52 protein-coding genes (2 of these 52 running past the window's edge) are annotated in these 57,107 nt (G+C 70.3%); 30 read left to right on the forward strand and 22 right to left on the reverse strand.

The genetic code is table 11. From position 1 onward, the window contains the following. The 6 genes in view from FS641_RS08410 to FS641_RS08435 are tightly spaced (at most 39 nt apart) and all read right to left on the reverse strand, a layout consistent with a single transcriptional unit that may run on beyond the window. Window positions 1–801, reverse strand: partial view of a hypothetical protein gene (locus FS641_RS08410; protein WP_144762686.1) — the 5' portion only. It extends 228 nt beyond the left edge of the window; 801 of the gene's 1,029 nt are visible here — the first part of the coding sequence; its start codon is at window positions 799–801; the stop codon falls past the left edge of the window. Then, the gene (locus FS641_RS08415; RefSeq protein WP_144762689.1) at window positions 801–1,046 is read right to left on the reverse strand and encodes a hypothetical protein; all 246 of its coding nucleotides are present in this window, start codon (window positions 1,044–1,046) and stop codon (window positions 801–803) included. Before FS641_RS08415 ends, FS641_RS08410 begins: the two co-directional genes overlap by 1 nt. Beyond that, window positions 1,043–1,897, reverse strand: coding sequence for an antitoxin VbhA family protein (locus FS641_RS08420; protein WP_144762691.1), 855 nt, complete (start codon window positions 1,895–1,897; stop codon window positions 1,043–1,045). Before FS641_RS08420 ends, FS641_RS08415 begins: the two co-directional genes overlap by 4 nt. Before the next feature lie 39 nt (window positions 1,898–1,936). Then, window positions 1,937–2,215: a hypothetical protein gene (locus tag FS641_RS08425; protein WP_144762694.1), complete on the reverse strand. Its 279-nt coding sequence runs from the start codon at window positions 2,213–2,215 to the stop codon at window positions 1,937–1,939. 15 nt (window positions 2,216–2,230) lie between these two features. Next, a complete protein-coding gene (locus FS641_RS08430; protein WP_144762697.1) occupies window positions 2,231–3,223 on the reverse strand; it encodes a hypothetical protein in 993 nt (330 codons plus the stop codon). Window positions 3,224–3,233: 10 nt separating this feature from the next. Beyond that, window positions 3,234–3,869 (reverse strand): hypothetical protein, encoded by a 636-nt coding sequence (locus FS641_RS08435; protein WP_144762699.1) that lies wholly within the window; start codon window positions 3,867–3,869, stop codon window positions 3,234–3,236. 397 nt (window positions 3,870–4,266) lie between these two features. Between FS641_RS08435 and FS641_RS08440 the strand changes: the two genes are divergently transcribed. Further along, window positions 4,267–5,067 carry a hypothetical protein gene (locus tag FS641_RS08440; protein ID WP_144762701.1) on the forward strand — a complete coding sequence of 267 codons (801 nt, stop codon included), beginning with the start codon at window positions 4,267–4,269 and terminating at the stop codon, window positions 5,065–5,067. 121 nt (window positions 5,068–5,188) lie between these two features. Here the strand turns inward: FS641_RS08440 and FS641_RS08445 are convergent, their stop codons facing one another. After that, window positions 5,189–5,956: a YfbU family protein gene (locus tag FS641_RS08445; protein ID WP_144762703.1), complete on the reverse strand. Its 768-nt coding sequence runs from the start codon at window positions 5,954–5,956 to the stop codon at window positions 5,189–5,191. 67 nt (window positions 5,957–6,023) lie between these two features. Continuing rightward, on the reverse strand, window positions 6,024–6,635 hold the full coding sequence (locus FS641_RS08450; protein WP_144762705.1) for a hypothetical protein: 612 nt from the start codon (window positions 6,633–6,635) through the stop codon (window positions 6,024–6,026). Between the two features lie 276 nt (window positions 6,636–6,911). Between FS641_RS08450 and FS641_RS08455 the strand changes: the two genes are divergently transcribed. The 4 genes from FS641_RS08455 to FS641_RS08470 all read left to right on the forward strand — a co-directional run bounded on the left by FS641_RS08455 (window position 6,912) and on the right by FS641_RS08470 (window position 13,901). Next, window positions 6,912–7,709, forward strand: coding sequence for a hypothetical protein (locus tag FS641_RS08455; RefSeq protein ID WP_144762707.1), 798 nt, complete (start codon window positions 6,912–6,914; stop codon window positions 7,707–7,709). Next, window positions 7,706–8,182, forward strand: coding sequence for a hypothetical protein (locus FS641_RS08460; RefSeq protein WP_144762709.1), 477 nt, complete (start codon window positions 7,706–7,708; stop codon window positions 8,180–8,182). The genes FS641_RS08455 and FS641_RS08460 overlap by 4 nt, the downstream gene beginning before the upstream one ends. A 331-nt stretch (window positions 8,183–8,513) precedes the next feature. Beyond that, complete coding sequence (locus tag FS641_RS08465) at window positions 8,514–12,047, forward strand: hypothetical protein (protein WP_144762711.1); 3,534 nt, start codon at window positions 8,514–8,516, stop codon at window positions 12,045–12,047. 699 nt (window positions 12,048–12,746) lie between these two features. Beyond that, entirely contained in the window at window positions 12,747–13,901 is a 1,155-nt protein-coding gene (locus tag FS641_RS08470; protein ID WP_144762713.1) for a DUF6183 family protein, read from the forward strand. Between the two features lie 85 nt (window positions 13,902–13,986). Here FS641_RS08470 and FS641_RS08475 read toward each other — a convergent pair whose 3' ends face one another. Next, entirely contained in the window at window positions 13,987–15,345 is a 1,359-nt protein-coding gene (locus FS641_RS08475) for a 6-phospho-beta-glucosidase (protein ID WP_144762715.1), read from the reverse strand. Then, entirely contained in the window at window positions 15,342–16,118 is a 777-nt protein-coding gene (locus FS641_RS08480) for a DeoR/GlpR family DNA-binding transcription regulator (RefSeq protein WP_144762717.1), read from the reverse strand. Before FS641_RS08480 ends, FS641_RS08475 begins: the two co-directional genes overlap by 4 nt. A gap of 200 nt (window positions 16,119–16,318) precedes the next feature. On the opposite strand from FS641_RS08480, the gene FS641_RS08485 reads away from it, so the two are divergent. The 8 genes from FS641_RS08485 to FS641_RS08515 all read left to right on the forward strand — a co-directional run bounded on the left by FS641_RS08485 (window position 16,319) and on the right by FS641_RS08515 (window position 22,821). After that, entirely contained in the window at window positions 16,319–17,305 is a 987-nt protein-coding gene (locus FS641_RS08485) for a carbohydrate kinase family protein (protein ID WP_144762719.1), read from the forward strand. After that, entirely contained in the window at window positions 17,302–18,696 is a 1,395-nt protein-coding gene (locus FS641_RS08490; RefSeq protein ID WP_222122068.1) for an extracellular solute-binding protein, read from the forward strand. Before FS641_RS08485 ends, FS641_RS08490 begins: the two co-directional genes overlap by 4 nt. Window positions 18,697–18,706: 10 nt before the next feature. Further along, window positions 18,707–19,663, forward strand: coding sequence for a carbohydrate ABC transporter permease (locus FS641_RS08495; protein ID WP_260855744.1), 957 nt, complete (start codon window positions 18,707–18,709; stop codon window positions 19,661–19,663). Then, a complete protein-coding gene (locus FS641_RS08500) occupies window positions 19,660–20,484 on the forward strand; it encodes a carbohydrate ABC transporter permease (protein WP_144762720.1) in 825 nt (274 codons plus the stop codon). Before FS641_RS08495 ends, FS641_RS08500 begins: the two co-directional genes overlap by 4 nt. Before the next feature lie 30 nt (window positions 20,485–20,514). Further along, window positions 20,515–21,243, forward strand: coding sequence for an amidase family protein (locus FS641_RS08505; RefSeq protein ID WP_260855745.1), 729 nt, complete (start codon window positions 20,515–20,517; stop codon window positions 21,241–21,243). A 105-nt stretch (window positions 21,244–21,348) separates the two neighbouring features. After that, window positions 21,349–22,110, forward strand: coding sequence for an SDR family oxidoreductase (locus FS641_RS08510; RefSeq protein ID WP_222122070.1), 762 nt, complete (start codon window positions 21,349–21,351; stop codon window positions 22,108–22,110). After that, on the forward strand, window positions 22,086–22,235 hold the full coding sequence (locus FS641_RS18270; RefSeq protein WP_222122071.1) for a hypothetical protein: 150 nt from the start codon (window positions 22,086–22,088) through the stop codon (window positions 22,233–22,235). Before FS641_RS08510 ends, FS641_RS18270 begins: the two co-directional genes overlap by 25 nt. Before the next feature lie 166 nt (window positions 22,236–22,401). Beyond that, complete coding sequence (locus tag FS641_RS08515) at window positions 22,402–22,821, forward strand: BLUF domain-containing protein (protein ID WP_144762724.1); 420 nt, start codon at window positions 22,402–22,404, stop codon at window positions 22,819–22,821. A 19-nt stretch (window positions 22,822–22,840) separates the two neighbouring features. Here FS641_RS08515 and FS641_RS08520 read toward each other — a convergent pair whose 3' ends face one another. Together FS641_RS08520 and FS641_RS08525 are read right to left on the reverse strand one after the other, a co-directional pair. Further along, complete coding sequence (locus FS641_RS08520; RefSeq protein WP_144762726.1) at window positions 22,841–23,785, reverse strand: carbohydrate ABC transporter permease; 945 nt, start codon at window positions 23,783–23,785, stop codon at window positions 22,841–22,843. Further along, window positions 23,785–24,789 carry a carbohydrate ABC transporter permease gene (locus FS641_RS08525; RefSeq protein ID WP_144762728.1) on the reverse strand — a complete coding sequence of 335 codons (1,005 nt, stop codon included), beginning with the start codon at window positions 24,787–24,789 and terminating at the stop codon, window positions 23,785–23,787. The genes FS641_RS08520 and FS641_RS08525 overlap by 1 nt, the downstream gene beginning before the upstream one ends. 193 nt (window positions 24,790–24,982) lie before the next feature. On the opposite strand from FS641_RS08525, the gene FS641_RS08530 reads away from it, so the two are divergent. Beyond that, a complete protein-coding gene (locus FS641_RS08530) occupies window positions 24,983–26,008 on the forward strand; it encodes a LacI family DNA-binding transcriptional regulator (RefSeq protein ID WP_144762730.1) in 1,026 nt (341 codons plus the stop codon). A gap of 123 nt (window positions 26,009–26,131) precedes the next feature. Here the strand turns inward: FS641_RS08530 and FS641_RS08535 are convergent, their stop codons facing one another. From FS641_RS08535 to FS641_RS08550, 4 genes are all read right to left on the reverse strand, one after another. Beyond that, window positions 26,132–27,175 carry a Gfo/Idh/MocA family protein gene (locus FS641_RS08535; RefSeq protein WP_144762923.1) on the reverse strand — a complete coding sequence of 348 codons (1,044 nt, stop codon included), beginning with the start codon at window positions 27,173–27,175 and terminating at the stop codon, window positions 26,132–26,134. Window positions 27,176–27,243: 68 nt separating this feature from the next. Further along, on the reverse strand, window positions 27,244–28,275 hold the full coding sequence (locus tag FS641_RS08540) for a Gfo/Idh/MocA family protein (RefSeq protein ID WP_144762732.1): 1,032 nt from the start codon (window positions 28,273–28,275) through the stop codon (window positions 27,244–27,246). 292 nt (window positions 28,276–28,567) lie between these two features. Continuing rightward, on the reverse strand, window positions 28,568–30,892 hold the full coding sequence (locus tag FS641_RS08545) for a protein O-GlcNAcase (protein WP_260855746.1): 2,325 nt from the start codon (window positions 30,890–30,892) through the stop codon (window positions 28,568–28,570). Next, window positions 30,889–31,674: a DeoR/GlpR family DNA-binding transcription regulator gene (locus FS641_RS08550; RefSeq protein ID WP_186317656.1), complete on the reverse strand. Its 786-nt coding sequence runs from the start codon at window positions 31,672–31,674 to the stop codon at window positions 30,889–30,891. Before FS641_RS08550 ends, FS641_RS08545 begins: the two co-directional genes overlap by 4 nt. An 88-nt stretch (window positions 31,675–31,762) precedes the next feature. Between FS641_RS08550 and FS641_RS08555 the strand changes: the two genes are divergently transcribed. The 8 genes from FS641_RS08555 to FS641_RS08590 all read left to right on the forward strand — a co-directional run bounded on the left by FS641_RS08555 (window position 31,763) and on the right by FS641_RS08590 (window position 43,391). Beyond that, window positions 31,763–33,307, forward strand: a complete 1,545-nt coding sequence (locus tag FS641_RS08555) for an L-fuculokinase (RefSeq protein WP_186317657.1) — start codon at window positions 31,763–31,765, stop codon at window positions 33,305–33,307. After that, entirely contained in the window at window positions 33,304–34,209 is a 906-nt protein-coding gene (locus FS641_RS08560) for a hypothetical protein (protein WP_144762738.1), read from the forward strand. Before FS641_RS08555 ends, FS641_RS08560 begins: the two co-directional genes overlap by 4 nt. Next, a complete protein-coding gene (locus tag FS641_RS08565; protein WP_144762740.1) occupies window positions 34,206–34,925 on the forward strand; it encodes an aspartate/glutamate racemase family protein in 720 nt (239 codons plus the stop codon). The genes FS641_RS08560 and FS641_RS08565 overlap by 4 nt, the downstream gene beginning before the upstream one ends. Continuing rightward, window positions 34,922–36,928 (forward strand): hypothetical protein, encoded by a 2,007-nt coding sequence (locus tag FS641_RS08570; protein ID WP_260855747.1) that lies wholly within the window; start codon window positions 34,922–34,924, stop codon window positions 36,926–36,928. The genes FS641_RS08565 and FS641_RS08570 overlap by 4 nt, the downstream gene beginning before the upstream one ends. After that, window positions 36,925–38,832: an MBL fold metallo-hydrolase gene (locus FS641_RS08575; protein ID WP_144762742.1), complete on the forward strand. Its 1,908-nt coding sequence runs from the start codon at window positions 36,925–36,927 to the stop codon at window positions 38,830–38,832. Before FS641_RS08570 ends, FS641_RS08575 begins: the two co-directional genes overlap by 4 nt. Before the next feature lie 101 nt (window positions 38,833–38,933). Continuing rightward, entirely contained in the window at window positions 38,934–40,034 is a 1,101-nt protein-coding gene (locus tag FS641_RS08580; protein WP_260855748.1) for an ROK family protein, read from the forward strand. After that, on the forward strand, window positions 40,027–40,692 hold the full coding sequence (locus tag FS641_RS08585; protein WP_222122072.1) for an SIS domain-containing protein: 666 nt from the start codon (window positions 40,027–40,029) through the stop codon (window positions 40,690–40,692). Before FS641_RS08580 ends, FS641_RS08585 begins: the two co-directional genes overlap by 8 nt. Further along, window positions 40,689–43,391: an alpha-mannosidase gene (locus FS641_RS08590; protein ID WP_260855749.1), complete on the forward strand. Its 2,703-nt coding sequence runs from the start codon at window positions 40,689–40,691 to the stop codon at window positions 43,389–43,391. Before FS641_RS08585 ends, FS641_RS08590 begins: the two co-directional genes overlap by 4 nt. Before the next feature lie 145 nt (window positions 43,392–43,536). On the opposite strand, the gene FS641_RS08595 is transcribed toward FS641_RS08590, so the two are convergent. Next, window positions 43,537–44,331, reverse strand: a complete 795-nt coding sequence (locus FS641_RS08595; protein WP_144762747.1) for a phosphotransferase — start codon at window positions 44,329–44,331, stop codon at window positions 43,537–43,539. Continuing rightward, window positions 44,328–45,701, reverse strand: coding sequence for an ABC transporter substrate-binding protein (locus tag FS641_RS08600; protein ID WP_144762749.1), 1,374 nt, complete (start codon window positions 45,699–45,701; stop codon window positions 44,328–44,330). Before FS641_RS08600 ends, FS641_RS08595 begins: the two co-directional genes overlap by 4 nt. A gap of 252 nt (window positions 45,702–45,953) precedes the next feature. On the opposite strand from FS641_RS08600, the gene FS641_RS08605 reads away from it, so the two are divergent. After that, window positions 45,954–48,518 carry a hypothetical protein gene (locus tag FS641_RS08605; protein WP_144762751.1) on the forward strand — a complete coding sequence of 855 codons (2,565 nt, stop codon included), beginning with the start codon at window positions 45,954–45,956 and terminating at the stop codon, window positions 48,516–48,518. Window positions 48,519–48,585: 67 nt separating this feature from the next. Here FS641_RS08605 and FS641_RS08610 read toward each other — a convergent pair whose 3' ends face one another. The 3 genes from FS641_RS08610 to FS641_RS08620 all read right to left on the reverse strand — a co-directional run bounded on the left by FS641_RS08610 (window position 48,586) and on the right by FS641_RS08620 (window position 50,452). After that, a complete protein-coding gene (locus FS641_RS08610; RefSeq protein ID WP_144762753.1) occupies window positions 48,586–49,296 on the reverse strand; it encodes an MgtC/SapB family protein in 711 nt (236 codons plus the stop codon). A gap of 102 nt (window positions 49,297–49,398) precedes the next feature. Beyond that, window positions 49,399–49,605 (reverse strand): tautomerase family protein, encoded by a 207-nt coding sequence (locus FS641_RS08615; protein WP_144762755.1) that lies wholly within the window; start codon window positions 49,603–49,605, stop codon window positions 49,399–49,401. Window positions 49,606–49,711: 106 nt separating this feature from the next. Beyond that, window positions 49,712–50,452 carry an SDR family oxidoreductase gene (locus FS641_RS08620; RefSeq protein ID WP_144762757.1) on the reverse strand — a complete coding sequence of 247 codons (741 nt, stop codon included), beginning with the start codon at window positions 50,450–50,452 and terminating at the stop codon, window positions 49,712–49,714. Window positions 50,453–50,550: 98 nt separating this feature from the next. Here FS641_RS08620 and FS641_RS08625 point away from each other — a divergent pair, with 98 nt between their 5' ends. Further along, window positions 50,551–51,243 carry a TetR/AcrR family transcriptional regulator gene (locus FS641_RS08625; protein ID WP_222122073.1) on the forward strand — a complete coding sequence of 231 codons (693 nt, stop codon included), beginning with the start codon at window positions 50,551–50,553 and terminating at the stop codon, window positions 51,241–51,243. Between the two features lie 78 nt (window positions 51,244–51,321). Then, complete coding sequence (locus FS641_RS08630) at window positions 51,322–51,543, forward strand: hypothetical protein (protein WP_144762761.1); 222 nt, start codon at window positions 51,322–51,324, stop codon at window positions 51,541–51,543. 232 nt (window positions 51,544–51,775) lie between these two features. Here FS641_RS08630 and FS641_RS08635 read toward each other — a convergent pair whose 3' ends face one another. Next, window positions 51,776–52,528: an alpha/beta hydrolase gene (locus FS641_RS08635; RefSeq protein WP_144762763.1), complete on the reverse strand. Its 753-nt coding sequence runs from the start codon at window positions 52,526–52,528 to the stop codon at window positions 51,776–51,778. 99 nt (window positions 52,529–52,627) lie between these two features. On the opposite strand from FS641_RS08635, the gene FS641_RS08640 reads away from it, so the two are divergent. The 5 genes from FS641_RS08640 to FS641_RS08660 form a co-directional block, all read left to right on the forward strand. Next, complete coding sequence (locus FS641_RS08640) at window positions 52,628–53,626, forward strand: LacI family DNA-binding transcriptional regulator (protein ID WP_144762765.1); 999 nt, start codon at window positions 52,628–52,630, stop codon at window positions 53,624–53,626. A gap of 94 nt (window positions 53,627–53,720) precedes the next feature. After that, window positions 53,721–55,025: an ABC transporter substrate-binding protein gene (locus tag FS641_RS08645; protein WP_144762767.1), complete on the forward strand. Its 1,305-nt coding sequence runs from the start codon at window positions 53,721–53,723 to the stop codon at window positions 55,023–55,025. Beyond that, the gene (locus FS641_RS08650; RefSeq protein ID WP_144762769.1) at window positions 55,022–55,984 is read left to right on the forward strand and encodes a carbohydrate ABC transporter permease; all 963 of its coding nucleotides are present in this window, start codon (window positions 55,022–55,024) and stop codon (window positions 55,982–55,984) included. Before FS641_RS08645 ends, FS641_RS08650 begins: the two co-directional genes overlap by 4 nt. After that, window positions 55,981–56,886 carry a carbohydrate ABC transporter permease gene (locus FS641_RS08655; protein WP_144762771.1) on the forward strand — a complete coding sequence of 302 codons (906 nt, stop codon included), beginning with the start codon at window positions 55,981–55,983 and terminating at the stop codon, window positions 56,884–56,886. The genes FS641_RS08650 and FS641_RS08655 overlap by 4 nt, the downstream gene beginning before the upstream one ends. 122 nt (window positions 56,887–57,008) lie before the next feature. Continuing rightward, window positions 57,009–57,107: the 5' portion of a beta-galactosidase gene (locus tag FS641_RS08660; protein ID WP_144762773.1), read on the forward strand. Its footprint extends 1,950 nt past the window's final position; 99 of the gene's 2,049 nt are visible here — the first part of the coding sequence; the start codon lies at window positions 57,009–57,011; its stop codon lies off the right edge, out of view.

Consider the following 57,107-nt stretch of genomic DNA (forward strand, 5'->3'; position numbering starts at 1 on the left):
CGTGTCGGGCTCGAACCCGAGCGCGCCTATGTCAACTTCTTGCTCGGAGAACGCGACGACCCGGTACGGCATCTTCCGCTTGCTGATGGCGGGGTAGCCGGGCCGGTCGGAGATGGCCCGGCCGGAGATACGGCATCCCGCGCTGATGAGCCGTTCCGCTTGCTCGATGAGCGGCAGGTCTGACGTCCACCTGGTCCTAACGCCGCCTGGTCCTGGGTAGCAGGCGACGGCGAAGTCGATCAGGCCGCCGACCTGCCGGGACTCCCAGCCGATGTCGGTCCGGTGCACCCGTTTGCCGAGGCGAGCGAGCGCGTCGTCCACCTGCCCAGGAGTGAGCCCTGCCCGCACCAGTCCGTCGAAGGTGGACCCGTTGACGGCGAGCATGCGTGCGACGGCGAAGGTGACGTAGATGGGGGCGGCGTCCTTCCACCGGTCGCGGGCGCCGAGTACCTGTTCGCCGTCGATCCAGACCCGGCGCCGGTCGATATCGACGAGCAGCACGGTTTCGGTTCGTTCTGCAAGGGCGATCTGTGTTGCAGTAACGGTCCGCGGTGCCAGGAGGAGCAGTTCCGCGTCGTTCGGGTCGTCGTCGCGGGGGCGCTGCGTGAGCATCGGAAATCGTGCGCGGCGTCCATCGGCGAGGCGGATCGTGTCGTGCGTCTCCACGACCGCGCGAAGCCCGGCGAGCTTGAGGACGGAGAGGGTGAGGGTGATGTCGGTGGTGTCGCCGAGCCCGTACGGCATCGTGATCTGCGGCCTGCCGGCGTACGCGGCGGCAACCCATTCAAGCCCGGACCCCATCAGCTGCGCTCTTCCGGAATGTCGGGTTGAGTGAGGGCGATGAGCCAACGGGTTTCTTCGAGGAAGGGTTCCCATCCGTCGCGCGTGTCGCCGTGCGCGGGTTCGCAGATGGTGCCGGTGTCGATACTGCGGATGATGACCTGCCGCAGCTCGCTGCTGGGTGGGTCGCGGAAGAACGCGTGCCCGTGCACGCCTGCGACGTCGTAGGAGACGTTGAGGAGGAACAGGTCCGGCCGGCGGGTCATGCTCGCCAGCGTCGTCCGCGGAACAGGGCGATGATCGTCGTCAGCGGCCGTCTTTCCCGCATCCAGTCCAACGGCGTCAGGATCCGGTCGTCGACGGTGAGGAAGTCGAGGGGCGTTGTCATGAACTCGGTCATCGCTGCCGCGTCGAGGAGCGGTTGGGGTGCTGCCGCGTAGAGGACGTCGAGGCCGGGCAGTAGCGTCGCAGGGCTGCCGTCGTCGGATCGGAGCATCTGCCAGTCGGGGATGCGTTCTCCGCCGTCGAGGTCGAAGCTCAGCAGCCGGTTCGACTCGAACAGCTCACCGACATCGTCGACGCTGATCTGCAGCGCGGCGGCGACTTCCGCCTCGGTCAAAGTCGTCTCGAGGAGGTTCCGGCGGATGCGGGCTTGCGTCTGCTGCCACCAGTCCTCGGGAACGTCCGCCGGACCGACCGCGGAGTGTTCGGGTTGGCGGGGGATCTGTCGGCCTTCGTCGGCGTACGCGGACAGCTGCTCGCGGGTGACTTCCCCGCGGGCGTACATCCACAGCTGCGACTGCCACGGCATGTCGTCCGGAAACCCTTCCAAGTAGCCGGAGTGGATCACCGCCCGGACCGCCTTCTCCCGGCGTGCGATCTCGGAGGCGGGGATGAGAAGGGTCTGCACGATGCGGTTCGCTTCCCGCACCGCCGGCACGGTCAGGTCCGACAGGACCGTGTTGTGCTTGTCGTAGAGCTCGTACCCGGGCTCGACGTCGATGGGGCGGACGAGGATCTGCGCCAGGTGCGCGTTCGGGGTCTCCGTGTCCTCGAGGAGGACATGCCCCCAGAGGATCCGGTCGTTCGACAGGTGCAGGGACACTAGACGCATCATCAGCAACTACCTCCAAAGGTCGGGCGCGAGCAGGACGGATCAGGGCTGCGGGAAGTCGGCGGCGGCGCGGCCGATGCGCTCGGGGGCGTAGCGGAGGAGGAACCGCATGATGCGATCCGCTTCGACCATCTCCGGAGCTTCGGGGTGGTGCGCGTCGGGGTTGGCGTTGGTGAGGCGGAACCAGGGCGGTTCGTCGGCGTGGTCGATGAAGACCACCGCGGGCTTCTCGTCTGGCTGGTCCGGGTTGGTGAAGATGACGGACCCGAAGAAGCGGGCGTCGTCGTACGCCAACGTCATCGACAGCAGCTGCAACCGCATCCGGACCCCCACGCCTCAGTTGTTGCCGGGGTGCCAGCGAAGGTCGTGGGCGAGGTCGGCTCGGAACCGCAGCAGCTGCCGAAGCCCGTTCACTCCGTCCGTGTTCACGTCGGCGTAGCTGTCGTTGTGGATGACGTGCGCGGTGATGAAGTCATCCGTGCAACACCCCTCAACGGCGAGGACGGTGGTGTCTTGCGGGATGACGACCGTCACCGTCGCTTCGTTCACTGTGGCGGGCTCATAGCCCAGAGCGGCCATGTCGGGATGTTGGGCGAAGAACGCCGTCAGCCGATTTGGTGGGACGAACACGCCTGCCTGCTGCGCCGCCCACCGGTCCGAGATCAGCCCACCCAGCCCGATCAGCTGGTCTGCCTGCTCATCGATGGTGTCATCGCGCTTCCAAGACGTGCGGATGCCGCCCGGGCCCGGGTATGCGGCGATCGTCCAATCAACCAGGACGCCGAAGTCTGCGGCTTCCCACCCACGCTCGGTCGCCGCGACGTGATCGCCCAGCGTCCGAAGCGCCGCCTCAACCTGCTCGACCGGCAGCCCGGTCCGGGTGGCGATGTCGGCGGTGCTGCCGCCATGCATCGTCACCGTGCGGGTGACGGCGAACACGTTCCGCCACCCCGGCGTCGCGTCCCGTTCCCTCGACGAGCCGTGCACCTGCTTGCCGTTCGCCCAGACGCGTTGCCGTTTCCCGTTCACCACCACCAGGTCCGGGTACCGGCGCGCCAACGACAGGACACCGCCCTCGGACCCACCAGGCAGGACGATGAGATCCTCAGTCCGTTCCGTCGGGGTGCCGTCGTCGTTGATGGTCGCGGTCGGGTTCGGGGTCGACAAGAACCCGGACCGGCCGTCCTCGAACCGGAGCCGATCAAACGCCTCCACCCGAGCGGGCATCCCCGCCGCCGCCAAAGCCACCAGAGTCTGCGTGATGTCGATCGTCCACCCCAGCCCGAACGGCAACGACAGGATCTTCTGTTCGTGCCGGATGTCGTGCACCCACTCCCGGTCACCCATCAGTGCCGCGGCCGTTCGACTGAGGCGGCCGCCACGACTGCCGGTCAGCAAGCCGTGGGTCGTCCTCGGAGAGCCGCTCGAGCCCGAGCCCGGATGCGTCGAGGATCGCGTCTTCTGACTCCGACGTGGCGACGAACGACCCGATCTGCGCGTTGACCGCGACAAGAGTCCCGATCCGACTCCGCGCGTCCAACACCACTGCGGCAACCTCCTCGTCGGTGCAGTCGGAAGTCAGTTCCGGCTTTGACGGGTGCAGTGGGGGGAACTCGAGCTGCTGTACTAGCGGATGCCACTTCACGCCGACGCGCAGCATCCGGCCGTCGGCGTCGTTGCGGTAGGACAGCGACCCGAACGGGTGCCCCATGTCGAGCGTGAGGTCCGCCCCGTGCAGCGTCCACCCGTCGGCAGCGTAGACCGGGTCCCAGCGCTGCACGGTGAGCGCACCGAGTCCCATCTTCAGACCTGGGATGAGTGCCTGACCGTCCTGCAGGTCGGCGTAGAGGGCTTGAAGGTTCGGGGGACTCTGGTCGCGCAGGTCCGACAACGGGATGCGGGTGATGCCCCGGATCGCGGCGAGCTGCTCACGCTGCTTCGCGGACGGCTTCGTCTCGTTGGAGCGGCCACTCACGAATCGGACCCGTTTCGGGCGCTGGGAGTCGTCACAACGTCTTCGGTCGGAGTGGTTGCGGCACACGGAGTGCAACTCATGGGGCGATGCATGTTGTGCACGCTAGGAGGCTTACCCGAACGGCGGAACCATATGGGCGGCACCGGGTCCAACAGCAGGAATAGTCGCGCCCCAGCGACACCTATCGGCGAGCCCGAGCTCGCGCTCAGACTCCCCATTCCGAGGGGCAGAAATGGCACAGATTGACCAAATCTGGCCCCCGGTCGAGGGGTAAATCGGCTCCGAAGGCGCCAAATCGGGGCCGCGAACAGGACCTGCTCCCCGCTCGGTCGCACGACGCCGCATAGGGGTGACATCAGCGAGAAAGAGCCTCGCTCCCGACTCGGAGAACATCACCATGAACGACAACATGAACATCAGCACCACCCCCATCGCGACCTGCACGCAGACGACGCACCACATCCACGGCATTGAGGAGCTGCAGCAGCTGCGCATCGCCCTCCGCCGCGATGGCCGCCGAGGCCCGCAAGAACTCGCCTGCCCGATGATCCGCGCCTGGCGCCGCCAGTTCAACGACATCTACAAGGTGGACGCCACGTTCATCCCGACTGACGGGTCGCAGTCGTACGAGACCGACGTGCGCGGCAGCCGCGTGCGGGAGGCCGACATCCAGGTCAGCAACATCCTGCTCCGCTGGCACTGCGACGGCTGGCCCGTCGCCACCCCTCGCACCCCGGGGGAAACCAACCTCAACGACCCCACGCTGCAGCCGGCCCCGACGCCCTCACCCAACGACCCGACCTGCTTCGGGTACGCGCACCGCATCCACACCGCGTCACTGACGCCCATCCGCAAGAACAACCACGCCGAAGGGAACCCGCAGCGCTTCAGCGAGAGTCTCGCCGACCAGCAGAACGTCGACCAGCACCCTGTTGACCAGCGGGGTACGGAGGCGTGCATGCCGAGCCCGAGGCAGTACCGACGGGGTGTCGGCAAGCGCGTCGCATTCGACGCGCTCCTGCTGCACGCTGCGGGCATCTCGGCCGAGTCGCGCGAGTCGAACTACGAGCCCGGCTGGCACGACCGGCAGCCGTCGATGGCGTTCCGACCCGCGCCGTGGGAGGTCGAGCTGACCACCGTGAACCGCGACGCGTCCGAGCCTGAGCCGAGCCTTCTCGACCCTGACCTCCTCGCCTGAACCTCCTCGACAGCAGCGGCCCCTTGCCATGATCGTGAAGCCGCTCCCAGACTGTCGCGTCCGGTATAGGAAAGCGTCGCCCACCATTGGTGGGCGACGCTTTCGTCGTCGGGACGGTCCGTCAGGAGGCAGAAGGCGCGGCGCTCGCGTCGGCGATCGCCGTGAGCTGTGCCAAGGTGAGCGGCTCGTCCTCGTCTACCCCGTGGCCGTCGGTGAGCCGATCGAACGTCGCCAGCATCCGGAAGTACTCCTCAGCGTGGTCGGCCTCACCGGCCCAAGGGAAGTGGTCGGTCAACTCGTCATCGACGACACCGGCGAAGCGGCGCACCACGGCGTGATGCTTGTCGTCGACGATCAGGTGCTCGGCGTAGTTCGCAAGCCGGCGCTCGGTCCGCCATCCGAAGCCACGGAACCGCAGCGCCGCCACCCGAGACTGACCAAGCATCTCGTACTCCTCCGCATGCAACGCGTCGATGGCATGTGCGATGTCTCCGAACATGGACAGGACGTTCTTCACAAACGCGCACACGTGAACCGGCAACTCCGGCTTCACCTTCGCGAACACCCGGTCGTACTGCGCCGTCCACCCGTTGCGGAGAATCTCGGCGAGCAGCGTGTGCTCGTCATACGTGTCCTCGAGCATGTCGCGGTCGCCGGCCACCTCCGGCAACGTCGTGTACAGATACCCGAAGAGCTCATGCTGGACCGCGAGCTGTTCACGCTGGAACACGCTCAACGTCTCCGGCGTCACATCGACCGCGAGGCTCGAGTCGGCAGGCGGCGACGGGAACGTGGCCTGACGGACGAGGTCACTCACCGATGACCCCACCCGCTCGGCCAGCCGTTCGAGGTATGCGAACGTCGCGTCGTCGATGGAAATGTCAGGCATCCGACAGTCGTACAGCCTCTCGAACCGCCGCGGCAAATCGATGAGATAGCCGGTGTAGTCCTTCGGCTCACCGCGGCCGTCGGATGGCGACGACCTGGCGCAGGCGGGCGAGTGTTCGCCGCGAGTAGAGGTCCTGAATTCCGGTATCGCGTCGTGCCTGCCAGATGCGGAACCGCCGAGCTCCGAGCACGACCGAGCGGACCCAACACGTGACACCTCCCAAGGCCAGCAACCAGGACTCGCCTGCGACGACGTCCGAGACGGGGCGGTCGACTGAAGCCACGTAGAACCCCGCCGTGATCAGGAAAGCGCCGTAGAGCGCCCACCCCACGACGGCGCCCGTGGACGTGGCGGATCCGACCCGGCGGGCGGCGCGGAACGCGAACCGTTGATGCAGTCGAATCTCCTCATCCAACTGCTCGAGGAACGTCCAGTGCTGCCGGACCGCAAGCAGATCGTCCGCAGCAAGCGGCCCTCGCGACCGAGCGTCCTGCTCCATCGCAATGAGTTGCTCGAGGCGTTTCGCAGCCCGTTCAGCTCGTCCGCTCGACCACGAAAGAAACAGACCGACGACGCCGACAACGCCTCCAACCACGCCAACGGCGATCGACAGCGGGTTGCTCGTATCCAATGCAGCGTTTCCCGCCGCAACGACCATGCCCGTAGAAAGGGGTGCCACGCGTCAATGCTAGGTCCTTGTCAGCCCACACAGCACTACGTGAAGCGCTCCGCGCCGAAGTGGGGCGGAGCGCGACCCCGCGGCCGCTGGAGCGTTGACTTGCCTGGCGTGAAGCTGTGCGACGGCTCGATGAAGTTATCCGCGCGTGATCAAACCTGCGGGCAACCGCCGTTCTTCACTGCTCCACAACTGGGGCGACGGGTCCCATCGCTCCGGCCGTTACGCTGAGCGGAACCACAGTTTCGACATGCGCTCAAGAAAGACCCATCCTCCACCATGATCTCGAAGCAGATGCTCACGGCAGCCGCACTCGGGGGAGCAGCTCTTCTCCTCCTCACCGGCTGCAGCACGGCGTCCACCTCCAACGTCGCAGCGGGCACCGTCGACGAGTCCTCCAGCACGTCCCCGACGCCCACGTCGTCGACGGTCGCTGCCCTCCCCTTCAACGCCGGCGGGTACCTCGCCGGGAACGCGACGCCGAAGGTTGCCGTCGGAGGCGCAGGGAAGGTCTCCGTCGTGGCCACCGCACCCCTCGAGAAGACGGACGGCATGGGCAGTGGCACGCTGACGTTCGCCTTCCGGAACAACACCGCGGCCCCGATCTCCCACGTGGACTTCACGGGGACGGCATCGGCCGGTGGCAAGGTCGTCGCCAGCGGCTCGAGCCAGGGCACGGTGCCGGCGCAGGTGAAGCCGGGAGAGGCCGGTTTCGGTTACCTCTACTTCGAAGACGTCTCGTCCGTGCCGGAGTCCGGAGTGCAGTACGAGTTCAAGGCGTCGACGTCGCCGGCGGACACCTCTTCATACAATTCGGCACCGCTCAACGTCACGCAGGCCGACAACAACGGGACGTCGATCATCGGCACCGCCGTGAACAAGACCGGCAAGCCCCTCACTGGACCGTACTCAGTGGGGATCTACTGCTTCAGCGGTGACACCCTGACCTCGTCGACCCTCGACTACGCCACGGAGTCCGGCGACATCGAGGCGGACGCGACCGTCTCATTCAGTCACGACCTGTACGACGCACCGTGCGACACCTTCACCGTCGGTGTCTCGGGGTGGTTCAAGTGAAGCGGCTGACCGCTCCCGTCGCCTTGGCCGCACTGCTCGTGCTCACCGGGTGCAGCGCGACGAACACCGCGGACGCATCGGCGGGGAAGACCAGCACTCCGACGAAGGCAGCAGCATCGACGCCGACGCCGGACCCGGTGGTGATCCCGGACCTCACCGGCAACTGGAAGCAGAGCAATTCCGCGAGCGACGACGGTTGGATGACCGCCACCATCGACGGCAACACCATCACGGCGAACTTCGTCACTGACAACGGCGACACCACCTCGCTGTTCTGGGTCGGCACGTTCACTCCGCCGACCGATGACAAGTCGCCCTACACCTGGACTTCGACCCGGGACGCCGCCGCAACCGACTCGGCCCTGCTGGCATCAACGGACCCGACGAAAGACTTCATCTACGAGGACGGGGAAATCAGCTTCCCCGTCAGTATCGCGGGCAGCACCGCTACCGTTCGGCTGTCCAAGCAGTGAAGCGCGACTGAGGCGGTCCACCGTGGTGATGTCCGCCGTGTCGTGTCGGCACGAAGTCGCCTAGCTCGCCGCTCAGTCATCGACGACATGAAGCGTCGTCCCCTTCAGGGGGACGGCGCTTCATGTCGTGCCGAACCCGCCTCCTGCTGCCCACAGCGAAGCTCTGAAGCGAGACCCTGACTCCCAGCGCGCGCGACCCGGCTCTTGTCGTAATGGGCGTTATCGGCGCTCTAGCTTTGTAGAGTCGGCCGAATCGCACCCCCCTGGATCGCCCTCGCAGAACGTCACATGCCACAGGTATGATGGCTGTGATCGAGCTTCAGGGGGACCCATGGATCCGACAGCGGCCGCAAAGCCGGCAGGGTCAGTCATTTCGAGCGTATTCAAGCTCCTGCTGCCGAAGGTTGCGCCACACTTCCGATGTGCGCTATTCGTCGTCTCGCACGCGAAGGCGCAGGGCACGCAACTGAAAGTGCTGCAGCTTCGAAGAGCGCTAGCCGACGGGAAGATTCGTCGCCTGTTGAAGGCGAAGGACTCGAATTCTCGCGCTGAAGCAGGACGCCTTGTTGAACGCGTACAAACGAGGCGGCTTGCAGGAACCGAACAGGCTATCGATCTTCTGCGACTCATCGAGGCCGGGTACTTGAGTATCGCGTCTCCCGGGGAAGCCGTCGCTGGCCTGAGCGTCCAAATCGCCGAGGGCATGGACCGATTGAGCGATGGTCTGCGCAGTGCAGCAAGTGGGCCAGAGGCTTTTCTGTACCTCGCACGGCTCTTCATACCGCCGCTCGAGCAGGATGTACGACGTTTGCGGGAGTTGCACGGCGGCGTTGTGGTTCGCATGGTGAACGAACTTGCAGAAGTGCATGACCGTCGCGTAGTTCTTGAAGCGTGGGCGGCTGAGAGACCGGAATGGTACTCTCCGTCTCCTGCTATCGAGGGTTGGCTTGGGGAACTCGCACTCGAATCGGGTACCCGTCGCGCTGCACGTGTTTTTCTGGATTCCGCTCTCAGCCTTGGTGCCAGCCCAACTGCCTACTGGAAGGCGCGCCGAATCTCAGTCGTCGAGCTACCTCCGGAGGAACAAGAGACATACTTGTCGGACGTTATCGACGAACCAGTGATTCAGGGAATGCTGCTTCGAAGCACTCCGTCGGCCCGTCGTGAGCGACTCGCGACGTGGTCGGCCGACACTGCAATGCAGCGAGCGTTTAAGGCAGCGCTGCGAGTGCGCTCTTACCGAGACGAATCCGACTTCGATTCTGCTATCGAGGCGGGCCGGGAAGAATACCGGGAGCACTCCCACTACGGAGCGGCGCTTGTTGCGGTCGAGTGCCTGCTCCGACGTGGCACCAGCGAAGGCGCCCTCCAACGTGGAGCTGACCTGAACGCCGCGGCCCAGATGGCGATCGAACTGCGAGATGCACGACGCAGGTGGCGCGCTTCAAGCAGCGACGCCGTCGCTCATGCAATGCGCGCAAACATTCTCCTTGCGAACGACGATCGAGCCTGGGCGCTGTCCCAAGTGGAGCCTGCAGGTGAGGCGAGCCGTGACGAGGCGGAGGCGCCGGTAGTTCGCAACATGAGCATCGTGCTCGTTGCAGAGCGTGGAGATGTTGCCACAGCTCTGGAGATGTGCAATGAATCGACCGACCGGGCAACGCGGCTACAGGTGGAGGCGCGCACAGCAGAACTTGCCCTCGATGATCAGCGAGCGGCCGAGCTGTGGGCAGAAGCCATCGATGTCACAGAAGACTGGGACGAGAAGGCAAACCTTTGTTTCAGAGAAGCCTTACATGGGCGGGTGAACTCCTTCGTTCAACAGCTTCGAACTAACAACCCCGAAGTCGCGGATGAGATCGAACTCGTCGCGGCTCTCTACAGCGATGATCCGCGCGGTCTCTTCAATGCGGAACGGGAGTCACACCTCAACCCGCGGGTCGCTCATGCGCTTCAGCAGTACTACGCGTCGAGGGATCGGATAGACGAATTCATCGCCGTAGCCGAGCGGTCCGCGCGGCAATGGGGAAGCGCGGACGATATGCTTGTCGCTGCACGCGGCTACCTTCGCCTCGGTCGCCACTCAGAAGCTGCTGTTTCAGCCGCTAACGCTCGACTCGCTGGAGGCGGGTCGTGGGGTGGTATTTACGAGGCAATAACCGTTCAGATTGAAAGCGCGAGCGGCCAGGAGGATTGGGCCAACGCCATTCAATTCGCCAGAGAGGCAGTACGCGCTCGTCCCGGCTCGTCACGCGCCCGATGGGCACTCATCCGACTCCATCTTTACGCGGGTGAGGATGATCTCGCGTTCGCGGCGTGGCAGGACGCGGAAAAGGCATTGGTGCCGTCCAATACCGCGGAAGCGACGGCCTGGCTGTATCTCTTTCGGCTCTATGGTTCCAAGATGAGCAGCTTGCGCGAACTCCAGACCGTCGCACTTCGCTTCGAGGTTGACGAGCAGGTACGGACGCTGGCGATCGGCGCGCTGGTTCTTGCTCCAATCGAGGATGATCACGATTCGGTTGACGTTACCTCGCTCCTCAAGCATTTTCAGGAGGAGTTCCCGGACGCACCCGGCGCCACTTCTCTCCACGTAGATACTGATGATCCAGCCGCGCTTCTAGATCGGCTCGACGAGTTGGCGGGCGGCCCCCGTGACACCAGTGCCATTGATGCCGGTCTTGCGAACGGAAGTGTGCCGATCGGCATTGCGAGCCAAGTAGCACGACGGTCCTACGCTGCAACCCTTATTCGCCTTAGGCAAAGCCCTCGCTTTGCCGTTGAACTGCATGACGTCGATGAGCGGGCGACCGTCGAAGCCCACATTCACCGCGCTGTTGTAATCGACACCTCCGCGCTGTTGACTCTGGCGACGATACCCCCGACCGCCGCCGAAGAAATCGCGGGGAGTTTCGTCCTGAAATCGGCGACGCAACAACTCGTCGACCTCAACAGTGCGGTACAGGATCTGAACGGCGATAGTGGTGGCACGTTCTTCCCGAGCAGTCACGCCCAGGGTCCGCGATTCGAGCTCGCAGACGCCTCGGTTCTTCTAGACCGGAGACAAATCGCCTCATCGATGCTTGACCGACTGCGGCTCACTAGCCGCCAGTCTTCGGGTGGCAGCGCGCAAGTGCTGCCTGAGGAAGCACGCGAACTAGCCGGGCCATGGACCGCGTCTATCGCGCTGGCAGCTAACGCGCACCTGCCGCTTTGGTGCGACGACGTGAGTGCTCGCCGCGTTGCGACCGCCGCGGGGGTACCCGCCTTCGGTACTCCTGCCGTGTTGGCGCACCTCCGGCGAAGTCGTTCGCTTAGTCCCGCAGAGGCGGACACCACAGAAGCGGCCCTTATTCATGGTTGGATGATCGGTATCGCTTTCGCGGACGCGCCCTACAAGCTGGCTCTGCAGCTCGATGAATTTGAGGCGAAGGGTGCCGCGTTTGCTATCCACCACAGTGACGGTAATGCAGTCGCGGAGAAAATCGCACTTGCCCTAGATGCGCTTGGACATCGGTGCGAGGATGCAGAAGCTGTGCAGCAGTGGACCCACCTCATGTCCGCCTATCTCGCTCGGATCTCCGAGTCCGGGGGGCACGCCCGTCGGAATGTCGCGCTATTCTTGACAGCGATACTCGGCTCTGAATGGATGTCCCCCTCCTCACTCCCGTTTGTACTCGCGGGAGCGCGAAGTGCTGTCGAAAGCGACTGGCGCAACGTGCTCGAAGAGGCGTTCCGAGCGCACTTCCGAAAGCTGGTCGACGTACTCGACTACGGCACAGCCGGACACTACGCGCGCTCGCTAGTAGCAGCGGTCAGCGAAGCAGATCGGCTCGTCATCGTAGGCGTCATCCTCGAACGTTGAGCGAAGCGTCCTCGCCACCGACAGTCGCAGGACCTCGCCGGTGGGCCCGGACACCAACCCCGTCCGCGTCGGCGTGCGCCAAGCGATCCGCCAAACCTCCGGCGCGTGCAATCCGTCATCTGACACCTCCAGCCGCAGTGGGATGAACACGGTTGGCACTGGGCCTGCCCGGCGGTCCACTTGCACACACTGGACGAGCACACTCGGGCGCGGCTGCGCGTCATGTGCCGGAGTGCCGTCGACGAGGAGTCATAGCCCCGTAACCCAGTTGCGCGGGGAATCCCAGTTCTTAGGCGGCCTCGTTCGGGAGACAAGCTCTGGGCGGGCGCGACGAGCAGGAAGAGGAAGCAGATTGGCTTGCGGGCGAGCCTCTCGTGCCGCGCGACGCTGCGTTCAGGCGGGCCTAGCGGGACGCCACGGACGATGACGTGGCGAGGCGCTACCAAACCATTGTGCCGCGTGCCCGTCGCCGGGCGAACCAGTCCGAAGTGCGACGCCTGGTAGTCCGCTCCAGGCACAAGCCTGCGACCTCGACCAAGGCAGCACCGTTCTGAACGCCGAGCGCCCATTCAGCCCGTGGAATGGATCCCCGATGCCCGTGGAACGCCCGCCAGTACTGGGATCCGCGATCCGCGCCATCACTGGCATCCGCGAATAGACCGAACACTCCGCTGGTCCGGACCCCGCTACCGTTGACCCATGGACGACGGGGGAGCGGCACCACCGCACGGCGACGACGTCGGCGAGTTCGTCGCGTGGGTGTTGACCCTGCGCTCGTGGAGCGCCGCCTGGGACGCGCTCCGCAAGCGGTCCGACGCGGGGGACTTCGCGTTCCTCGGCGACGTGGTCGTCGAGGCGGAGCGACACCGCCCTTCTGACGGCGGGTACCTGCCCTCGAACCTCGGCAGCATCCACGACTTCGCCCGGGCGCTGCTGGCGAAGTCGCCGACCGGGAGCGCCGCGGTCGAGCTCACCCGTCTCGCATCGGTCGGTTCCGACGCGGCCCTCGCGCTGCAGGCCTCCCACGTCGCGAGTCAGCAGGCGCTGGACACCGCGGTACAGCTGTTCGTCGGCCCGGCCGAGAACGCCGCCGTGCACCGCCTCCGGGAACTCCTCGCGCAGGAACTCCTCCTCCGGAACCCGGAAGCGGCCTCCGACCCGGTCCTCACCGCGTGGTGGGCGTCCGACCGCCCAGCGGACCCGCTGCAGTGGTTGCCGCCGGTGCTCGCCGACTTCGAGCACGATGCGGTGTTGCAGAAGTACGACCTGGGAGGGGGATCCTGCGCCATCCCCTTCGGGCCGTACTGCGACGCCACCGACAACGTGAGCGCGACGGAGCGACCACATCGGGCGCTCGCGTGGCAACCGCAACCGGAGGACCCCGTCAGGACCGCTCGCCTCGCCGCGCCGTTCGACCCGTTCTGGAAGTCAGAGACCCGCACCGTCCGTTTCGACACGCCCCTCGGCCCGGACGACGTCGCCGACGCACTGCTGTCGCTCGGTCTCGATGCGCTCGCCGGGATCGAACACGGGCCGCGGATGTGGTGCGCGCAGCTGACCCCGCACGACGTCTGGGAGCAGATGTTCGCCGCGACGGCGAACGGCGGCGCCTACGGCAGCGGGGACGGCGCCGGCATCGCCCGTCTTGCCGCGGCGCAGGGCATGGCCGCGCTGATGGGCCTCCCCGCGGACGGCAGCTTCGAGGACGTCGTCGCAGCCGCGGACGCGTCCACCTGGTACCGGTTCGACGCGCAGTCCGACTGGTACGAGCAGGTCGCGTGGGACTCCGGTGTCGCCTGCCTGGCACCGGACCGTCGGCAGCTCGCGGTCGTCGCGGCGACCGACACGGACTGAGCGGGCGAGCAACGCGCGACCCGGCGACACGTCGGACGGGAGGCTCGGTGCCAGCTGGCACCGAGCCTCCCGTCCGTCAGGGGACCTACCTGGTGAGGACCGCCGCGACCTCGGGGATGCGGTCGACGTAGCCGCGCACCAGGTCGCGTGCGACGCTGACGCTGTCGACCAGCGGGTGCAGCGCGAACGCCTTGAGCGCCTCGTCCTTCGAACCGGTCATCGCGGCCGCGATGGTGTGCCGCTCGACGGCCTTCACCTGGCTCATCAGGCCGATCTGGTGCAGGTCCGGCTGGTCGGTGGTCATCGGGTGGACGCCGTTCGCGTCGACCATCGTCGGGACCTCGACGACGGCGTCACGGGGGAGGCCCGCGATCGTGCCGTTGTTCCGGACGTTGAGGATCATCGTCTGGCGTTCGTTGCGGCTGATCGCGGCCATGACACCGAGCGCGACACCCGCGTAGCCCTGGTGCGCCGGGTCGGTCTCCCGCTCCTTCGGGTCGAGCGGCTCGTCCTGGGTGCCGCCCTTCGCCTCGGCCATGTACGACGCACTCCGGCGGGCCACCGTCTGCCGCCAGAGCTCGGCGACGCCGTCGCCCGCGGCGCTGGCACGGTCGTAGAACGCGGACTGGCTCTCGGCGAGGAAGTCACCGCGGGTCTTGCCCGAGTCGATGATGGACCGGACCGCGTCGCGGTTGAAGTAGTAGTAGAAGAGGTACTCGTTCGGGATCGCGCCGAGCGAGCGGATCCAGTCCAGCCCGAAGACGTGTCCTTCCTCCATCGCCCCGAGGCGCTCGTCGTCCGCCATCAGCTCCGGCAGGACGTCGCGGCCGTCGTACATGACGCGGCGCATCCAGCCCAGGTGGTTCAGGCCGACGTAGTCCATCTGCACGCGGGTGTGGTCGAGCCCGAGCATCCCGGCGACGCGGCGGCCCAGGCCGGACGGGGTGTCGCAGATGCCGAGGACACGGTCACCCAGGACGCTCTGCATCGCCTCGGTGATGATCCCGGCCGGGTTCGTGAAGTTCATGACGTAGGCGTTCGGGGCGAGGTCGCGGATGACCTTCGCGGCGTCGACCATGACCGGCACGGTGCGGATGGCGTAGGCGAGGCCCCCGGGACCGGTGGTCTCCTGCCCGAGGACGTCCAGGTCGAGCGCGACGTGCTCGTCGCAGCGTCGACCCTCGAGACCGCCGACCCGCAACGCGGCGAAGACGAAGTCGCTCCCCTCGACCGCGCGGTGCAGGTCGGTCGTGGGCTTCAGCACCGGGGCGTCGGGGAAGTCGGCGGCGAGCTCGGTGAGGATCGCGACCATGGCGTGGAGCCGGACCTCGTCGACGTCGTACAGCGCGACCTCGTCGACGCGCGGCGAGCCGCCGTCGCGGAGCAGGGCCTGGTAGACGTACGGCGTGCGGAACCCGCCGCCTCCGAGGATGCAGAGCTTCATGTGATGATGACCTCTCCGCCGGCGGTCCGGCAGTGTGTGAGTGTTTCGTCGGGAGCGCCGGTCGTCGTGATCAGCGTGTCGACGTCGGAGAGAGAGCAGAGCTTCAGCGCTCCGCTCCCCGGGAACTTGGTCTCGGGTGCCACCAGGACGATGTGCTCGGACGCGGCGATCATCGACTGCTTGATCGGTGCCTCGACCGCCATGTTGTCCACCACGTGCCCGTTCGCCCGGACGCCGGTGCAGGACAGGAACAGCAGGTCGGCGCTGACGTGTTCGAGCGAGGTCTCCGCGAGGGAGCCGACCAGCGTGCGGTAGTTGCGGCGGACGACGCCCCCCAACAGCACCAGGCGCACGGTGTCGTCGTGCCGCAGCACGTCGAACACCGCGAGGTTCGAGGTGATCACGGTGACGTCGCGGCCGCGGAGCCGCTCGGCGATGAGCGGGGTGGTCGTCCCGATGTCCAGGATGACCACGTTGCCGTCCTGCACGAGCGCCGCCGCCTCGACCGCGATCCGCTGCTTGAGGTCGGAGTCGCTGGCGTCCCGGAACGGGAGCTCGATCGTCTCACCGTCCCCGCCCCCCGCCGTGGCGCGTGGCGCGAGCACGGCGCCGCCCCACGTCCGCACGAGCTCACCGTTGCGGTCGAGCATCTCGAGGTCGCGGCGGATCGTCGCCATGCTCACCGACAGTTCGTCGGCGAGCTCCTGCACGGACGCGGTGCCCGTCGACCGCAACGTCCGGATGATGCGGTTCTGCCGCTCGGCCGAGATCATGCGGCCACCGTACCCCACGTCTTCGCGCAAATCGAGCACAAATGAACAGCAGAAGGGTCGCAAAGATCACACTTAACAAAAATGGAGCAATCAAGTAACGTGCTCGGAACATCGATCGCGCAAGATCGCTCAGAGACGGCGGCCCGCACGCAAACTGCTCACACTTGCGCATCGACGGTTCCGCGACGACGAGGAGACCCGTGACTGACCTGTCGGCACCACACGCCCCAGCGGCCCGCTCCGGTGCGCTGCTCTTCGCGGGTGACGTCTTCTGCGATCTCGTCTTCTCCGGTGTGCGTCTCCCCGAGGAGGGAGCCGAGGTCTTCAGCGACGGCTTCTCCATCACCCCGGGCGGGGTCGCGAACCGCGCGGTCGCCGCGGCGCGGGTCGGAGCGCCCACCATGCTGCTGAGCCGGCTCGGCGACGACCTGCTCGGGTCGCACATCCACGCCGAACTCGCCGCCGAACCGAACCTCGACACCACGCTCCTCGAGCGCGTGCCCGGTCACCAGAGCCCGGTGTCGGTCGCCCTGACCGGCCCGCACGACCGCAGCTTCGTCACCTACGAGGAGCACCTGCCCCCGCTGCGGGTGCCGAGCGACATCGGCGCGGTCGCCGCGACCCACGTCGGGATCGCCCGCCCGCTGCCCGACTGGGTGCGGCGGCTGCGCGACGGGGGCACGGTCGTCGTCGGCGGAGTCGGCTGGGACCACACGGGGGAGTGGTCACGCGACGTCGTCGACCGGCTGGACGAGATCGACGTCTTCGTCCCGAACGACGCGGAAGCGATGCGGTACACCCGCACCGACTCCGCGCTCGCCGCCGCCGAGGCGCTCGCCGAGCGTGTCCCGCTCGCCGTCGTGACGTGCGGCAAGGACGGCGTGGTGGCCGTCGACTCCGCCAACAGCCAGGTGATCAGCGTCGACAGCGTGCCCGTCGACGCCGTCGACCCGACGGGGGCCGGCGACGTGTTCGTCGCCACCTTCATGGCCGGGATGCACCACGGCTGGCCCCTGGAGGCCCGGCTGCGGTTCGCCACGCTGTGTGCGGCGATCGCGGTCACCGGCCTCGGCGGCGCAGCGAGCGCACCGGGTCCACAGCAGCTCCGCGACTTCGTCAGCGCCCGCCGGCCCGCCGGCGACTGGCGTCTCCTCGACGACCTGGCAGTCGCCAGGACGTCTGCATGACCTCACCGCACCCCTACCCGAACAGGATCATCATGAAACGGATCAGCAAGGCAACGATGTCGGTCGGCGTCGCCGCCGTCCTGGCGCTCGGACTCGCCGCCTGCACGCCTGGCGGTTCCGCGGCACCGGCGTCGTCGGCGAGCCTCGGGCCCGTGTCGAAGGACGTCGGGTCGGGCAAGACCACCCTCACCGTCTGGGACCAGAACACCGACACCGGCATCAACGACGCGCAGCAGCAACTCAACGACGAGTTCGAGAAGACGCACCCGAACATCACGATCAAGCGGGTCTCCCGGTCGTTCGCCGACCTCAAGACGACCCTGAAGCTCGCGCTGTCCGGCGACAACCCGCCGGACGTCGTCCAGGCCAACCAGGGCTACCCGGACATGGGTGCGTTCGTGAAGGCCGGCTACCTGCGACCGATGGACGACTACGCCGAGCTCTACGACTGGAACAGCTACTACCCCTCCAGTCTGCTCAAGCTCAACTCGTTCTCCTCGGACGGGAAGACCTGGCAGGGCGACGACCTCTACGGCGTCTCGCAGACCGGCGAACTCGTCGGGCTGTACTACAACAAGGCCGTCCTGGCGGAGGCCGGGATCAGCGAACCGCCCACGACGCTCGACGAGCTCACCGCAGACATGGCGACGCTGAAGTCCGCCGGGACACTGCCGCTGAGCTACGGCGACGTCGAGAAGAGCCCCGGCATCCACCTCTACGGGTTCGCGCTCTCCGCCCTCGCCGGCCACGAGAAGGTCAACGACCTCGTCGCCGGCAAGTCCGGCAGCTGGACCGGCAGCGACGAGGTCGAGGCCGCAGAGACGGTGGCGGGCTGGTCGAAGGACGGCTACCTCACCGAGGGTGCCAACGGGGTGTCGCGCGACGACGCCGTCGCCGCGTTCGGGAAGGGCCAGTCCGGCTTCCTCATCACCGGTACCTGGTACCTGGCGACGCTGCAGGCCGCGTCCCAGGCGAAGGACATCGGCTTCACCGCCCTCACGCCGTCCGGTGCATCGACCCCGGTGACGATGGGCGGCGAAGGCCTCGCCTGGGCGATCACGTCGAAGACGAAGAACGCGAACGCCGCGGCCGCGTACATCGACTTCATCACGAACGAGAAGGCGTCCGAGGTGCTCGTGAAGACCGGCAACCTGCCGACCGTCGTTCCGGCGAGCGACGAGCCGGCGAGCGGCACGCTGACCGGGGACGTCACGAGCAGCTACCAGGCGATCTCGAGCGCGAACAACGTCACCCCGTACCTCGACTACGCCACCCCGACCTTCTACAACACGCTCACCGCCGCGATGCAGAACCTCACGGCGGGGCAGTCCACCCCGGAGCAGTTCACGAAGACGCTCCAGGACGACTACTCGGGCTTCACCGAGAAGTGAGGACCTTTCCGTGACCGAGTCGACCGGAACCCTGGCGGGTGCTGCCGCGAGCAGCGCCCGCCTCGGGGGGCGCCGCAAGGGCGCCAGCACCACCAGGCGGCGGCGGCGCAGCCGCGTCGCGTACCTCTACATCCTCCCGGCCTTCGTGGTCTTCGCGGTCTTCCTCGGTGTGCCGTTCCTGCAGAGCATCCAGTACTCGTTCTACAACTGGGACGGGCTGTCGGCTGCCACCTGGGCGGGCTTCGCGAACTACGCCGACGTGGTCACCGATCCGCAGCTGCGCGCGTCCTTCGGTCACGCGCTCGTGCTCATGGTCTTCTACGCAGCGATACCGGTCGCGATCGGCCTGTTCCTCACCGCCCTGATCTCGCGGGCGAACGCGCTGCGCGGGATGTCGTTCTTCCGCACCGTGCTGTTCCTCCCGCAGGTCATCGCCTCCGTCGTGGTCGCCACGATCTGGGTCTCGATCTACTCCCAGGACGGGCTCGTCAACGGGTTCCTCCGGCTCATCGGTCTCGGGCAGCTCGCGCAGGTGTGGCTCGGCGGCTACGACACCGCACTGCCCGCGATCGGACTCGTCGGCACCTGGCTCAACGTCGGGCTCTGCCTGGTGCTGTTCCTGTCCGGCGTCGGGAACATCCACCCGAGCCTCTTCGAGGCGGCCCGCATCGACGGTGCCGGTGCGGCCCGGGAGTTCTTCTCGATCACCCTGCCCTCGCTCCGCGGGCAGATCGCCGCCGCGCTGACCCTCACCGTCGTGTCGGCACTGAAGACCTTCGACCTCGTCTACGTCACGACCAGCGGCGGACCCGGCAACTCGACATCGGTGCCGGCGTTCGAGGCGTACAACCGGGCGTTCCAGACCGGCCAGGTCGGCTCGGCCGCTGCCGTCGCCGTGTCGCTGACCGTCGTCATCATGATCGTCACGGCCCTGATCGGCCGACTCCAACCGAAGGACCTCGCATGAGGCTCAGCATCCGCGAGAAGACCGTGAACTACGTCATCCTGACGGTCTTCGCGCTCTTCGCGATCATGCCGCTGATCGGCGTCCTGATGTCGTCGGTGACGCCGCCACTGGAGAACTCCGGGGGCTTCAGCCTGCCGACGAAGATCGACATCGGGAACTTCGGCGCGGCCTGGAACCAGGGGCACTTCGCCACCTACATGGGGTCCAGCGTCCTCGTCACGGTCGCCGTCGTCGTCCTGACGACCGTGCTCGCGGTGTTCGCCGGCTTCGCCTTCGCGCGGCTCGACTTCTTCGGCTCGAACGTCATCTTCTTCGTCATGCTCGCCGGCCTCATGCTGCCGGCCGAGGCGTTCATCATCCCGCTGTACTTCAACCTCCGGTCGGTCGGCATCACCGACACCTACGCGAGCCTGATCCTCCCGCAGACCGCCCAGTCGCTCGCCTTCGGGATCTTCTGGATGCGCAACCAGTTCCGCAGCTTCCCTGGCGAGGTCATCGAGGCAGCCCGCCTCGACGGTGCGCGGGACATCCGGATGCTCTGGCAGGTCATCGTCCCGTCGGCGATCGCACCGATCATGACGATGGCGCTGCTCATCACGATGTGGACCTGGAACGAGTTCCTGCTCCCCCTGGTCCTCATCACGAGCGAGGACCACCGCACGGCGCCGCTCGGCCTGGCGTTCTTCAAGGGAGCGCACCTCACCGACTACTCCCTGTTGTCCGCCGCGGGGGTCATCGTCGCGCTGCCGATCGTGCTCCTCTACTTCCTCCTGCAGAAGCGGTTCATCTCCGGGATGCTCGGCGGCATCGCCGACCGCTGACACCTGCGCCACGGTCGGGACCCGGCAATCGTGGGTCTGTCAGGTTGTAGACGACCGGTTCAATTCGGTGTACGGACGAACACCGTCGACACCGTCGACACCGGCAATGCCGACGCCGCCCCGTCGGACCTCCGCGTGGCGTGGTTCACCGACTCCGGCCTCGGCCCCGTCGACCCGCAGGTCGCCGACACCGTCCGCCAGGCAGCGGCAGCACTCGCGAACGCCGGCGTCCACGTCGAGGAGATCGACATCCCGACCCTCCACCACGACAACCCGCTGGCACTGTTCAACAAGCAGCACGTCATGGAGCTCAAGCCCGCGATGGCCGAGGCCACCGAGGGTCACGAGGACCTCCGGTTCACGATGTCGACGACCATGCTCGCCACCCCGGACACCTCCATCGAGGACTACGTCGCGGCCGAGCAGGGCTTCGAGCGCATCCGTGACGCCTACGCCGAGGTCTTCACCACGTACGACGCCGTCCTGCTCCCGGTCCTGCCGATCCCGGCCCACGAGCACGACAAGACCGAGTTCGTCATCGACGGCCAGACCGTCGACGCCACGCACATCCAGACCTTCACCGTGCAGTTCAACATCACCGGCATGCCCGCCCTGTCGATGCGGTTCGGCACCAGCTCCGACGGCCTGCCGATCGGGGTCCAGATCGCCGGCCCCTGGCACGCCGAGACCACCGTCTTCAACGTCGCCAAGGTGCTCGAGTCCGTCAGCCCCGTCCGCGACCAGCACCCCGAGATCTGATCGGCCCTCCGGCCGGACGGGAGCTCCCGCACGATCGCCGTGCCGGAGCCGGTCGGAGCCACCGGCGCGTACCACGAACAGAACAACGAACAACGAGAGGTCGTCATGGCACCATCAACCGAACTCCGCAACGTCCTGATCACCGGCGCCGCGACCGGCTTCGGCCGGGAGGTCGCATTCCGCCTCGCCGAGAAGGGCTTCACCGTGTACGCCACGGTCGAGGTCTACGGCCAGGTACAGACCCTGAAGCGCCAGGCGGCGGAGCGCGGGGTCTCCCTGCACGTCAGCAAGCTCGACGTGACCGTCGAGGGGGACCGGCGGAAGGCCCTCGACTGGGACATCGAGATCCTCGTCAACAACGCCGGCGTCGGCGAGGGCGGGGCGACGGTGGACATCCTGGAGTGGAACGTCCGCCACCAGTTCGACGTCAACGTCACCGGCCCGCTCATGCTCACCCAGGGCATCGCGAAGCAGATGGCCCGGCGCGGCCGGGGGCGCATCATCTGGGTGTCCTCGCGTGAGGGTCTGAACGTCAACCCGTTCACGGGCATCTACTCCGCGTCGAAGCACGCCGTCGAGGCGATCGCGGAGAGCATGAAGGACGAGCTCCAGGAGTTCGGCGTCGAGGTCGCCACGATGAACCCGGGCCCGTTCCTCACGGGCTTCAACGATCGCATCTTCCAGACCTGGGAGGGTGGGAGGACGACCCGGAGCAGCGGCTGTACGACTACGCGCAGCTCGCCTTCCCGCGTGCGCAGTTCAACCCCGAGCCCGTCTACGCGACGCTCACGGCGTTGGCGGCGGGCGAGATCGACTCGTACCGGAACCTCGAGCCGACGTCGATGCTCGAGGAGACGAAGCAGCTGATCGACGCGCCGTGGTCGAAGACGACGACCGACGGACTCGGGACCCGGAACGAGAACGTCCAGAACGCCTACGACATGCAGCCGGAGCAGCTGCGTGACGACCAGGACCCGATCCCCGCGGACTGAGCGGCGCGGCGCCGCCGCAGGCCTGGAGGCCCGGCGCAGTACCCCGGACCGGACCGCCGGAGCCGCGCCGTGCCTCCAAGGCGGTGCCCGCTGCGGCCTGTGGCCAGCCACCAGGCGCGCACCCGGCTCCGGGAGTTGACTGGCGGCCCGTCCCCGGAGGAGCCCCATGCTGTCCCTGATCTACTCGAGCGTCGCGACGCGGCCGCTCGGCGACGACGACCTCGCTGCCCTGCTCGCCCAGAGCCGCCGTTCCAACGAGCAGGAGGACGTGACCGGCGTGCTGCTCTTCCGGAACGGGTACTTCCTGCAGCTCCTCGAGGGACCCGACGCCGCGGTCCGGAGCAAGTTCGACCACATCAAGCGGGACGACCGGCACACCGAGGTCCGCGTGGTCCTCGAGGAACTCGTCGAGGCACGGCAGTTCCCGGAGTGGACGATGGGCTTCCCGGCGGCCGACCGCGACGTCGAGGACGTTCCCGGCTACCGGTCCACGTTCGACGACCTCGACCGGGAGCCCGCGCCCGACCTGCCGTCGGCAGCGGCGGTGCGCGAGCTCATCCGGTGGTTCCGGCCGAGCGGGCGCTGACCGGCGCCCGCTCGGGTCCTCAGCCCTTCCGCCCCTGGGTCGCGACGCCCTCGATGAAGTACCGCTGCCCGAAGGCGAAGAGCAGCAGCATCGGGATCGTCACGACGAGCGACGCGACCATGACGAACTGGTAGTCCCCGTGGCCGCCGTTCGTCGGTGAGAACTTCGTCATCGCGTACGCGATCCCGAGCGGCACGGTGTACCCGTCGGTGCTGCCGCCGTTGAGGTAGATCAGGGCTCCCTGCAGGTTGTTCCACGATGCCTGGAACTCGAACAGGAACACGATGATGAACGACGGGATCGACAGCGGCATCGCGATGCGCCAGAACAGGCCCCAGTAGCTCGCCCCGTCGATGCGTGCCGCCTCGAACAGCTCCCGCGGCAGCCCGAGGAAGAACTGCCGCTGCAGGAAGATGTAGAACGCCGAGCCGAACAGGTTCGCGCCGAAGAGCGGGACCCACGTGCCGAGCAGCCCGGTCTCCTTCCAGATCAGGTACTGCGGCACCATCGTCACGGCGGTGGGCAGCATCATCGTCGCGAGCACCAGGCCGAACAGGAACGAGCGGCCGGGGAACTTGAAGTACGCGAACCCGAACGCGACCACCGAGCTCGACACCGCGACGAAGCCGGCCGCGAGGATCGCGATGGCCAGGCTGTTGCCGATCCAGGACAGCAGCGGCAGCTGGTCCCAGACAGTCACCCAGTTGCTCGGCAGGAACGTGTGCGGGATGAGGGAGTTGTCGAACACCTGGCCGCGCGGCTTGAAGCTCGCGGAGAGCAGCCACGCGAACGGGTAGAGGAACCCGCAGGCGAACAGGATCGTGACGATCCAGAGGACCGCCTTGCCGATGAGCGAGGTGGGCCGGTACCAGCGCCGAGGACGGCCGCGGGGTTCGGACCGGGTCGACTCGGGCGCGGCGACCACGCTGGCCGCGGCGGGGGAGTTGGTCTGCGTCACGGACATCAGTGGTCACTCTCGTAGTAGACGAACCGGTTCCCGAACCGCACCTGCACCGCGGTGATCACGAGGATGATCACGAAGAGCAGCCACGCCATGGCCGACGCGAACCCGAAGTTGAACTGGCGGAAGGCCTGCTGGAACAGGTAGACGGCGTAGAAGAGCGAGGCCTCCGGCGAGGCGTTCGTCTGGTCTCTCCAGAACAGGAGGTACGCCTGGTCGAACACCTGGAACGCGGCGATCGTCAGGACGATGACGTTGAAGAAGATCGCCCCGGAGATCATCGGGACCGTGATGGCGAAGAACTGTCGGACCTTGCCGGCGCCGTCGATCGACGCCACCTCGTACAGGTCGCGCGGAACGTTCTTCAACGCCGCGAGGAAGATCACCATCGTGCCGCTGACACCCCACAGCGTCATGAGCACGATCGACGGCTTCACCCACGACGGGTCGTTGAGCCACTGCGGGCCGTCGATGCCGATGAGCGCCAGACCACGGTTGATCGCGCCGGTGTTGCCGTTGAGCAGGAGCAGGAACACCGACGCCGTGGCGACCGACGGCGTCATCTTCGGCAGGTAGTAGAGGGTCCGGAAGACGCCGGCACCCCGGCCGATGCGCGCCAGCAGCATCGCGAGTCCGAGCGCCACGACGATCTCGAGCGGCACGGCCATCACGGCGTAGAACAGCGTGTTGCCGAGGGAGAGCATGACCTTCGGGTCCTGCAGGAGCCCGGCGTAGTTGCTGAAGCCGGCCGGCGTGCTCGTGTTCGTCGCGAGGTTGTAGTTGCTGAACGAGATCACCAGGCTGTAGATCATCGAGCCCAGGGTGAAGACGAGGAAGCCGATCAGCCAGGGGGTGATGAAGAGGTACCCGGCCATCGCCTCGCGCCGGTTGTACTTGATCTTCGGCCGTCGCTGCCGCGGAGCGCGGGCGACGCGGCCCGCTCGGGCATCGACGCCGGGGGTGCCCGACGTGCTGAGCGGCGTTCCCGCTCTGGAGGTCGTCGTCATTGCCGTCCCTTCGGGTCCCGCTCGTGTCACGGCAGTGTGCACCAGTCGGTTGTGGCATCGTTACCACAACGGAGTCTACGAGCGCTCCACACCCGCCGCAAGACCCGTTCTCCGCCGCACGAGCGGTCTGCGCTCGACCATACGCGGTCTCCTCACGTTCGACGCGCGGCCCGCGACCTGGGAAGATTCCCACATGCGTGATCGCCGAACGGTCCACCGCGTCACCCTCAAGGACGTCGCGGTCGCCGCCGGCGTCTCCCAGTCCACCACCTCGCGCGCACTGAGTGGCGAGGGGTACGTCGCCGCCGGGGTGCGCGAGCGCGTGGCCGCCGTCGCCGAGGAGCTCGGGTACGTGCCGCACGCGATGGCGCGGTCGCTCCGCACCCAGAGCAGCCGCGTGATCGGCGTACTCGTGTCGGATCTGCAGAACTCGTTCTACGCGGACCTGGCGGCGGGCATCTCCGCACGGGCACGTGAACTCGGGTACACGATGATGCTCGTCGACGACCGCGGCGACGGGGACGAGGAGCTCGCCGCCGCCCACGCCTTCGTCGCCACCCGTGTCGCCGGCGTGGTCCTCACCCCGCTCTCCGGTACCGCGACCAGCTGGCTCGTGGGGCAGCGGATCCCGGTGGTCGAAGCCGACCGACGCTTCTGCCCGGACCTCTGCGACGCCGTCATCATCGACAACGCGGCCGCGGCACAGCGCATCACGGACCACCTCATCGCCATCGGCCACCGCCGCATCGCGCTCGTGCTCGACGAGTCCGAGTGGACGACCGGCGCGCAGCGGGCCGAGGGGTACGCGGCAGCGCTGGAGGCCGCCGGGATCGAGACCGATCCCGGCCTGCGCATCGTCGGCGGATGGGACGTCGACCAGGCGCGGGGTGCGGCCGTGAACGCCCTGGCCGGCCGTGACCGACCGACCGCGGTGTTCGCCGTCAACAACGTGCTCGCCGAGGGGGTCTGGCGCGCGGCCGGTGACCTCGGCCTGCGGATGCCGGAGGACCTCTCGATGGTGTCGTTCGACGACGCCCAGTGGATGTCGATGGTGACACCCGGGGTGACCGCGATCGCACAGGACGCCGTCGCCTTGGGGCGGACGGCGGTCGACCGGCTGGTCTCCCGCCTCGAGGACCCCGAGGCACCCGTCACGACGGACGTCCTCGCTGCGCAGATCCGGCCACGCGGGTCAACGGGGGCGCCGCCGACGGACTGACGGCGCGTCCGGACCCGACGGCGGACGGGAGGCGCGGTGCCGGCCCCCACCGTGCCTCCCGTCCGGACCCGGCTGGGCCGGGAGGCGCGGCGCCGGCTCGCACCGTGCCTCCCGTCCGGTGGGTCATGCGATGGCGAGCGCCTCCGTCGGCGTGCCGCCGCCGAGGGTCCCGGGCACCGGGACGATCGCGTGGGTGCGGGACGACTCGTACGCGGCGAGGATGATCCCGAGCACCGCGATGCCCTCCTCCTCGGTCTGCACCGGACGCGAGCCCTCGCTGATCGCGGTGGCGAAGTGCCGGATCTCCGCCGCGAACTCGTGCACCGGTTCGAACGTCGAGGTCTCCGGCTCGCCACCCCGGCGGGTGAGCTGCAGGGTCGTGCCGTCGCTGTACAGGGATCCGAGCTCGCCGACGACGCTGAAGCGCTCGGTGTTCGGCGTCGCCTGGTACGCCCAGCTCGTCACGATGCTGCCCACGACCCCGTTGTCGAAGCGGACCAGGACCTGCGCCGAGTCCTCACCCTCCATGAACCCGAGGCGGTGTCGGCTGAGCATCGCCGTGACCTCGACCGGGCGGGCGCCGGCCAGGTGCATGAGCAGGTACGTCGGGTGGTAGCCCGTGTCGATGAGCTCGCCGCCGCCGCTCGTGCGGGCATCCGCGCGCCAGCCCATCGACTCCGGGGTGAAGTCGTTGAAGAAGCTGTCGGTGGTCCGGACCTCGTAGACGTCGCCGAGCACCCCCTCGGTGATGAGGCGGCGCGCCTCGGCGACCGCCGGCAGGAACAGCTGGTTGTGTGCGCACATCACCGTGATGCCGGTCTCCGCGACGACCTCGCTGATCGTCGTCGCCTCGTCCTCGGTGAGGCACAGCGGCTTCTCGCAGAGCACGTGCTTGCCGGCCCGCGCCGCGGCGACGATCGCCTCGGCGTGCAGGTGGTGTGGCAGACAGATGTCGACGGCGTCGATGTCCGCCTCGGCGAGCATCTGACGGTAGTCCGCGTACACGGCGGCACCGCTGTCTGCCGCGCGACGTTCTGCGGCGTCCTGGACGGGGTCCGCGACGGCCGCGAGGGTGACGACGTCGGCGTTCTCGCGGTACCCGGCGACGTGGGCGCCGGCGATGCCGCCGGCTCCGATGAGGCCGACGCGGACGGGTGTGGAGGTCATGGTGGTGATCAGCTCTTCTCGTTGATGGTGGTCATGGTGGTCGTGGTCGGTGCGGTCGTTGTGCGCGGTCATGCCGGCACCGCGTGCTCGACGGAGCGGGAGGTGTCGGCGGCGTCGTTCGCCGCGGTGACGAACGCCGTCAGGTCCACGGCGCGCTGCAGGTGGTCGGCGTCGCGCTCGCCGGAGCGGATCCGGTGGACCCATGCGGCGAAGGGCGTCGGGCCGGGCTGCGGCAGCGCCAGCTCGGTCCAGCTGTCGGCGTCGAAGGCCGGGCCCTTCGCCAGGAGACGTTCGCCGCCGAAGCCGTACAGCAGGGAACCCTCCGTACCGCGCAGTTCGAACGCGAACGCCCCGGGGACGGTCACGAAGGACGCCTCGGCGACGCCGATCGCGCCGTCCCGGTACGTCGCGGTGACGACGGCGTTGTCCTCGACCGCATGACCGGAGCGGTGGGTGTAGGCGGCGACGACCCGCTCTGGGTGGGCACCGAGGAACCGCTGCACGAGGTAGACCGGGTGGCACCCGAGGTCGGTGAGGGCGCCGCCGACGGCGTCCTCCGGCACGGCGAACCGCTCCGGCAGCCACCCGGCGAGCCAGCCGTCGTGTGCCATCCGGAAGCGTGCGTACGTCAACGCACCGAGGCGTCCGGCGTGGACGGCGTCGAGCGCGGCCAGGGTGGTGGACTCGGTGAGACGGGGCAGCGACACCACGAGGGCCAGCGCGGCTGCACTCGCACTCCGCACGAGTTCCTCGGACTGCTCGACCGTGGGTGCGAGCAGCTTCTCGGTGAAGACGTGCTTGCCGGCACGGAGGGCCCTGCCGATGACGTCCGGGTGCTGCGTCGTCTCGGTGGTGACGACGACCGCGTCGACGTCGGTCTGCGCGAGCAGGGCGTCGAGGTCCTCGGCCGCGGGGACGCCGAGCGTCGCCGCCGCGGTGTTCCGGCGCTCCGGGTCGGCGTCCCACACCGCGACGAGCTCGGTGTCGGGATGCTCGGCGACCTCGCGGGCGTAGTCGGGTGCGTGGACGTGCCACCACCCGAGGAGCGCGACTCGGATCAGGGGCTGGAGGTGGTCGCCGTCGCTGGACGTGGCAGACATGGGGTGGTGTTCTCCTCGGCGGTGAGGGAGTCGGCCGGCGCTCCGGTCGGAGCGTGTGGATCACGACTCTGGGATCGTTCTTCGGTGGGTTCCACGGCACGGTATCCCCTGCTTCTCGAGGAGCGCCACTTCTTCTCGGGGTTTTTCTGGCATCGATCCCACAGCGATGTCGGGCGATGGCGCGGTGCTCTGTTCGGCGGGGGTGGGGCGTTCCGGTGGGAGCGTCACGTGGCAGGTCAGGCGGAGTGTTCGGCGGGGGTGGGGAGGTCCGTTGGGAGCGTCACGTGGCGGGTCAGGAGGAGTGGTCGGCGGGGGTGCGGCGTTCCGGTGGCAGCGTCAGGTGGCGGGTCAGGAGGAGGTCGACCGCGGCGTCGAAGAGCGCGAGGCCACCCGGCGCGAGGAGCCAGGGTGCCAGGCCGTCGTCGGACAGGAAGAACAGCACGCGGTCCGCCGGAGCCCGGACCCCGTCGACGAGCGGTAAGCCAGCGGAGTGCAGGGCGATGACCGCTTCGTGCTCCTCGGCGGTACGCGCGACGACGTCGGCCCCCGGTACCGGACGCGTCCACGTCACCTTGCCCGGTCCGCGGTGCACCCGCACCGTCCCCGAGGCACCGGCGGCGAGCGGATGCTCGGCATCGACCACCTGGACGTGCTCCCGAGCGAGGGCGACCTGCGAACGGTCGGTGAGCGCGAGGGTCTGGAGCCGAGCCCACGCCAGCATCGGCACCGCAGCGTGCGCCAGGAACCGCGCCGCCTGGGCGGTGGCACCGTCCCCGACGATCACGAGGTCGGCGGATGCGACGCGCTCGGCGTCGTCCTCGGGTGTGCTGGTGAGGTGCACGGCGTTCCCGCGAGCGGTGAGTCGCTCGGCGAGGTCGCGGTCGCCGGGCCGCGGGTTCGCGCCGACGACGAGCACGACGTCACGTGTTGTCGGTCCGGGGACGTCCTTGGCGCCCGCGCGGGCCAGCACGGCACGCACGAACGGCGGGACGACGCCGCGGAGGACGTTCGGGAAGTGGTCCTCACTGCGGGCGAGAGCATCGGCCACGAGTCGTCTGTCGGCCCCGGAGGCGCGGTGTGCGTGGCACTCGGCCACGAGGTCGCAGGCGAGCAGCCCGGCCCGCGCGGTGTCCCGAGCCGCGGCGGTCCAGGGCTCCAGCGCGGTGCGGAGCGGTGTGGCTCGCGCGCCGGGCGTCGAGGGGGACGCGCGGGCGTCGTCCACGAGTGCCGTGAGTGCGGAGCGGAGCCGGTCGGTCGCCACCGCGTCGCCCTCGAGCGCCGCCGAGCAGAGGCCGTCGAGCGTCGCGCTCTGCGGTGCGGACGGCGGCCATGCCGAGCAGGCGTCGACGAGCGCGGCGACGGTGTCGGCGTCGGGGCCGGCCACCAGGTGCAGGGCGCGACGTGCTGCGTCGTCGGGGTCGTACCCGGCGGGGTCCCACGCCCAGTCGGCGACGGTCGCCAGGGCCAGTCGGGACGGTACGGCCTCGACCATCGGGTTCGCGCAGATCCCGACGAGGGCCGACCCGGCGAGGTCCGACGGTCGCCCCCGGAGGGGCCCGAGGAAGAGCCGGCTGCGGTCGAAGTCGTTCACCGGGAAGTTGTCCCAGAGCACGAGTCGACGCCGGTACGAGGTGGCGGCAGCGTCGACGTCGGCGCGGGAGATCGAGCCGACCACGATGTCCGGTCCCGTCCACAGCACCTCGGCGTCGATCGGGAGGGTCTCGGCGAATCCGTCGCGGTAGGGCGACTCCGCGGTGCCCGCGTAGTCGGTCGGGCACACCAGGAGTGGCCCCGGGATGCCCGCGGGTCCGAGGAAGTCGGTGACGAACCGGGCGGCGGCGGCGCCGTGCGCTCGACCGGTCGCCCGCTCGTCCGTCCCGTGGTGGCGTCGGTCGGCCTCGTGCTGCAGCGTGGACGGGACGTCGTCGAACAGGAGCGCGAACGACGTGACCCCGGCGCTCCGGACCTGCTCGCACTTCCGCGCCAGCGCACGGTGGTCGGCGTCGTCGACGAAGCACATGGAGAGCGCCGGGGAGACCGCGTAGGTGAAGACGACGCCGTGCGCGGCCGCCACGCGGGCGAGCTCACCGATGCGGGCGAGCTCGTCCGGCGGGTACGGCTCGCGCCATCGTTCGCGGTGGTGGAGGTCGTCCTTCGGGGCGTAGACGTACTCGGTGAAGCCGACCTGCAGCGCGAAGGCGAAGAAGTCGAGCCGTTCGCGGTGGGACCACGGAGGGCCGTAGAAGCCCTCGACCACGCCGCGTCGGGCCAGTGTGGGCGCATCGGTGACGGTCATCGGCGGGATCGCTCGTCCGTCGGTGCGCAGAGCACTCAGCACCTGGCTGGCACGGCGGAGCCCGGCAGCGTCGACGACGTCGATCCGCACCGAGCGGTTCGCCTGGGCCGGCCCGATCCGGACCGTCGATCGACCGCGTCCGCGGACGTCCTCCGGCCGCGGGGCAGAGGCCGGATCCTCGGCGTCGACCGCGGCGAGCGCCGCCGACGCCGCGGCGACGGCAGCATCGCACGTCGCCTGGTCGAGCGGCCCCGAGGGTCCGTCTTCGACGACCACCGCGCCCGGGCGCGGCAGGAGCGTGTCGAGCCCGGAGCTGCTCACGCCGGCGCCCCGGACGCCGGAGCACGGAGGACCTCGAGTCCAGCCGCGCGCAGCGGGCCGACCTGGTCGTCGGTGGCGTCGGCGTCGGTCACCAGGACGTCGACGAGGTCCAGCGGACCGACGCGGATCGGGGCGCGGGCGGCGAACTTCGCATGGTCGGCGAGCAGGACGCACCGTTCGGCTCCGGCGGCCATGGCCCGTTTGACGTCGGCGTCCACGTCGACGGCGCAGAGCACCCCGGCGGGGGTGACCGCGGTCGCGGACAGCACCGCGACGTCGAGTGCCAGCGTCTCGAGTGCCGCTCGGGTCGCCGACCCGCCGAAGGCGCGGGTGCGCGGGTGGTACTCGCCCCCGAGCGCGACCACGGGGAGGTCGCCGCGCTCGATGGCCGCGGCGATGACCGGCGCCGAGTGGCTGACGACCGTGGTGCCTGCCGGGAGGAAGGCCACGATCGGAGCGACGGTCGTGCCGGCGTCGAGGGCGACCACGGGTTCCGGTCCGGTGAGTCGGAGCAGGACGTCGGCGGCGAGTTCCGCGATCGACTGCTTCGCGACGGTCGCACTCGCGTCACGGTCCTCGAACGCCTCGCCGCTCAGGGTCCGGCTCGCCCCACCGACCACCCGGCGCGCGAGCCCCTCGAGGTCGAGCTGCCGGAGGTCGCGGCGGATCGTCATCTCGGACACGCCGAACTCCTCCGCGGCGACGGCGGACGCGACGTACCCGTCGGACTCCAGACGTCGTAGGAGTTCGAGGCGTCGCGCGGGGGCTTCGGTGTAACGCATGACGGAATCCTCCCCAGTCCGTCCGGAGGATGTCAAGGAGTGAACATTTCCTTGACATGATGTCCGAGAACGGACAAACATGGCCGGCATGAACGTGGTCCGAGGTGCTTCCGCCGTCACGGGCGACGTCGTCCGTGACACGTTCGTCGGGGTCGACATCGGCACGACGAACACGAAGGTCGCGCTGGTCGACGACCGCGGCGCGCTGCTCCGGACCACCTCCTTCCCCACCCCCGACGTCCTGCCGACCCTGCTGGCCGCGGTCGACCGTGCCATGCGCCCTCTCGTCGACGGCCTCGCGCGCCCGCCCCGTGCGCTCGGCATCGCGAGCATGGCCGAGACCGGCACCGGTCTCGACGCCCGGGGCGACCCGGTCCTCCCGCTCGTGCGGTGGGACCGCCGTCGTCGGGACCTCGAGCGCGGCGGTGGCGACCCCCTCGTCCACGGGCTCGGCACGGACGAGCTCCACCGGGCCACCGGACTCGCACCGACGGCGAAGGCGCCGCTGGCGATGTGGTCTCGGCTCCGCGTCGAGCACCCCGAGGCATGGCGGCGGATGCAGCGCTGGGTCGGTGTCGCGGACGCGCTCGTCCGACACCTGACAGGGGAAGCGGTCACCGACCACACGCTCGCGCTCCGGACCATGGCGGTACGGCTCCCGCCCGCGCACACCCCGACGCCGCGCACCTGGGACGTCGACCTGCTCGCGGCCGTCGGGCTGGCCCCGGACCACCTGGCGAGGATCGCCGGACCGGACGACCCGGCGGTGTCGATCGACGCCACCGCCGCCGCGCGGTGCGGCCTCGCAACCGGGACCCCCGTCGTCGTCGCCGGGCACGACCACGTCGTGGCCACGTGGGCGGCCGGCGTCCGGGGCCCGGGGAGGGCCGTCGTGTCCGTCGGCACGTCGGAGGCCCTCGTCCGGTGTTCGGGACCGGACGCCGTCGACCGCGAGCGGGTGCTCGGCACGGGCATGAGCATCGGCCGCTCGGTGGACGGTGACCGCGAGACGCTGCTGGCGGGCGCGCCCAGTGCCGGAGCGATGGCGTCGTGGCTCGCCGAGGTCACCGGCGAGGACGGCCGATCGCTCCTGGCCGCACCCGCGTGCTCGGCCGACGGCGTCCTGGTCGCGCCCTACCCCGACGGTCGGCAGACCCCCGAACCCGATCCGGCTGCGGTCGTGCGGGTCCTCCGCGCGGACGACCCGGTCAGGGCGCTCGCCGGTCGCCCGCGTCCGGACGACGTCGATCCTCGGTCGCTGCCCGCGGACGTCCTCGCGCGAGCGGTGGTGGACGGCCTCGCCGCGCACCTCGCATGGATGGACCGGGAACACCGTGCACTCCTCGACGTCCCGGACGGCGCCGGTCCGGTGCTCCTGGTCGGCGGCGCCGCTGCCGCGAACCGCGCGTGGGCCCGTGCCCGCGCCGTCGTTCTGGGCGTGCCGGTCGAGCCGGTCGTCTGCCGGGAGCCGGTCGCCGCCGGTGCCGCCCTCCTCGCCGCCGTGCGGACCGGAGCGATCGACCCGGCATCGGTCCTCGACGGCGTCCCCGGAACCCGCGGTGCCGGAGCCGCTCACCTCGACGGGGCGTCCGCCTCCGCCGCTGCACTCCCCGACGGAAGGAACCCGGCATGACCGACACCACGACACCGGTCGGTGCGCCGACACTCGACGCGCTGGCACGACCGAGTGGGACGCTCGCGATGGTCGCGATGGACCAGCGCGACAGCCTCAGGACGATGTTCGCCGCCGCGGGCGCCGGCCGGGTGGGCGACGACGTCCTGCGCGCCTTCAAGCGCGACGTCGCCGTCGAGCTGGGCGACACCGCGTCCGGGTTCCTCATCGATCGTCACCTCGCCTTCGACGACGTCCGTTCGGTGCTCCCGGCGCGGACCGGGCTCGTCCTCGCCGCCGACGACCTCACACAGGACCCCGGCGGTCCGGTCGAGGAGACCGCACTCGACGAGGTCGTCCTCGCTGCGGACGCCGACCTCGGGGGCGTGTCGGCGTTCAAGCTCCTGGTGATCTGGCGACGGGACGCCCGTCGCGCCGAACGGGCCACGATGGCGGAGCGGTTCGTCCGGGCAGCACGGGAGCGCGGGGTGCTCTCGGTGCTCGAACCCGTCGTCCGTGCCACCCCGGCCGAGCTCGACGCCGGCACCTGGGACCAGGACGCCGCCGTGCGGGAGGCCGCCGCCGAACTGTCGCCGCTCGGTCCCGACCTCCTGAAGGTGCAGGTACCACTCGACGGTCGTGGCACCGCCGACGAGCAACTGGCAGCGAGCCAGGACCTCGCGCGCGTGATCACCACCCCGTGGGTGGTGCTCAGCCAGGGGGTCGCCCAGGCGGACTTCGCCGGGGCGGTGACCGCCGCGAGCCGCGCCGGCGCGAGCGGCTTCCTCGCCGGCCGGGCGCTCTGGAGCGACGTCGTCGGCGCGGACGACGTCCCGCGGGCGCTCCACGAACGGTCACGTCCCCGGCTCGAGCACCTGGCCGCGATCGTGGACACCGACGCCCGTCCCTGGCGGCAGGCATGATCCGCGTCGGTCTGCTGCACACGGTGCCCGCGCTGGTGGAGCCGTTCGACCACGACGTCCGGGCGGCCGCACCCGGAGTCCAGACCGTGCACCTCGTCGACGCCACACTGCTCGCCGACGCCGTCGCGAACGGGGTCGACCGGGACCTCCGCGACCGGGTCGGACGCGCGGTGGACGCACTCGTCGCGACCGGTGTCGACGCGGTCCTCGCCACGTGTTCGTCGATCGGCGAGGCGGTCGACGCGGCTGCTGCTCAGGTCCGGGTGCCCGTCCTCCGGGTGGACGAGCCGATGGCCCACCGGGCGGTCGAGCTCGCCCGCGCCGAGGGCGCGTCCGGGCGGATCGTCGTCCTCGCCACCCTGACCGCGACGCTCGGTCCGACCGGCCGGCTCGTCGAGCGGGCCGTCCGAGCCGGGGCAGACCGGGCAGACGGGTCGGACGGAGCTCCGGTGTCGGTCGAGGCCGTCGTCGTCGCCGGCGCCGCCGACGCACGGGCCGCCGGGGACGCGTCGCGGTCCGACGCACTGGTCGGCGAGGCCGTCCGCGACGCCGCGGGGCGCGCCGACGTCGTCGTCCTCGCGCAGGCCTCGATGGCCGCCGGGGTGCCCGACGACGTCACGGTGCCCGTGCTGACCTCGCCGGCAGGCGGAGTCGCGGCGCTCGCCGAGGCCGTGCGGCCGAGTGCTCCGGGGGCGGCGTCGAGGGACCGCGCATGACGGACGACGACGTCCGTCTGTGGCCGGACTCCACGGCTCCGGGCCTGATCGCGGCGACGGACCCCGCCGCGGCGACGGACTTGACCGGGGCGACGGACCCGACCACCGCGCACGTGGTGGCCGTCCACCGCGACGGCGACACGCTCGTGCTCCGTGCGCCGGCGTGGTCCCTGACGATCCGTGACGCCGGCGAACGCTTCCGGTCCGCGCCCTCCGCGGTCCTGCGCGGCGCTGACGGACGGCGGTGGGCGGACCTCTGTCTCCTCGCGGGCGTCGACACGACCGGCGGGGCCGACGAGACGACCTCGGTCGGACTGCCGTCCGTCCGACCCGACGGCGACGGCGTGGTGCTCACCGTCGCGTGCGGGTCGTCGGTGTGGGGCCGTCGCAGCACGGTGCTCCGGTGTCGGCCGACGCACGTCGAGCTCACCGTCGAGGTCGAGGGCGGTCCGTCGGACGGTGGAGCCGTCACCGACGTGACGGTCCTCGGCGGCGAAGCCACCCTGCCGTCCGGGGCAGCAGGTGCCTTCCGGTCCGCCATGCGCTTCCGCGGCGTGTTCGTCCCCGCGGCGACCGAACCGGTCCGGCTCGTCCGACCCGCGGCCGTCCCGGCGGTCCTCGGCGTCGTCGGTGACGCGGCCCCCGGTCGACTGTCCGCGGTGTTCTCGCCGCCGCCCCTCGTCTACGGCCTCGTCCGAGCGGTCCCCGACGGTGCCACCGCGGTGCCCGGCGGTGACGCGCTCGGCATCGGCGTCCGCGCACCCGTCGCGGACCAGACGTTCACCGGGTTCCACCACGAGCCGCTCGACGGGGGCTTCCGGTTGCGGCTGGCCTACGAGGGGCACACGGTCGCGCGGGACGGCTGGCGGAGCCCGGTCGTGGTGCTCCGCCCCGCGAGCGACCCGTGGCAGGTGCTCGACGACCACCGTGCCGACCTGGTCGCCACCGGCTGTGCTCCCGACACGGCCCCGGCGCACCCTGACTGGTGGACCGAGCCGGTCTTCTGCGGCTGGGGTGCGCAGAGCGCCCGGTCCTCCGCGCTGCTCCGCCGCGCCGCGGTGGCGTCCGCACCGACAGACGACGCCGCGGTCGTCGTGCCGGAAGGGGACGAGGACGACGCCGACGTGGCGCGACTCGCGCCGACGTTCGCCCGTGCCGACGTCTACGACGGGTTCCTCGACCGCCTGCGCGAGCACGGCCTCCGTCCCGGGACGGTCGTCGTCGACGACCGGTGGCAGCGCGAGTACGGCACCGGTGTCGTCGACACGGACGCCTGGCCCGACCTCGGAGGCTGGGTCCGGACCCGCCACGACGCCGGTCAGCGGGTGCTGCTGTGGTGGAAGGCGTGGGACGTCGAGGGCCTGCCGGCCGCGGAGTGCGTCCGCGACCGGGACGGCCGACCGGTCAGCGTGGACCCGGGGTCGCCGGCGTACCGGGAACGGCTCACGGGGATCGTCCGGCACCTGCTCGGTCCGGACGGCATCGACGCCGACGGGTTCAAGGTCGACTTCACGCAGCGTGGCCCGTCCGGGACCACCCTGCGCGGCGGAGGTGGCTCGTGGGGGATCGCACTGCTGCACGAGCTGCTCCGGGTACTCGTCGACGCGGCGCGGTCGGTCAAGCCCGACGCGCTCGTCGTGACGCACACCGTGCACCCGGGTTTCGCGGACGTCACTTCGATGGTGCGGCTCAACGACGTCGCGAAGGACGACCCTGAGGGTCGCCCCGTCCCCGTCGTCGACCAGCTCGAGATGCGGCACGCGATCGTCAGGCGGACCTTGCCGCACCACCCGGTCGACACCGACCAGTGGCCGATGCCGAACCGGGCGGAATGGTTGCGGTACGTCGCCCGGCAGGGGGAACTCGGGGTCCCGGCGCTCTACTACCTCGAGTCGATCGACCGCTCGGGGGAGCCGATCGCGGACGCGGACCTCCGCGAGGTCGCTGCCACGTGGGAGCGGTACCGGACTCTCCGGTCGTCCGGTCGTGGGCGGTCGGCATGACCGGCGAGGAGGACCAGGGGCAGGCCTGGTCGACGGGGACGGTCCGGGGGCGGGTCCTGCCGGACGGCGTGACCGAGGTCGCCCGGGACGTCTACCGCGTCGAGGACACCGTCGCCGTCTACCTCGTCGTCGGGGACCGTGCTGCGGACGGCACCGCCGACGCCGTGACCGTGGACTTCGGTTCCGGTCGCGTGCTCGAGCACCTGGAGGCCCTCCGCGTGCGGCGCGTCACGGACGTCCTGATGACCCATCACCACCGCGACCAGGGACAGGGGCTGCCGAGCGCCGTGGAGCACGGAGCACGGGTGCACGTCCCGCCGGTCGAGGTCGACCTCTTCACGAGACCGGACGAACTCTGGGACGAGCGGAACCTCGACGACGACTACGACCTCCGCCAGGACCGCTTCTCGCTGCTCGAGCCCGTGCCCGTCGCCGACGTGCTGCCCGAGTACCGGTCGGCCGACTACGGCACGGTCCGGTTCCGGGTCCTGCCGACGCCTGGGCACACGGTCGGATCGGTGACGCTCCTGCACGAACGGGATGGTCGTCGGCTCGCCTTCACGGGGGACCTCGTGTCTGCGCCGGGGCAGGTCTGGTCGCTCGCGGCGACCCAGTGGAGCTACACCGGGGTCGAAGGGCCCGCGATGGTCGTCCTCAGCTGCATGCTGCTGCGCGACGAGGCACCCGACGTGCTGCTGCCCTCGCACGGGCTGCCGATGGCGGAGGCCGACGCGGCGCTCCGGCTGCTCGGTGCCCGCATGCAGGAGCTCGTCGACTCGCGTCGGGACCACCCGTGGGACCTCGAGAGCTGGCTGCGGCGCCCATGGACGCCCGTCTCGCCGCACCTGCTGGCGAACACGACGAGCCTGTCGTGCAGCTACGCCCTGCTCTCGGAGAACGGCGAGGCGCTGCTCGTCGACTACGGGTACGACGTCACCACCGGGGTCGTCCCGGGGACGGGACGGGCGACGAAGCGCCCCTGGTTGGCGTCCCTGTCGGCGCTCCGGGCGCAGTTCGGCGTCACCAAGGTCGCCGTGGCGCTCCCGACCCACCACCACGACGACCACGTCGCCGGGATGCCGCTCCTGCGCGCCGTCGAGGGCACCGAGGTGTGGGCGCCGGACACCGTGGCGCCGGTGCTCGCCGACCCCTGGCGCGAGGACCTCCCGTGCCAGTGGTTCGACCCCGTGCCGGTCGACCGCGTCCTGCCGGTCGGCGAGCCCTTCACGTGGAACGAGTACACGATCACGGTCCACGACCAGCCGGGGCACACGCTGTACCACGTCGCGTACGAGGTCGAGGTGGACGGGGTCCGCGTGCTGTTCACCGGGGACCAGCAGGAGAACGCCGGCGTACCAGGCGGCCGACCCGAGGTGCTCAACCACCAGTACCGGAACCGCTTCCGCCAGGGCGACTACGTCCGGAGCGCCGCGCTCTACCGACGCATCGCCCCCGACCTCCTGCTCAGCGGGCACTGGGCACCGCGTCGGGTCGACGAGCCGTTCCTCGACCTGCTGGCTGCCACCGCCGCCGCGCTCGACCGACGGCACGAGGCGCTCCTGCACGGCGTCCGCGACGGCTTCGAGCCGGGCCCGGAGGGCGTGGCCCGCATCGAGCCGTACCGTTCCCGGATCCCGATGGGGCAGACGGTCGATCTCCGGGTCGTCGTCCGGAACCCCCTGCCGGACCGCGCGCCGGTCTCGGTGCGCCCGGTCGTTCCTCCCGGCTGGACCGTCGACGTCCAGGAGGTGACGGCGACCGTCGGAGCCGGCGAGCAGTGCGTGCTCTCGTTCCGGGTCGTCCCGGCGGGGGCGCCGCGACGACGGGCGCGGGTCGCCGTGGACGTGACGATCGGGGCAGCGCGCTTCGGTCAGCTCGCCGACGCGGTGGTGACCGTCGTGTGACGGCGTTCCCAGAAGCAGGAGCACACCGTTGACCCGCCTCTCCGTCTTCCGTAGGATGAGGAACTGGAAACGATCCCACAACATCATCGCAAAGGGGCATGATGACTTCTCGCGGACGACCCGTCCTGGCGCTCGACATCGGTGGGACGAAGCTCGCCGTGGCCGTCGTGACCGACGACGGCCACACGCACGGCCTGCTCATCGAACCGACGCACCGCGAGTCCGGACCGGACGAGGTGATCCGCCACCTGTTCGACATGGGTCGGCGCGCGATCGCCACGGCGGGGGTCGACGAGGTGGCCGCCGTCGGCATCTCGTGCGGGGGTCCGCTCGACGCGGCCTCCGGGGTGCTCCTCGGCCCGCTGCACCTGCCCGGCTGGGACCACGTGCCGATCGTCTCGATGGTGGAGGACGCCTTCGGGGTGCCGGCCGTCCTCGGGAACGACGCCAGCGTCGGGGCGCTCGCCGAGTCCCGGTACGGCGCCGCCGTGGGTCGGTCCACCGTGCTCTACCTGACCGTCTCGACCGGCATCGGCGGTGGCGCCGTCATCGACGGGCACCTGCACCAGGGGGCCGCCGGCAACGGCGGCGAGTTCGGGCACGTCCTCGTGCGGAGTGACGGGCGACCGTGTCTCTGCGGGCGCCACGGGTGCCTCGAGGGGTACGCGTCCGGGGGCTCCATCGCCCGCCGTGCGCAGGAGGCGCTCGCCACGGGCGCGGACTCCTCGCTCGCGGCGCTCGAGACGGTCCGGGCCGAGGACGTCGTCGCGGCAGCCCAGGCCGGTGACCGGCTCGCCGGAGCGGTGTGGGACGAGACCGTCGAACTGCTCGCGGTGGCGGTGACCGACCTGGTCAACGTCTTCGAACCCGACGTCGTGGTGCTCGGCGGGGGTGTGACGCGCTCCGGCGACGCCCTCTTCGTCCCGCTCCGTGCTGCGGTCGACGGTGCGGCGATGCCACCCGCGGCGGCGGCCGTGCGGATCGAGCCGGCAGCGCTCGGTGACGCGGTGTGCGTCGTCGGGGCCGCGTGCATCGCATTCGACCTGCTCGACGGAGCGCCAGACGAAGCATCCTCGGTCCACGGAGCTCCAGACGAAGCACCCTCGGCCCACGGCACCGCCGCGTCCAGCCGGTCGTCGGTCTCCGATGCCTCGTCACGGCCGGTCGCCGTCCCGGCCCGCGGGGAGTCCACCCATGTCTGAGCGAAGCACCACGGGCACCACGACCCCGACCAGCACTGCGACCCCGACCGGCGGCTCGACCCCGACCGACCCCACGACGCACGACTGGATGACCGACGAACTCGACGACCACGTCCGGACCGCCCGCGCCACGGCAGCGCTCGTGCCCCGCGTCCGCGCCGTGGGCGAGCTGCTCTGCCGGACGTTCGCCAGCGGCGGCACGCTCTGGACCTTCGGCAACGGGGGCAGTGCCGCCGACGCGCAGCACCTCACCGGCGAGATCATCGGGCACTACCGCCGCGACCGCCGACCGCTCGGCGCCGTGACGCTGTCGACCGACCCCACGACGCTCACCTGCATCGCGAACGACTACGCCTACGACGTCGTCTTCGCCCGTCAGGTCCAGGCGCTCGCCCATCCGGGGGACGTCGTGGCCGCGTTCTCGACGAGCGGCGCCTCCGCGAACGTCGTCGCCGGGCTCGCGGCCGCCCGCGCGGCCGGTGCCACGACGGTGCTGTTCGCCGGCGGCGACGGCGGCCCAGCGCTCGAGCACGCCGACCACCGGCTGGTCGTGCCGTCGGAGGCGACCGCACGGATCCAGGAGATGCACACCTTCATGCTCCACGCCGTCTCGGAGATGGTGGACGCATGGGCAGACGGAGACGAGGACCACCGATGAGCACCGCCCCCGTGGCCAACGCGCCGAGCGGAACACAGCCCCGCGACCTCCCGGTGGCCCCGCGACCCGCGGCCACCCCCGACCGGACGATCCACATGGTCGGCAACGCGCACCTCGACCCGGTGTGGCTGTGGCCGTGGCAGGAGGGCTACCAGGAGGCCCGTGCCACGTTCTGGTCGGCGATCCACCGGATGGACGAGTACCCCGACTTCGTCTTCACGTGCGACCAGATGGTGCTGCTGTCGTGGGTCGAGGAGTCCGACCCCGAGCTGTTCCGCCGGATCCAGGAGCGCGTCGCCGAGGGCCGGTGGGTGAACACCGGCGGATGGTGGGTGGAGCCCGACTGCAACATGCCGATGGGGGAGAGCTTCGCTCGGCAGGGGCTCTACGGCCAGCGCTACCTGGCCTCGCGCTTCGGCATCACCGCGCGGACCGGCATGAACGTCGACCCGTTCGGGCACAACGCGATGCTGCCGCAGATCCTGCGGGGCCAGGGCATGCGCTCGTACGTCTTCCTGCGCCCCGGCCCGCACGAGAGCGACTTCGACGACACCCTGTTCCGCTGGCGCTCCCCGGACGGCTCCGAGGTGCTCGGGTACCGGATCCCCTACGAGTACGGCAGCCCGGCGGGGAGCGTCGACGGGCAGACCGACAAGTCCCTCGGGCAGGTCGACCGTTCCCTCGGCGACGTCATGGTGTTCTACGGCGTCGGCAACCACGGCGGCGGTCCGACGAAGGCGAACATCGAGTCGATCCACCGCTACGACCGGATGGGGTCCTTCGGGCGGCTCGTGATGTCGACGCCGGACACCTACTTCGACGAGGTGGAGGCGCGGGGCGCTCGGCACCGGGACGGCCTGTCGGTGGTCAGCACCGACCTGCAGCACCACGCGCCGGGCTGCTACTCCGCGCACAGCGGCATCAAGGCGTGGCAGAAGCGGGCGCAGTACGCACTGCTCACCGCCGAGCGGTGGGCGGCCGTCGTCGCCCTGCACGACGGGGTGCCGTACCCGCGCGCGGAGTTCGAGCGAGCCTGGAAGCAGGTGCTCTTCAACCAGTTCCACGACGTGCTGCCCGGCTCGGCGATCGAGACCGCCTACGACGACGCCCGCGACCAGCTCGGCGAGGCGGTGGCGGTGGCGAAGCGCATCACCGTGCAGGCGCACAACGTCATCGCCCGTCAGGTCGACGTCCCCGTCGAGGACGGCACCCAGCCGGTCCTGGTGTTCAACCAGCACCCGTGGCCCGTGTCGACCGACGTCGAGCTGCAGTTCGGTGCACAGCGCGCCGGCGTGCACGTGGTGGACGGCGAGGGCCGCGCGGTCGTGCACCAGCGGACGCAGTCGGTCGCGACGACGGACGACGTCAGCCGTGGTGCCCTCGTGTTCCGCGCCGACGTGCCGCCGCTCGGCTACCGCCTGTACCGCCTCCGTCCCGGCCCGGCACCGGCACCGGCGCCGGCCCGGGGCCGCTGGAGCACCGCCGCGCCGGAGCGCCTGACCGCGACCGAGCACCTGCTCGAGAACGAGCACCTCACGGTCCGCATCGACCCGACGACCGGCTCGGTCGTCTCGCTCGTCGACCGCGCCACCGGGGTCGACGTGATGCGTGGTGTCGACGGTCGGACGCACACGCAGGTCTGCGCCGACCCGACGGACACCTGGGGGCACCGCGTCGTGTCCTACGCCTGGCCGGGCGAGCCGATGGAGCTCCGGCGCATCGTCGTCCGCGAGTCCGGTCCGCTCCGCGCCCGGGTCCGGGTCGAACGGACCTGGAACCGGTCCCTGCTCGTCGAGGAGCTCGTGCTCGACCACGACGCACGCACCCTCCGCATCGACGTGACGCTCGACTGGCGTGAGCAGGCGCACCTCATGAAGCTGCGGTTCCCGACCGCGCTCACCGACCCGCACGCGACGTACGAGATCCCGTACGGCGACGAGCCCCGGCCGGTCGACGGTGCCGAGGAACCGGCGCAGTCGTGGGTCGACCTCTCCGGGACGGTCGACGGCGTGCCCGCCGGGCTCACCGTCATCACGACGAACAAGCACGGGTACGACGTGTCCGACGGACCCCAGCCGTCCATCGGCGTGACCGCCGTCCGCAGCCCGGTGTACTCGTGGCACGACCCCCGACTGCTCGACCCGGACGGCATCTACACGTACCAGGACCAGGGCGTCCAGCGGTTCGCCGTCGAGCTCGCCCCGCACGGCGGGGACCGCCGCGAGGTCGAACCGACCCGCCGGGCGACCCTGCTCGGATCGCCGGTGCGCGCGATGCTCGAGTCGTTCCACGGCGGCGCGCTCGGCGATCGACACGCGTTCGTCGACGACGGCGGGGGTGTCCTCGTCACCGCCGTGAAGGGCAGTGAGGACCCGTCACCGGACGCCGCGTCCGGTGGCGCCGACCTCGTCGTGCGGGCCGTGGAGATCCGTGGCGAACACACTCGCGCACGCATCGCGCTGCCGATCGTGGACCGGGTGCTCGAGGAGGACTTCGGTCCCCACCGCATCCGGACCTTCCGGGTGCCGCGGGATCCGGACCGTCCCGTGGTCGAGGTCGACCTCGTCGAGTGGCCGGTGCAGGCGGGCGCCGACGCCCCGGACGCGCACCCGCAGCAGGGTGGGGTGGATCCCGTCGGAGCGGCTCCCGAACCGGCGGCCGAGGCCGCTGCGTCGAGCGGCACCGATCCGTCGGACTGACCGGCTGCCCGTCGGACTGCCCGGCGGACTGACCGGCTACCCGGCGGACTGACCGGCTACCCGGCGGACTGACCGGCTACCCGGCGGACTGACCGGCTGCCCGGCGGTCGTCGGCGATCCGGACTGGAGGCACGGTGCGGCTCCGTCAGACCGGCGGCAGCCCGCCCCACCGCCAGTGCTCCAGGTCGTTGGTCAGTCGCGCCAGGTACTCGGGCGGTCCGGCCTCCACGAACCAGAGCCACAGCTCCGCGGCGTGGACCGGCATCCAGGCGCGCACGACCTCGGGGTCCGCGCCGTACGCGGCCACGAGGGCATCTGCCGCTCCCGGGTCGTCGCGGTCCGCTGCCCAGGCGATCCGTGCGAGCTCGCGCAGCGGGTCTCCGGCGATCGCGGCCTCCCAGTCGAGGACGGCCGTCACCACGCCGTCGACCGCGAGCAGATTCCCGTCAGTCCAGTCGCCGTGGCAGAACACCGGTCGTCCCGCCGCGGGCACCGAGGTCGGCAGGGGTGGACCGCCGGCCGCGTGGTACCGCCGCAGCGTCGCGGTGTCGTCCGGCGCACTCGGCAGTCCGGAGGGCGGGGGCATCCGGTGCAGCTGCCGGAGGAGCGCCATCGACGCGACCAGCCCGGCGCGGCGCGGACCGCGCTCGAGTTCGTCGAGTCGCCCACCGGGCATCAGGGTCTCGTGGAGCACCCCCGGCGCCTCGTCGACGAGCTCCGGCACCGGCAGGCCGGACTCCGCGAGCGCCCGCAGCGCGGTGACCTCGGTGTCGTGTCGGTGCAGGTCACGCATCCGCTTCTCGACCAGCGTGCGTCCGTCGCGCTCGACCACGCGCACCTGGCCGACGGCCCCCTGACGGAGGGCCGTCGGGGCGGCACGACGACGGCGGGCGGCGGCGACCTCCTGGTCGTCCGCCGCCCGCCTGGCGGGTCGGGTCACCCCTTGCCCTGGGTCGCCTTGTCGTACGCCTGCATCGCTGCCGACTGCGCGTCGGACAGCGCCTTCTGCGGGGTCTTGTCACCGAGGAGCGACGAGGTGATCGCGTTCTGCAGCTCGGTCTGGATCTGCTGGCCGGCAGGCGAGGCGCCGACCGACTTCCCCTGACCGACGATGTCGTAGTACGTGCTGATGGTCGTGTCGAAGCCGGTGTTGCCGGTCGACTTCACGTACTTCTCGCGGATCGCCTTGTCGGCTGCGGGCGAGCCCGTGAACAGGCCCGTGTTCACCGCGCCCGGCGTCTTCTGGAGCGTCTTCGCACGGGCGGCACCGGCGGCGAGCCAGGCCTTCTCGCTCGTGAGGTTGAGCATCCAGTCACAGGCCGCGCTCGGGTTCTTGGCGTTCGCCGGGATGACGAAGGCCGTGCCCGACGCCGCCGTGAAGGGCTGCCCGGCCGAGTCGCGGAAGGGCACGGCGGAGATGTCGATCTTGTCGATGTACGGGCTCAGCACGTTGACGTACCACTGGGCGTTCACCTGCGCGCCGACCTGGTCCTTCACGTACTGGTTGTCGTCGCCGAAGGAGTCGAACGCGTCGGTGAAGCTCTTCATCTTCGCCCAGCCACCCTGCGCGTCGACGATCTTCTGGAGCACCTGGATGGCCTTGACGTTGGCGGAGTCGTCGAGCGTGGGCTTGCCGCCCGACCCGACGAGCTTGCCGCCGAACGCCAGCATCCAGAGCGGCGCCTGTCCGGTGGCGGCCGGGTCGAAGCCGAGCACGCTCGGGTTCCCGCCGGAGGTCTTGTACATCTTCTTGATCGCCTCGACCATCTGGTCGGGCTTCGAGGTGTCCATGTCGGCGTCGGTGACCCCGGCCGCCTTCATCACGCGCTCGTTGAGGATGATCGCCGGCGGCTGGTAGAACTGCGGCACCGCCCACACGTCGCCCTTGTACGAGATGTTGTCGATGACGGCGGGGTAGTAGTTCGTCTTGGGGTCGACGTCGTACGTGGAGTAGCACTTGTCCAGCGGCATGATGAGCCCCTGCGCGGCGTAGGTCGCGACGAAGTTGCTGTCCATCTGCACCACGTCGGGGACGTTGCCGCTCGCGACACGGGTGGTGAACTTCTGGGCGTCGAACGTGGTCTGGTCGATCTTGATGTCCACCCCCTTGAGCTGGCTCTTCGCGTAGTCGAGTCGGGAGGTGCCGACGTCGTCGGCGTTGTCGAAGCCCCAGGCGTTGAGCGTGCCGGAGGGGTCCTTCGAGAACGAGGCGTCCTTGCTGCTCGCGGTCCCACCGGAGCTGCACGCGGTCAGGGCGACCAGGGAGGCCGTGACGGTGAACGCGAGGAGCGCCGCCTGTCGTTTCTTCATTGAACGATCCCTTCGAGAGGTCCGCGGCGTGCGTCGTTGCCGGTCGCGGGGTCCGGTCCCACCGCCGACGACGGCGACTGGGAACCTTTCCACACCGGAATCTAGGCCACCCTCCCGGTGCCCCGCAAGGGGGACACCGACTCCGTTGTCCGACCGTGACTCATGACGGTGCGCATCCTGGACGGAGTCGTTGTGCCGGAGGCCGAGCACTCCCTAGGCTGGCTTGTGGTAACGATGCCACAGGAGGAACCCGTGACCGCTGTCCGCCGCGTCCACCTCGTCCCGCACACCCACCATGATGTCGGCTACACGAACAGTCCGCGCATCGTGGACGCGATGCATGCGCGGATCGTCACCAGGGTCCTCGACCTCGTCGACGCCGACACCGCCGGCGACGACGCACCCGATGCCTTCCGCTGGACCTTCGAGGTCGCGCGGCCGGTGCTCTCCTGGCTGCGGACCGCGGGTGACGCCGACGTCGAGCGACTGCGCGACCAGGTGGCCCGGGGACGCATCGCGGTCACGGGTGGCTACCTCAACATGACGCAGCTGCCGTCCGCGAGCGAGTTCGACGCCGCGTACGAGCTGCTCGACCGGGTCCGCGAGCTCGGGATCCCGGTCCGCACCGAGCAGCACGGCGACGTCAACGGCATCGCGTGGGGCGTCGTGCCGGCCATGCGTCGCGCCGGGCTCGGGCGGCTGCTCATGGCGCTCAACCCCGACCACGGCCGCCCGCCGGCGCAGCAGCCGACCGGCGCGTGGTGGCGCGGACCGGGGGACCAGGAGGTCTTCGTCTGGCTGTCGACCCACTACGGGCTCGGCGAGGAGTGGGGCATCGTCGACGGCGACGTCGAGTCCGCCGATCGCCGGATCAGCGACCACCTCGCCCGACTGGCCGACCGCGAGGACCTGCCCTTCACATCGACGATCGTGCACGCGGGCAACGACAACCGTTGGCCGACCGCGGTCTTCCGGACGGTCGTCCGCGCCTGGAACGCCCGCCACCCGGACGTCCCGATGCGCGTGTCGACGGTCGACCAGGCGCTCGACGACCTCGAGGCGCAGGCACGGGCGGCGGGGGACCGCGTCCCGGTGTTCCGCGGCGAGTGGGCAGACTGGTGGGCGCACGGCCACGGCTCGACGGCCCGCGACGTCGCCGCCTACCGCGAGGCCGGCACGTTCCTGGCACAGGGGGCCGCGACACTCGCACTCGACGCGCTGCGTGCCCACGACCCCGCGGAGACCGAGGACGGCCCTGCCCTGGCGACGGTGCTCGGGTACCGGCGCGGTCCGGTCCGGCTGCGCAGCGACGACGAGGTGCGCACCGACCTGGCGCAGGTCGACGAGCAGCTCCTGCTGTTCGGGGAGCACACGTGGGGGTCGTGGGAGACCTACTCGAAGCCCGACTCGACGTTCAACCGTTCGCACGCCAACGCCTCCGCGGGCAACGCCTACGCGGCGTACGACCTGGCACGGGACCTGGCGGTCGAGGGGTGGTACCGGCTCGCGACGCGTGGGACGGATGAGCCGGCACCCGCGGCGACGCCAGCTGCGACGGACCTGGTCGTCGTCAACCCGACCGAGACGCACCGTGCGGAGCCCGTCGAGACCGAGGTCGACGGCGGCCGGCGCGTCCGCGCCGTCGTCGCCGTCCCGCCCTTCGCGACCGTCGTGGTGCCGCTCCCGGCGGACGCGACCGCGGTCGAGCCGGCCACCGCTCCGGACACCGCCGGACAGGAGGCTCGGCTCACCGTCGACGGAACGGTGGCGGTCCTCGACACGGCGCGGTGGCACCTGGAGGTGGACGCTGCCCGCGGTGGGGTCGTCTCGTTGCTGCACCGAGCCTCCCGTCGGGAACTCGTCGACCTGCGTCGCGGATTCGGCCTGGGTGCCGTCGTCACCGAGTCGCCGGAGGCGGGCAGCACCCACCCGATGCTCACCGTCGACCCGAAGCGGTTCCGTCCGGAGGACCCGGGGCCCCGCTTCGTACAGACGGCCGCGGTCGGGGCCGAGCAGCCGACCATGCGCCGCGGTGCGGGGTGGACCAGCGTGACCTGGCGGACGTGGGCGGTCACGGTCCCCGCCGTCGAGACCACGATCACGGTGCACGACGACGTCGACATGGTCGACCTGTCGGTGACGATGCACAAGCCGTACCGGCGCGGACCGGAGAGCGTCTTCGTGGCCTTCCCCTGGCGCGTCGACGGGCCTCGCTTCCTCGTCGAGACCGCCGGTGCGGTGTTCGTGGCCGACGCCGAGCAGCTGCCGGACACCTCCCGCGACTGGTACTCGGTGCAGCACGCCGTCGGGGTGGTCGGCGAGGACGGCAGCGGCGTGCTCTGGACCACGCGGGACGTCCCGCTCGTGCAGCTCGGCGGGTTCCACACCGGGCAGTGGGCGGAGCGGCTCGACGTCCAGGACGGCCTCGTCGCGAGCTGGGTCGCGGACACCCTGCACTTCACGAACTTCCAGCCGGGCCAGGACGCGTCGGGGACCTACCGGTACCGTTTCGCCCCGCGCGACGGCATCGACGCGGTCGCCGTCGCGCGGGCCGGCCGCGACGCCGCACTGCCGCTCGCCGCCCGCGCGCTGCCGCCGGGGACGGCTCGGCCGGGTGGGACCGGCGTGACGGTCACCGTGCTCGAGGGTGATCCGGACGCGGTCCTCGTCGCGCTGCGTCCGGTGGGGGACGCCGTCCGAGCCCGGGTGCGGAACGTCGGCGTCGACGCGGTGGTCGTGCGCGTGCAGGCTCCGGGTGGATCGGGGAGCGTGCGGGTCGAGCCCGCGGATGCGGGGGACGTGCTCCTGCCGGCCTGACGGCGACGCTGCTCGCCCGTCGACCGGCGGGCCGGCCCGCACGCCGATGCGTCGGCTCGAGTTCGCGCTACTCGAGCTCGTCGCCCGTCACGGGGGTGATGCCCCGCACGTCCTCCAGATCCGCGATCCGTCCGTACAGCGCGCCGGTGTCGGTGCTCCCCGTCAACTCGAGTCGCACGGCGGTCAGGTCGGGGTCCGGGCGCTCGAGCTGGGTCAGGGAGGTGACGCTCCACCCGGCGGACGTGATCTGCGTCAGGATCTGCGGCAGGACCCCGCGGTGCGCGTCGTACGCGATCTCGAGGCTCACCGCTCCGTGGCTGCGCCGGTCGAGACGGTGCAGGACTGCCGTGTACCCGAACACGATGACGAAGTGGAGCGCCGTGACGACCAGGGCGAGCAGCCACAGGCCGGCACCTGCCGCCATGCCGACGGCGGCGGTCTCCCAGACCGCCGCCGCGGTGGTGAGCCCTCGGACCGCGCCGCGCCGGGTCAGGATGAGCCCGGCACCGAGGAAGCCGACCCCGGAGACGATCTGCGCCGCGACACGGGACGGGTCGAGGACGACGTGGTCGCCGAGCACGTCGGAGAACCCGTACTTGCTCACCAGGAGCATCAGCGCCGCCGCGGTGCCGACGATGGCCTGGGTCCGGAGTCCCGCGCTCTTCGCGCGCATCTGGCGTTCCAGCCCGATCGACGATGCGAGAGCGAACGCGAGCAGCACCTCGCCGATCTGCACCCAGCCCTGCCCGGCGAAGGGCGACACGAGTGCGGGGGTCACGGCAGGTCGATCCGGTGCATCAGCGTCCTCTCGTCATGCCCCATCCAACTCGTCGCCGTCCGGACCAGTGCCGGTGCGTCGACTCGGTGCGGCGCGCGCGGGTCAGACCCGGCCGAGCACGGCCTCGTTGAGGACGGTGCCGCCGAGCATCCACCCGCCGTCGGCGACCTCCTCGAGGATGACGAGCGTCGTCGGACGGGCGCGCTCGCCGTACACGTCGACGATGGCGTCGGTGACGGCGTCCTGCAGGCGCTGCTTCGACTCGGCGGTGAGGGTGTCTGCGGGGACCTTGACGTTGGCGAATGGCATGGGTGTTCCTCTCGATTGCGACCCGGACGGGTCAGGTGGTGGCCGGTGCGGACGGGGCGTCCGCCGGGCCGGCACGGTGGTGGTCCCGCGCGACGCGCGGGGCGTGTCAGACCATGCCGCCGTTCGCGCGGATGGTCTGCCCGTTCACCCAGTGGCCGTCCGGGCCGACCAGGAATGACACGACCCCGGCGATGTCGTCGGGTGTGCCGAGGCGCTCCAGGGGAGCGGCCTTCGCGAGGGCGTCGATCTGCTCCTGGGTCTTGCCGTCCAGGAACAGGTCCGTCCCGGTGGGTCCTGGTGCGACGACGTTCGCGGTCACGTCCCGCCCGCGGAGTTCCTTCGCGAGGATCAGCGTCATGCCCTCGACCGCGCTCTTGCTCGCGACGTAGGCGCCGTAGGTGGGGAACTGGGTCCCGACGACCGATGTCGACATGCCGACGAAGGCGCCGCCGAGGCGGAGCCGGCGGGCCGCCTGCTGCGCGACGACGAAGGTGCCGCGGATGTTCGTCCGGTGCAGTGCGTCGAGGACCTCGAGGTCCTGGTCGGCGATCGTGGACAGGGCGAGGCGTCCGGCGGAACTCACGACGACGTCGACGCCTCCGAACTCCTGCTCGGCCCGGTCGAACATGGCCGCGACCGCCCCCTCGTCCGCGACGTCCGCCTGGACGGCCACCGCCCGGCCGCCGGCTGCGGTGATCGTCTCGACGGTGGCGGACGCCGCCGCAGTGCCCCCGGCGTAGTTCACGACGACGGCGAGGCCGTCCGCGGCGAGGCGGGTGGCGATCGCGCGTCCGATGCCACGGGATCCGCCCGTGACGATCGCGACGCGGTGGTGTGCATTGGGCATGGCTGCTCCGTTCCGTTGCGCAGTAGCGACCTCCTCGCTGCCACCACTCGAACGTAACACAGATACGATCGCTGATAGCAACGCGGTAGGATGTGTCCGTGGCCCACCCCGACGACGACCTCCGGAACGCCCTGCTGGCAGCAGCGGAGGCGCAGCTCGTCGCGTCGTCGGACGGCGAGATCGCGACGCGTGCGGTCTGCGACGCCGTCGGTGTGACCCAGCCGGTGCTCTACCGGGTGTTCGGTGACAAACGGGGGCTCCTCGATGCGCTCGCCGACGCCGGACTCGAGCGCTACGCGGCGCGCAAGGCCGAGCTCGAGGCGTCAGGAGACCCCGCAGCCGACCTCCGAGCGGGATGGGCCGACCACCTCGCCTTCGCCGCCGAGAACCCCGCGCTCTACCGGCTGATGTTCGCGCCGCGTCCGTGGGCGAGCACTCGAGCACGAGACGGTGTGACGGCCCTGCTGCGACGGACCCTCTCGCGCTGCGCGGCTGCGGGTGTGCTCCGGGTGGACGTGGAGGTGGCGGCGGCGATGCTGCTCGCGGCCAACGTCGGACTGGCGCTGCACCAGATGGTCGAGCCCGCGCCCGACGAGTCGACCGACGTCGCCGATGCGTTGCGGGACGCGCTCATGGCGGCCGTCCTCGTCGATGCGCCGGTCGCCGGGCCGGACGACGTCGGCGCTGCCGCCCGACGCCAGGTCCGGGTGCAACTCCGTTCAGATCCCCCCGGGGGCCTCCTCCCTGAGGAGGCGGCGCTGATGGACGTCTGGCTCGACCGGCTCGGCTGAACTCCGCTGACGCCGACGTCCTCGCGGAGGGCCGGCCGATCGGCCGGGCATCGACAACGTCGTCGGTACGGTGGAGCGATGAAGCTCCCGCTCTGGCCACGACCCCTCGCCTGGACCGTGGTCATCGCGTCGAGCGTCATGCTCGCGGTGGGAGTCCTGGACCTCGTGGTCAACACCACGGAGCCGTGGAGCGGGCTGACGTTGATCGTGCTCATGCCGTGGCCCCTGTACCAGGGGATCCACAGCATCCGACGAAGCGGGCGCGGAGACCGTCGAAGGCCGGGTGGTCACCGCCGGTGAAGCCGCCCCGTCCGGAGCGGGACCGCGCGTGGCCAGGTCATGGCTCGAGGGGCGCAGATCGCCCGGTTGCCGGGTCGCGGCGGCGCGCGTCCTCCGGTGACCGGCTGCCGGACGGGAGGCCTGTGGCGCCGCCGCCACGGGCCTCCCGTCCGGCGCGTGGTGACCACGCGGGCGGTCGGGACCGGCGTCGTCCGTCAGTGCGTCGTGCTCGGTGTCACCGTCGCGCTCCCGGTCACCGTCGCGCGAGGCCCCGGTCCTCGAGCCACCGGGTCGCGAGGTCCGACCACGCCTCGACCGGTCCGACGCCCGTCGCGAGCCCCGCACCGTGCTCGCCGCACTCGAAGACGTGCAGCTCGAACGGGATCCGCCGTCGGGACAGGGCGCGCGCGTAGTCGAGCGAGTGCGCGACGTGCACGCCGCCGTCGTCGGCCGTGTGCCAGAGGAACGTGGGCGGTGTCATGCCGTCGACCAGCAGGTACGCGTCGACGGTCGCACGGGTCCAGATGGACGACTCGCCGCCGAGGAGCGCGTCGACACTCCCGCGGTGCGGCTGCTCGGTCATGGACGTGACCGGGTAGCAGAGGACGACCGCGTCGGGCCGGTCCGTGTCCCCGCCGGCGTCCTGCTCGGCCGGGGTCGGCGCGCTGGCGAGGAGGGTGGCGAGGTGTCCGCCGGCCGACGAGCCGACCACGACGATCCGGGCGTCGCGGGGGAGCCCGTCGACGGTGCCGCTGCGCATCGCGGACAGCAGGGCGCGCGTGGCGACGACCGGCTCGGGGTGCCGGTGCGGTGCGATCGGGTAGGCGAAGACCACGGCGCCGATGCCGGCTCCGTGGAGCCAGGGGAGGTAGCCGACCCCCTCGTGTGGTGCGTGCATCGAGTACCCGCCACCCGGCAGGACGAGGGCGATCGTCGGTCGGCCGTCGGCGGCGGTGAACGAGGAGGGTGCCGGGTGCCACGTCGCACCGGCAGGGAGCTGCGTCATGCCGCGAGCATAGGGTCCGGCGCGGTGCTTGACGACGTCCCACGCGGCGCGTACGGTCGGACCCAGCAATCGAAGCGTTTCGCAGACATCGGAGTCACTGTGCCTACCATCCACGACGTCGCCAAGGCGGCCGGCGTGTCGATCAGCACGGTGTCGTACGCGCTCAGCGGCAAGCGCAGCATCACGCCGGCGACGCGGGCCCGGATCGACGAGGCGATCGCGGCCCTCGGCTACCGGGCGAACGCCGGCGCCCGGATGCTCGCCGGCACGAGGACGCAGATCCTGGCGCTCAGCGCGCCGATGCACGCCGAGACGCACCCGCCGGCGTTCATGTCGTTCGTCGTCTCGATCGCCGCGGCGGCACGTCGCTCGGACTACGACGTGCTGCTCCTGACCGGCAGCGACGCCCTGGCGGACCTCGAGCGCGTCGCGTCGAGCAAGCTCGTGGACGGCATCGTGGTGATGGACGTCGCGACCGACGACGACCGCATCGACCTGCTCCGAGACCTCCGGTTGCCGGCCGCGGTGATCGGCGTCCCCGACGACGTCGAGGGCCTGACCTGCGTCGACTTCGACTTCGAGGCCGCTGCGGGACTCGCCGTGGATCGGCTCACCGCAGCCGGACACCGGTCCATCGGGCTGCTCGGGCACTCCGCGGCCCTCTACGAGCGGCGCAGCAACTTCGCACCGCGCTTCCGGGACGCGTTCCTGCTCGCGGCGGCCGAACGTGGCGTGGCCACGGCGTTCCGCGCGACCGACCCGACCGGGGCGACGGACGACGTCGCGGCGCTGCGGACGATCCTGCCGGAGATGACCGCGCTCGTCCTGAACTGCAACGAGGAGCAGCACCGGCGGGTGCTCCGCTCGCTCGAGACGCACGCGGTCGCCGTCCCGGATGCGCTGTCGATCGTGTCGGCGTGCTCGAGTTTCTCGACCGACGTCATGTCGACCCCGCTCGACGTGATCCCGCTCCCGGCCGAACGGTCGGGACGACGCGCCGTCGAGCTGGCCCTCGCGCAGATCGACGGGGACGCCGTCCCGCACGTCGAACTGATCCCCCCGTCCTACGAGGACAAGGGGTCCGTCCGCGCTCGCTGACCCAGCGACGCCCCGAGGTTCCGCGTCCGCATCGTCGAAGCGCTTCGATGACTTTTCCCCCACAACAACCCGATCCCTACAAGGAAGTAGACCCATGAAGAAACGCTCCCTCCTCGCGGCGGCGGCGACCGCAGCAGTCGCCGTGGTCGTCCTCGCCGGGTGCTCCGGCTCCGGCTCCGCCGGGACCGCGAACGGCGACAAGGTCTCCCTGTCGTTCTGGTCCTGGGCGCCCGGTACCGACAAGATCGTCGCGAAGTGGAACGCCTCGCACCCCGACATCCAGGTCAAGCACACCGACGCCGGTGGTGGTGACGCCTCGGCCGCGAAGCTCCTCACCGCCACACGCGCCGGGAACGCCCCCGACCTCGCCGCCGTCGAGTACACGACGCTGCCGTCGCTCATCGTGGCCGGTGTGCCGATCGACCTCACCGACCGCCTGTCCTCGGCGACGAAGAAGGCCTACACGAAGGGCACCCTGCAGCAGGTCACCTTCGACGGGCACGTGTACGCACTCCCGCAGGACGTCGGGCCGATGGCGCTGGTCTACCGCTCCGACCTGCTCGAGCAGTACGGCATCCCCGTGCCGACGACCTGGCAGGAGTTCGGCGAAGCCGCCGCGAAGGTGAAGGCGGCCGACCCGTCGGCCACCCTCGCGTCGCTGCCGCCGGACCAGACCGGGTTCTTCGCCGGCGTCGCGGCGCAGGCCGGGTCGAAGTGGTGGTCCACGAAGAACGGCAAGTGGAGCGTCGGGATCGCCGACGAGCAGTCGCTCCAGGTCGCCGATTTCTTCCAGGGCCTCGCGGACAAGGGCTACATCTCGACCGACCCGATCCTGACACCGGAGTGGAACGCGGACGTGAACAGCGGCAAGGTGCTGTCGTGGCCGTCCGCCCTGTGGGCACCTGGCGTCCTGTCCGGCGTCGCCCCGGACACGATCGGCAAGTGGAGCATGGCGCCGTTGCCCCAGTGGAAGGCGGGCGACTCCGCCGTCGCCTACCAGGGTGGCTCCTCGGTGATCGTCACGAAGGACTCCAAGCACGTCGAGGCCGCCGCCGAGTTCGCGCAGTGGCTCAACGCGAGCAAGACGGGTGCCGACCAGCTCCTCACCGTCTCGAACTCCTACCCCGCGGCGATCTCGGGGCAGGAGGAAGCGAAGGGCAGCACACCGCCCGCACTGATGCCGCAGCAGAAGGACTTCTACCAGGTCGCCGCGAAGATCTCCGCTGACACGATCCCCGTGACCTGGGGACCCGACTACAACGTGGCGAACACCGCGTTCTCCGACGCACTGAGCAAGGCGATCCAGGACCACACGTCGTGGCGCGCCGCGTTCCAGAGCGTGCAGGACACGGTCGTGGCCGACATGGAGAAGTCCGGCTTCAAGGTGTCCAGCCGATGACGGCGGTCCAGGCGCCCGCGGACGCCGCCCGGGTCACCCCGGGCGGCGTCCGCCGCCGGCGGGCCCGGCGCGGCCGGAGCGCCCCCTGGTTCTTCCTCGCGCCCGCGCTGGTGCTGTTCGTCGCCTTCATGCTCGTGCCGATCGTCTACGCGATCTGGCTGAGCCTGCAGACCTACCGGATCTCCGGTGGTGCGCTCCTCGGCGCCCGGGTCCGCGTCTTCGCCGGACTCGAGAACTACGTGTCCGCACTGAGCGACCCGGCGCTGCTCTCCGGCCTCGGGCACCTCGGGCTCTACGCCGTCATCGCGGTGCCGCTGACCCTCGGGCTCGCACTCCTGTTCGCGCTCCTGCTCGACGTCCCGGCAGCCAGGGGCACGCGCTTCTCGCGCACCGCGATCTTCATCCCGTACGCGGTGCCGGGCGTCGTCGCCGCGTTGCTCTGGGGCTTCCTCTACCTGCCCGGGACGAGCCCGTTCTCCGCGATCACCGAGGCACTCGGGTGGGGGAGCATCCCGTTCCTGCAGAACCCCGGCATCTTCGCGTCCGTCGCCAACATCGCGATCTGGGGCGGCGTCGGCTTCAACATGATCATCATCTTCACCTCGCTCCGCGGCATCCCGGCCGAGATCTACGAGGCCGCGCGACTCGACGGCGCCGACGAACGGCAGATCGCCCTGTCGATCAAGGTCCCGCTGGTGGTCCCCGCCCTCGTCCTCACCGCGATCTTCTCGCTCATCGGCGCACTCCAGCTGTACGGCGAGCCGACGACGCTCAAGCCGATGAGCAGCGTCATCAGCCAGACCTGGGTGCCGCTCATGACGATCTACCGCGACGCCTTCCTGACCGACGACCTGCCGTCGGCGGCGGCGCTGTCCGTGATCCTCGCCCTCGGGACGGTCGTGCTCTCCGCCGTCGTCCTGGTCATCACCAACCGCCGAACCGCGGGAGCCCGCTCATGACCGCACCAGCCGTGCTCGACCGACACCGGACCCCGACCCGTCGGGAGACCCGGGCACCGGAACGATCCGGTCCGGCCTGGGGGCGGATCGTCCCCACCGTGGTCCTGCTCATCGGAGCGGTGTACTGCCTGATCCCGGTGGTGTGGGTCTTCGTCGCGTCGAGCAAGTCGCCGGGCGAGCTGTTCTCGTCGTTCACCTTCGCGCCGGGCACCGGCCTGTGGGGCAACCTGACCGCGCTGTTCTCGTACGGGAACGGGCAGTTCGGGTCGTGGGCGCTCAACTCGGTCCTCTACGCCGGGCTCGGAGGGCTGCTCTCGACGATCGTGTCCGCGGCGGCCGGGTACGGGCTCGCGAAGTACGAGTTCCGCGGACGGGCACTCGTGTTCTACTGCATCCTCGGCGGCGTGCTCATCCCGGGGATCACCCTGGCGATCCCGCAGTACCTGCTGCTGTCGGACTTCGGACTGGCAGGGTCACGCCTGTCCGTGCTGCTGCCGGTGATCATCAGCCCGTTCGGCATCTACCTCTGCCGGGTCTACGCCGCGGCGACCATCCCCTCCGACACGATCGAGGCCGCGCGCATCGACGGCGCCAGCGAGTTCCGGATCTTCCGGTCGATCGCCGTGCCGCTGCTCGTACCGGGCATGGTGACGGTGTTCATGCTGCAGTTCGTCGGCATCTGGAACAACTTCCTGTTGCCCTTCGTGATGCTCTCCGACCAGGGCAGCTACCCGTTGACGGTCGGGCTGTACACGCTGGTGTCGAAGGGGTCCGGGACGCCGGCGCTGTACTCACTGGCGATCACGGGTGCTGCGGTCTCGATCATCCCGCTCGTCGTCCTGATGCTCGTGCTCCAGCGGTTCTGGCGCCTCGACCTGCTGTCCGGCGGCCTCAAGGGCTGATCCGGCCGACCACGCTGCGCGGGCTCCGTCACGGACGACGGAGCGCGCACCTGTCCGGGCGCCGCAGCAGCGCCACGCCCACGACGGGCACACCACCCCACGACCAGGAGTCCACCCTCCCGATGCACCGCACCATCACCTCCCACTCCCGCGACCTCCCCGACGGGACCACCTTCCCCTGGATCGCCGACGGCCTGGCCTTCGGCGGTGACTACTCCCCG

It is taken from the genome of Curtobacterium sp. 9128 (assembly GCF_007673775.1).
GTDB lineage: Bacteria > Actinomycetota > Actinomycetes > Actinomycetales > Microbacteriaceae > Curtobacterium.

Coding starts and splice junctions, on each gene's coding strand:
- FS641_RS08650 (WP_144762769.1), top strand. CDS start 55,022: ATGACGGCGGTCCAGGCGCCCGCGGACGCCGCCCGGGTCACCCCGGGC.
- FS641_RS08445 (WP_144762703.1), bottom strand. CDS start 5,956: ATGCCTGACATTTCCATCGACGACGCGACGTTCGCATACCTCGAACGG.
- FS641_RS08555 (WP_186317657.1), top strand. CDS start 31,763: ATGAACGTGGTCCGAGGTGCTTCCGCCGTCACGGGCGACGTCGTCCGT.
- FS641_RS08470 (WP_144762713.1), top strand. CDS start 12,747: ATGGACGACGGGGGAGCGGCACCACCGCACGGCGACGACGTCGGCGAG.
- FS641_RS08580 (WP_260855748.1), top strand. CDS start 38,934: ATGACTTCTCGCGGACGACCCGTCCTGGCGCTCGACATCGGTGGGACG.
- FS641_RS08425 (WP_144762694.1), bottom strand. CDS start 2,215: ATGCGGTTGCAGCTGCTGTCGATGACGTTGGCGTACGACGACGCCCGC.
- FS641_RS08415 (WP_144762689.1), bottom strand. CDS start 1,046: ATGACCCGCCGGCCGGACCTGTTCCTCCTCAACGTCTCCTACGACGTC.
- FS641_RS08615 (WP_144762755.1), bottom strand. CDS start 49,605: ATGCCATTCGCCAACGTCAAGGTCCCCGCAGACACCCTCACCGCCGAG.
- FS641_RS08585 (WP_222122072.1), top strand. CDS start 40,027: ATGTCTGAGCGAAGCACCACGGGCACCACGACCCCGACCAGCACTGCG.
- FS641_RS08630 (WP_144762761.1), top strand. CDS start 51,322: ATGAAGCTCCCGCTCTGGCCACGACCCCTCGCCTGGACCGTGGTCATC.
- FS641_RS08440 (WP_144762701.1), top strand. CDS start 4,267: ATGAACGACAACATGAACATCAGCACCACCCCCATCGCGACCTGCACG.
- FS641_RS08590 (WP_260855749.1), top strand. CDS start 40,689: ATGAGCACCGCCCCCGTGGCCAACGCGCCGAGCGGAACACAGCCCCGC.
- FS641_RS08480 (WP_144762717.1), bottom strand. CDS start 16,118: ATGATCTCGGCCGAGCGGCAGAACCGCATCATCCGGACGTTGCGGTCG.
- FS641_RS08575 (WP_144762742.1), top strand. CDS start 36,925: ATGACCGGCGAGGAGGACCAGGGGCAGGCCTGGTCGACGGGGACGGTC.
- FS641_RS08635 (WP_144762763.1), bottom strand. CDS start 52,528: ATGACGCAGCTCCCTGCCGGTGCGACGTGGCACCCGGCACCCTCCTCG.
- FS641_RS08520 (WP_144762726.1), bottom strand. CDS start 23,785: ATGTCCGTGACGCAGACCAACTCCCCCGCCGCGGCCAGCGTGGTCGCC.
- FS641_RS08565 (WP_144762740.1), top strand. CDS start 34,206: ATGATCCGCGTCGGTCTGCTGCACACGGTGCCCGCGCTGGTGGAGCCG.
- FS641_RS08570 (WP_260855747.1), top strand. CDS start 34,922: ATGACGGACGACGACGTCCGTCTGTGGCCGGACTCCACGGCTCCGGGC.
- FS641_RS08600 (WP_144762749.1), bottom strand. CDS start 45,701: ATGAAGAAACGACAGGCGGCGCTCCTCGCGTTCACCGTCACGGCCTCC.
- FS641_RS08510 (WP_222122070.1), top strand. CDS start 21,349: ATGGCACCATCAACCGAACTCCGCAACGTCCTGATCACCGGCGCCGCG.
- FS641_RS08560 (WP_144762738.1), top strand. CDS start 33,304: ATGACCGACACCACGACACCGGTCGGTGCGCCGACACTCGACGCGCTG.
- FS641_RS08645 (WP_144762767.1), top strand. CDS start 53,721: ATGAAGAAACGCTCCCTCCTCGCGGCGGCGGCGACCGCAGCAGTCGCC.
- FS641_RS08420 (WP_144762691.1), bottom strand. CDS start 1,897: ATGATGCGTCTAGTGTCCCTGCACCTGTCGAACGACCGGATCCTCTGG.
- FS641_RS08620 (WP_144762757.1), bottom strand. CDS start 50,452: ATGCCCAATGCACACCACCGCGTCGCGATCGTCACGGGCGGATCCCGT.
- FS641_RS08465 (WP_144762711.1), top strand. CDS start 8,514: ATGGATCCGACAGCGGCCGCAAAGCCGGCAGGGTCAGTCATTTCGAGC.
- FS641_RS08475 (WP_144762715.1), bottom strand. CDS start 15,345: ATGAAGCTCTGCATCCTCGGAGGCGGCGGGTTCCGCACGCCGTACGTC.
- FS641_RS08490 (WP_222122068.1), top strand. CDS start 17,302: ATGACCTCACCGCACCCCTACCCGAACAGGATCATCATGAAACGGATC.
- FS641_RS08655 (WP_144762771.1), top strand. CDS start 55,981: ATGACCGCACCAGCCGTGCTCGACCGACACCGGACCCCGACCCGTCGG.
- FS641_RS08500 (WP_144762720.1), top strand. CDS start 19,660: ATGAGGCTCAGCATCCGCGAGAAGACCGTGAACTACGTCATCCTGACG.
- FS641_RS08535 (WP_144762923.1), bottom strand. CDS start 27,175: ATGACCTCCACACCCGTCCGCGTCGGCCTCATCGGAGCCGGCGGCATC.
- FS641_RS08540 (WP_144762732.1), bottom strand. CDS start 28,275: ATGTCTGCCACGTCCAGCGACGGCGACCACCTCCAGCCCCTGATCCGA.
- FS641_RS08455 (WP_144762707.1), top strand. CDS start 6,912: ATGATCTCGAAGCAGATGCTCACGGCAGCCGCACTCGGGGGAGCAGCT.
- FS641_RS18270 (WP_222122071.1), top strand. CDS start 22,086: ATGCTCGAGGAGACGAAGCAGCTGATCGACGCGCCGTGGTCGAAGACG.
- FS641_RS08550 (WP_186317656.1), bottom strand. CDS start 31,674: ATGCGTTACACCGAAGCCCCCGCGCGACGCCTCGAACTCCTACGACGT.
- FS641_RS08530 (WP_144762730.1), top strand. CDS start 24,983: ATGCGTGATCGCCGAACGGTCCACCGCGTCACCCTCAAGGACGTCGCG.
- FS641_RS08525 (WP_144762728.1), bottom strand. CDS start 24,789: ATGACGACGACCTCCAGAGCGGGAACGCCGCTCAGCACGTCGGGCACC.
- FS641_RS08515 (WP_144762724.1), top strand. CDS start 22,402: ATGCTGTCCCTGATCTACTCGAGCGTCGCGACGCGGCCGCTCGGCGAC.